The organism is Dyadobacter sp. CY343 (genome assembly GCF_021390335.1).
In the GTDB taxonomy this organism is placed as follows: domain Bacteria; phylum Bacteroidota; class Bacteroidia; order Cytophagales; family Spirosomataceae; genus Dyadobacter.
In genome coordinates, this window is sequence record NZ_JAJUXK010000002.1 from 173,015 (window position 1) to 230,685 (window position 57,671).

A 57,671-nucleotide genomic window follows, 5' to 3' on the forward strand; every position below is an offset into this window, starting at 1 on the left:
GATTTTGCACTTGAAACTACACTTTCCACCAGAAGTTATGTATCAACGATCAAAGAGGCGAGATCGAAAGGATATTCTATTACACTCATTTATTTTTGGCTTGCATCGCCGGAAATGGCGATAGAAAGGGTTGCGATGCGTGTGAGAAAAGGAGGTCATTCGATTCCGAACGAGACAATTATAAGAAGATATCAGAGAGGGCTGGATAATCTCTTTCGGCTATATATGCCAATATGTGACAATTGGCTGATAGTGAGTAATGTGAGTGCTTCGCCTTCGACAATCGCAATCGGTGGACGTGACAATGAGAAAACCGTAACAAATGAAGATATTTGGCAACAGATCAGTCAATCTCAAAGATGAAAAACGAAGAAGAATCTTTTCAAAAACTTAGCGAGAGAATTGTTGCAGGTGTGAAAAAGGCCGTCGACAAAATGCTGGTCGAAAGCGCAGCGAGAAATGAAACTGTCGTAATTGAGGATCAGGAGGGAAAAATAAGGCATGTACCTGCAAAAGATCTGCTTAAACATGCCTAGAACTAAATAATACCCCGACCCAGCCCGCTCACCAGCGGGCTGGGTCGGGGTACATTACTCCTTAATCGCAGTTTCTGCCCGGTTATCCATCGCCTGAGCGATTTTTACGAGCTTTACAAACTCGGACCGGTAGCCTTCTTCATCTTTTCCAAATGCACCTTTGGCCTGATTTATTACATTGGCGTAAGAGGCGTTTCCCTTGAATTCCGAATTACGGAGCAGCAGACCGAATTGCGCAACCGCGCTTGCAAAACGTACATTTTCGGAACTCGCTTCCAGCGACTTTGACGCATTTTTTACTGGTAGATCAAATAAGACACTCTCGTTCTTGTCCGGCTTTTTGTACCGCACTTTGATAGTGAGCATTTCCTCGGTTTTTCCGAGATCAGAAATATTCGTTTTCTGGTATTTCAAATCATCTGTTTTAGGCAGATATGCATGCTGGATCCCGGCTGGGACTATCTCGTAAATGGCAGTAACCGTGTGGCCCGAGCCCATTTCACCGGCATCTTTTTTGTCGTCATGGAACTCTTCATTCTTCAATGCACGGTTTTCGTAACCGATCAGCCGGTAAGCCTGCACGTGCGCCGGATTAAATTCGATTTGGATCTTCACATCTTTGGCAACCGTGAAAAGCGTCCCGCCGAACTCATGCACAAATTCCTTCTGCGCTTCCTGGATATTATCAATATATGCGTAGTTACCATTGCCTTTATCTGCCAGTGTTTCGGCCAGGTTGTCCTTGTAATTTCCCATACCGAAACCCATAACGCTCAGGTAAATACCGTCTTTTCGTTTCTCTTCAATAAGCCGCTGCAAATCGCCTTCGCTCGAAACGCCTACATTAAAATCGCCGTCGGTAGCGAGGATTACGCGGTTATTTCCTTTTGGTAAAAAATGGTCTTTGGCTAGTTTGTAAGCTAGCTGGATACCCTCGCCACCAGCTGTGGAACCGCCCGCTTCGAGTTCGTCAAGCGCCGTTTTGATCTTTACTTTTTCTTTGCCGGAAGTAGGCGGAAGAATAGTGCCCGCCGCTCCTGCATAAGCTACAATGGCGATCTGATCTTTGTCGCGCAGTTGGTCTACCAATAGTTTAAATGCCTGTTTCAGCAACGGAAGCTTGTTTTCGTCCGTCATCGAGCCGGATACGTCGATCAGGAAGACGAGGTTGGAAGCTGGCAGATTCTCTGTCGGGATCGTTTTAGCCTGCATTCCAATGTGGAGCAACTTCAATCCCTTATTCCACGGGGAATCAGTGAGTTCGGTGTGTATTGCTACGGGATGTTCGCCTTTTGGTTGCGGGTAGGAATAGTCGAAATAATTGATCATTTCCTCAATGCGGATCGCGTCGACAGGCGGCAGCTTTCCTGCATTCAGAAAGCGGCGCACATTGCTGTAAGAAGCCCGGTCCACATCGACTGAGAATGTAGTTACCGCTTGTTGTCTCGCATTCTGAAAACCCGTTTCATTCACCACTTTGTATTCTTCTGTATTCGCCTGTTGGCGAATCAATGCCCTGGCATTTCCAGCCGGCACTGACATGGTAGCAAAATCACTGGTAACCTGTTTTGGCGCAGATTCGTAGGCAATACTGACATCGCCGGGAGGCAGCGGCTGCGGTTGTAGTTCAATTTCAATATCGTTTGCGGCGGTTAACGGAACTTGTTTGGATACAAAACCGGCTGCCACAACTTGCAGTGATTTGGAATATGCAGGGACTGTGATCTTAAACTTTCCCGCGTTATCCGTCATCGCACGCACTTTTCCATCTTTCGTACTCACGATCGCCCGGGCGACAGGATTTTGACGGGTATCGCGCACAATGCCCGTTAAAGTTCGGTCGGGCAACAGTGCAAATGCACTTAGAAATAATGCAAGGAGTATTACGATCTTTCCTTTCATGGTTCGCAAAGTTTTAGTTTATTGACTGGATGCAGCCGCAAATGCGTTTCCATAAATTCTTGAAAAATATTTATGGAAAATTTTCAACTACTGCATCTACCAGCTAGCCGATAAGGTTTTTCACTAAGCATACACGTGTGAAGTTTTTAAGGGTTTTCAGAAATAATGGAAATGATCCGCTGACCGAGTCGGAGAAGCTGGCAGCTTACCGGCGGTCTGGTGATGTCGGCCTGCTGGGGAATTTGTATGCACCCTACATGGAAATGGTTTTTGCTATTTGTTACAAATATTTGAAAGCAGAAGATGAGGCGAAAGATGCGGTGATGCAGCTCTTTGAAAAACTGGTGACCGAACTTAAAGTACACGAGGTAACCAATCTGAAAAGCTGGCTGCACACGGTCAGCCGCAACTATTGCTTAATGCAGCTCCGGTCGCAGCGCATATTTGTGACAGCAGATGATCAGGCTGGCCAGGAAGATTTAAGTTTGGCTTATCATATTGAAAATGAGGAATTTGATATCTCAGAGAAACATTTCCTCTCGCTGGAAAAATGTATGGAAACTCTGATCCGTGAACAGAAAGTGACCGTCGAGCTATTCTACCTGCGCGACAAATGCTACCGGGAGATTGCAGCAGAAACGGGTTTTGAGTTGAGTAAAGTGAAGAGCTATATCCAGAATGGAAAGCGGAATCTGAAAATATGTATGGATAGAAATGGCAACTTTTGATACGGATAATGCAGCAAGTTTTCAGGAATTTCACCGGTACCACAGTGGTGAAATGTCAGACCGGGAGCAAAATGTTTTTGAGAAAAAGCTGCTTGCTGACCCCGCTTTTGCCGAAGCCTATGAAGGTTTTGTATTGATGCAGGAAAATGGGCTTAACGCTACGAATATCAGCCAGGAGCTTTCCGGTCAGCTTCAAAAAAGGATAGACAAAACACCCGCTAAACGCATTGCATTCCAGGTTTACGCAGCGGCTGCTACTATTATGATTGTTTTGGGAGTAACGTGGCTCGCCTTTTTTGGTAGTGGAAATGAACCTGTAAATCACGAAGTAAGCATACAGGTGCCGGAAGCGAAAGTAGGTCCGGAAAACGGAATCGTAGCCGAACCGAAAAGCCAGCCTGAAAGCGCGCCTGTTTCGCCCGAGCCTAATATCAAATCGTTGCCGAGAACCGCTTATTCATCAATTGATCAAAATTCAGTACCTGCAATTGTACCCGCGGACCCGGATCCTGCCGGAGAAATATTGGCCGAAGATGCCGCAGAGGAACGCATTGCGACGGGGGAGCCGGTACCCTCGGCATTTCCAGCAGCGCCGCAACCTTTGCAGGATGCGCGTGAGCAGTTAATGAAGACCAGAATAGCTTCTAATAGTTCCGTGCGGTACTCGTCAAGCCGGTCGGAAGACGGGTCCAGCCTGTTACCCCGCAAAAAGGTTTCTGCATTCAGCCCACAGCCGGCCCTGCCCGATTCGGTAGTCAACTTCGGAATTGCCAAACCGGCAGGAGGGTGGCTGGCTTACCAGGCTTATCTTCACCAAAATATGCTCACAAGTAAAGACAGTACGACGGTGCGTGTCGAATTCATAGTCAAAACGGACGGGGCGCTGTCTGACTTCAAAGTGTCGGGCCCGGCTGAGCTACGGGACCAGGCTATCCAAATAATCCGCCAGGGGCCTTCCTGGATCCCGGCTGCCGGAGACGGAGCGCTGGCAGATTCACCGGTAAGGGTATCCATTGGGGTACGCTTAAAGGAGTAAACTCAATCAAATCAAGTGGTTACAATAATTTCGTAGAACTAATTTGAAAAAATTCGTAATTTAGATTGTTTATCTTTTGTGGTGTAGCTGCCAGTATATAATTTTACTGTCTACTCTTCGCATCCATTCTTTAACAACTTGAAAATAAATGCCACTACGTAATTTTCGTTATCGGGTTTTCCTGTAAAACAAGGCATATTTAAGCGTTACAAGGTCTTGGAATGCTACTGCACCAAAGTTTTAAAACAGCCATTTTGTTATCATAAGTATTATTACTATATCTACAAAATAATTTGGGGTAGTGTTGACGCACGGAACAGAAAAACCTATCGAGAAAAAATTTATTTAACCCAAGCATGGATAGTAAAAGGAGTCTGTTGATTATCGACGACGAGCCCAGTATTACTAAAATATTGGAGCATTTTTTAAAAAAGGATTTCAGTGTCATTGTCAAGAGTGACGGTTCAGAAGGGATGTTGTGGCTTGAAGAAGGTAACAAAGCCGATCTGATCATCGCGGATCTTCACATGCCTAATCTCAGCGGTAAAGAATTTTTGAAGGTTGCCAAAGCCAGCAATTTATACGCAGATATCCCCGTGATCATATTGTCGGGCTCGGACGAAAGCAGCGAGCGGATACAGTGTCTCAACCTGGGCGCCGACGATTTTATGGTAAAGCCTTTCAATCCAATGGAAGTGCACGCGAAGATCAATGCAATACTGCGGCGTAGTAAACGATACTCCTAACCAGTCAGCAATATGGAAATGGCCAGTGAGATACCGGTAATGGGTGCAGAGACGAAGTCTTATACAGCTCATTTCAGGGTTATGTACCTTCATTCCGATTTTGAGCATTACCTTAAATTTTCAGAGCATTTCGCAGCTGCGTTGCAAGTCGAGTATTTCAGCAGCAAAGAAAGTGTACTGGCCGCATTGCAGGAAAATTTTCCCGCTGATGTGATCATCGCGCACGTAAACAGCGGCGGCACAGAATTGCTCGATTTCATTCGCAGCTCCGCAGGTTTCGGCAATATTCCTTACGTACTGATGGTCGACAAGCTTTCGGAAGAAGCTATTGCCACCGCGCGCGCGAAACATGCTGATGACATTTTTTCGGTCAATTTCGATGATGGTGATCTGATTACCCGCATCAAATACTTCAAGAAGAGGCAATGGTACGTTGCCAACAAAGCCCATCAAAAAATAGGGACCCAGGGCGGGCACACGCCGGCATGGAAGCGTGCAATCGATATTGCTACCACTGGTACGGCTGTCCTTTTGCTGCTGCCGGTATTCCTTCTGATTGCAATTCTGATCAAACTGGACTCAAAAGGGCCTGTTTTTTACAAATCCAAAAGGGTAGGGAGTGGCTACAAGATTTTTGACCTGTACAAATTCCGTACAATGCGCACAGACGCAGATCAGCTGATTCGTAAGATGGCTGCGTTAAGTATGTATAACAAAACCACTGAGCCCGTAGAGAAAATCGAAAACGGCGGACTGTGCGACGAATGCAGGGCAGGCGGGCAATGCAAAAGCCTTCTTTTCCACGACGGGAAAGAGATTTGCGAAAAGCTGTACCATTTTCAGAAGGAGCAGAAAGCGGCTTTTATGAAGTTTCAGAACGATCCGCGCATTACCCGGCTTGGGCAGTTTTTGAGAAATTCGAGTATTGACGAACTGCCGCAGCTGATCAATATCCTGAAAGGCGATATGTCGCTGGTAGGCAACCGCCCGCTGCCGCTTTACGAAGCCGAGAAAATGACCACCGACGACAAAATATTCCGTTTCGCGGCTCCGGCCGGACTTACCGGCTTGTGGCAGGTGACCAAGCGCGGCAAAGGGAAAGCGGATATGTCCGAAGAGGAGCGTACGCAGCTGGATATTACTTATGCCAAAGAATTCTCATTCAAAATGGATATGCATATCATATTGAAAACCTTCCCCGCATTACTGCAATCCGAAAACGTTTAATGCATTTACTACCCTCTCTATAAAAACTATCATTCATCATAACCCCTGTAAATGAGATACTTCTGCTCCCTAACTTTTTTCTTCTTCACATTTTTAGCTTCCGCAAAGGCGCAAAATTCATTAGCAGATGAAATTTCGTACCCTTACCTGGAAAAGCTGGTTGAACTCGCTAAGAAGAACTATCCCAAACTGAAACTGTACCAGGCGCGGGTAGATGCAGGCGATTACAACGCCAAAAAAATGAAGTTGTCCTACTTCGAAATTCTTTCTTTTTCGTACCTGTACAGCCCCGACCGGCTGGCAAGCACCATTAACCCAAACTTCCTGAACGGATACCAGTTTGGTTTTTTCGTAAATATCGGCTCGCTGCTTCAAAAGCCGGCACTGATCAAACAGGCGAAAAGTGAGCTGCGGGCTGTTGAGCACGATCGTGATACTTATATGCTGAATCTGGAAGCCGACGTAAAGCAAAGATATTTTGCCTTTTCACAGTACAAAGTGCTGCTCAGGTTGAAAGCTGACGCGCTGCATGATGTGGAATCACTCGCACAAGAGCTTAAATATAAATATGAAAAAGGGGAAACTTCCCTGGAAGAATATAGCAAAGCATTGGTCGTGATTTCGGACAGGCAGCAGGCCAGGGTTTCCGCAGAGGCGGACGTGCTCATTTCTAAGAGCGCCCTGGAAGAGTTATTGGGACAAAAACTGGAAGATATCAAATGACAGAGCTATCACAATTCCTGAGCATATTATACAGAAATAAGTTTGTATTGATATTTGTACCGCTAATTACAGTGGTAGCGGCGTATTTTCTGGTCAAATCGCTTCCCGACCAATACAAGGCGCAAGGCAGCATCGCGACCGGGCTCGTGGACAAAACAGAGCAGGGTTTAATGAGTACCGGAACCGAACAGGATTTCGAGATCTCGCGCAAATTCGACAACATTATTCAGATGATGTCGCAGAAAAAAGTGCTGGACCAGGTTTCCTATCAACTGTTGCTGCACGATCTGAAAGCAGCAGAAAAGGATGATTTTGCTGAACCTTCCAAAACATTGCAGGCACTGGATCAGAATGCGAAAAACCAGGCGGCAGCTGTTTTGACACAAAAATATAAAACCCAGCAGGAGCTTTCGCCGGCTGTTCCTTTTGAGAAAAAATTGCTGGATATTCTGGATGATATGCAGTACGATGCGGAAAGTATTCAGAAAAAGCTGACCATTTTCCGGCTTTCAAATAGTGATTTCATCAATATTGAATTTGAGGCCAGAGATCCGGAGATGGCCGCATTTGTGATCAATACGCTCAGCGATGATTTTATCAAAATGTACGCTTTCCGCCTAGCGAACAATTATAATAAGACGATCAATTTCCTGGCCGAATTTCTGGAACAAAAGCGCCTCGCACTACGCGTTCAGATGAACGGGCTGCGCGACTACAAGATCCGCAACCGGGTGCTGAACCTGGATGAACAGGCGAAAAGTCTGTACGGTCAAATGGCTGAGTTTGAGCTCCGTCGCGAGGTTGCAAAGAAAGATGTGATTGCTTACGGCGTGGCGATCAAAAATATCGAGAACAAATTCAATGCAAATGACCGCAAGTATTTTGAAAGCGCTGTTTCGACCATTAATCAGAATATCGTGGCGACCAAGCAGCGGCTGCGGGCTGTTAATGAGGCTTATGTAAAAAGCAATTTTGACCCGAAATACAAAGCGAGCCTCGATTCCATCCAGACTAAACTTTCAGCGCAGATCGACGAATCTACCGACCGGTATCTGTACAATCCGTTATCAGTGAAAGAAAACCTGGTCTCTCAGAAGCTGACCATGGAAGTGGAAAAAGATCTGGCAGCCAATAGCTTAGCGACTATTGAAGCTGAAATGAAAGCATTGAATAACCGGTTCGACGGGCTGGTACCCAACGAAGCGAAAGTGCAGGAATTTGAAACTGCGATTGATATTGCGAGCAAAGAATACATGGAAGCTTTGCAGAAATACAACGATGCACGCCTGCAATCGAGCTTTCCGGCGACTTTGAAAGTGGCTGAAAAGGCGCTTCCGGGTACGATCCAACCTTCCAAGAAAATCGTATTGATCATCCTGTCCGGCGTAATCAGCTTTGCATTCTGCCTGTTCATATTATTTATCCTCTATTTCCTGGATTCTTCGATCCGCTTCCCGCAGCAGCTTGCCAATGCAACGGACAGGCCGGTATTAGGTTTTGTAAATCATGTGGGTGGAGGTTTCAGGATCAGTGAGTTGCAGAATGAAAATACGCAGGAAAGCAAGATTGAGATTTTCCGGAACCTGATCCGCTCGATCCGATTTGAGCTCGATAGCGAATTTCCCGATCCGAAGATCATAGCAGTAACCAGCCTGCACGAGGGTAGCGGAAAAACGTTGCTGACGTTGAGCCTGGCCTGGGCGTTTTCCAAAATCAATAAACGGGTACTCATCATCGACGGCAACTTTAATGCAGGCGATATTACCAAGTTGAACAGCGGCTCGAAATTCCTGGAAGATTATCTGAATAGGGGCGAGGCGACCCCTTTGAGTACAGCAAATGGTTCTATTTCGATCCTGGCTAATAAAGGCGGAGACGTTTCACTCTACGAACTGGCCGATGAAACGAAGATCAAATCTGCGTTAACTTCCTTGAAAGGCCAATATGATACCATTTTGATCGATGCGGATTCGCTCGTTTCGATGAATAAGGCGAAAGAATGGATCACATTTTCCGACGCCGTTATTTCCGTTTTTGAAAGCGGAAGGAGCATTTCCTATGAGGACCGTTCCAAGATCGAATACCTCAAAAGCCTGAACGGAAAAATGGCCGGCTGGGTACTGACGGGCGCGCAGGATTTATTGAAGCAGACTGGCAAAGTGTCAAAATACGTGACTGAATGAAGGTAATCTGGTTATTTTGGTGGCTTTTCCAGATCGCGATCGGATTTTACCTGGTATTCCCGGTCGGGTTATTGTTGCTGAATTTTTTCACTGGAAGAAGAAAGCGAAGCCGGCCGGTTGTCAAAAAAGCGGAAGCAGATTATGCGCTCATCGTCGCCACTTATGAACAAACGCAGCAGCTACCCGACGTGGTCGCCTCGATTTCCAGACTGAATTATTCCAATTACCTCGTGTACATCGTCGCTGACAAGTGCGACGCGTCCGGCTTGCACCTAGAAAGTGACAGAGTGATCGTATTGCATCCCGAAAACGTGCTGGCCAGTAATACCCGCTCACACTTTTTTGCGATCAATCATTTTAGAAGACAGCATGAGCGCCTGGCTATTATTGACAGCGATAACCTGGTTGATCCTGAGTTTCTTAACGAGCTGGACGTGTGTTTCGACGAAGGGTTTGTAGCGGTTCAGGGAGTTCGGAAAGCCAAGAATCTCGATTCTGTTTATGCCTGTCTGGACGCAGCCCGCGACATTTACTACCATTATTACGACGGTGAAAAGTTGTTTGGTGCAGGTTCTTCGGCTACGCTTTCTGGCTCGGGAATGGCATTTACTGTGAAATTATACAAAGAAGCATTGGGGCACCTCGATATTGTCGGGGCTGGTTTTGATAAAATACTGCAAAAGCAGATCGTGGGCGGCGGTCACAGGATCGCATTCAGGGAAGACGCTGTGGTGTGGGACGAAAAAACTTCTGAATCCGAGCAGCTTGTGAACCAGCGTTCACGGTGGATCAATACCTGGTTTAAATATTTCAGTTTTGGTTTTGATATGGTTTTCAGTGGCGTCAAGAATCTGAGCTGGAACCGATTTTTGTTTGGCTTCGTGCTGCTGCGCCCGCCGCTTTTCATTTTTCTGATCCTGGCGGTACTCTTCATGTTCGTCGATTTGTGGATTAATCCCGTGGCAAGTGCACTTTGGTTTGCCGGTTTACTGGTTTTCGTGGCCGGATTCCTGGTGCCATTATTCGATTCATCGGTTGATAAACGCATTATCCGCTCACTTACTTCGATCCCCGTTTTTATGTTCTACCAGGTGAAGTCGCTTCTGAAAGCGAAGAAGGCAAACAAGATTTCGGTGGCAACCAAACATACTTACCGCAAAGCGCCCTGACGATGAAAGTATTCCCAAGCAGAAAAGTCAGACATAAAGTCCGCGATCCGGAACTTACACATTTGCAAACCGTTACGCGAACTATCGCCTTAATCCTGGCACTTATCAGCGTATTTGTATTCTTTTTTAAAATACTATTCTTTTAAATCCGGTAACCTTTGAAGTACGAATTGTCCGCACATTCCGATCGCAATTTCACGCATATTCCGCTCATTGATAAGTTGAATGGAACGGTGGGAATGATCGTGCTCGCAGTGATTGCGGTGTGTGTCGGCATTGCTACTATTTACGGTGGACTGGTTGCTGGGCTGTTGCTATTGGTTTCAATGATAGCGATTCCGGTGGTTTACGCGATCGTAGTCTACCCGCTTTTCGGGATCGTAACGCTGCTTACGATGGGCTTTTTCCTGTTTTTTATTCTCCGGCTTGGTATCAATTTTCCGTTGGGAACACTGATGGACGGACTGGAAGTACTGCTTTTGCTGGGAGTTTTGATCAAGGTAAAGCAGCGGGGTGAGTGGGAAATAAGCATTTTTAAAAACCCGGTTTCGGTGATGATCCTGATCTGGATCGGTTACAATTTGATCCAGGTCGCCAATCCCTGGGCGGAGTCGCGGCTCGCGTGGGTGTACACGGTGCGGTCAGTCGCAGCGGTCACGATCATGTATTTCGTGTTCGTATATCACCTCCGGACTCTCAAATCGATCCGCATTGTGATCCGCGCGTGGCTGGTACTTGCGGTTTGCGGCGCTATTTATGGTTTCAAACAGGAGTTTTTTGGAATCGCCCCAGCGGAATTAGCCGACCTGTGGAGTGATCCAATGTCAGTTAGCTTGTTGTATATCAATGGGATATGGAGGAAGTACTCTATTTTTTCGGATCCGGTTTCGTTCTCTTACACGATGGTCTGCGCGAGTGTGATCTGTATTGCTTTGTTATCGTCAAAGAGAAGCTGGCTGAAAAAGGGGATACTCGCAGCAATGATCGTTGCATTTCTGATGGCGATGCTTTATTCGGGAACAAGGGGCGCGTATGTGCTTGTGCCGGCGGCACTTATTCCTTTTGCGCTGCTCAATTTCAGCAAAAAGATCATGCTTGCTTCCTGTGTGGCTGCGGTTTTTATCACAATACTGATCCTGATGCCCACTTCGAGTCCGACGATTGCGCGATTTCAAACTGCATTTCGCCCGTCAGACGACGCGTCTTTTAATGTTAGAAAACACAATCAGAAACGGATTCAGCCTTATATTTTAAGTCACCCGATCGGTGGCGGGCTTGGGTCCACGGGCGCCTGGGGTGCACGTTTTGCTCCGCATTCTTTCCTGGCGACATTTCCCCCCGACAGCGGATATATTCGGGTGGCAGTAGAACTCGGCTGGATTGGATTATTACTTTTCTGTTTTATGATGTTTACGATCCTTAAGATGGGGATCAATAATTTTTATAAAATCAGGAATAGCGAATTGAAGACCTACTGTTTAGCGATGACGCTCGTGATATTTGCACTGAATATTGGCAATTTTCCACAGGAAGCATTGGTTCAGTTTCCCAATAATATCCTGTTTTTTATGGCCGCAGCAATCGTGCACACTACTTTATTGATTGACCGAAAAGAGTCAGCGCATTTTGAAAAAAATACCTGATCAGATTTCTTTCAGGAACTGCAATGCAACCAGAGATTCCTGTTCCAGATCACCGAGCTTTGTGTTCAGGTTTTCAACAGGTTCATTTCTTTTCAGGGTTGTTTCAATTTCCTTGTATTTGGAAGCAGTTTTTAATAATCCTACCGAGAATAGGGAAGAGCGGTATTTATGAATTGCCTGTTTTAATTGTTCCAGATTTGAAGAAGTGGAATATACTTTTATATTCCCCAGTTGGTCAACGGTTTCCGTCTCGAACATTTCTATTAATTCTGCTCTGAGCTCCTCATCTCCGCCCGTTATTTCATTAAGATAAGCTATATCAATCAAAGAATCTCCTTCTGCTGAATTATTCATTCCTGGTGTATTATCTGGCGGGTTAACTGACATTTCTAAATCGACTTAATAATAAAATGAGAGGAGTTTCCTGCAAATTTAATATTAATAAATCATTCTTTTATCCGTGTAGTAGTTTTTCGTTACCTATAAGGTTGCTTTATCCGCCTGAGAACGGGGAGTTCAGTTTTTAATCTCTAAAAATTCTCAGAATTGATGAAGAAAAAGTTGCCTGCCGGTAGTCCCTCCCTGATTGCAACTGGTTGAAGTGACTCGCTTTCCAGATCGAAGGTAAACGATTTGTAGCCGATGTTTTTTAGCAGCTCAAATACTTTTACACGATTCTCATTTTCCCATAACTCACAGTAAATCATAGGTTTGTTTCTGGTCAGAACTTCCACGCCGCCTCTTAGAACTTCCAGTTCGAAGTTCTCTACATCAATTTTGATCGCAGTGATATTGGTTTCAAAAGGAAAAATGTGGTCTAGCTTTTTCAATGGAACATCATAGATCTCTCCCTTTTCGCCGGCGCCTTCTTCGTACGCTTTGCTCAGTCCCTGCATGCGCGAGTTTCCTCTCACCGGCATAATCATTTTCAACGTTCCGTCCTCACTTCCCAATGCAATATTATAGAGCTTTACATTGTTCAGTTTAAGGTAATTAACCACTCTTTGCAGTGCTGAAAAATTTTCTGAAATCGGTTCAAAAGCGTGTACCTGGGCTCCTGGATGGTGTTTTGCAAGCGGTGCTGCCGTAATGCCGATGTTTGCCCCGATGTCCAGGATCAGTCCGTCGCCTTTCAGCATTTTGATGAAATAGAGAAATTCCCTTTCATACTTTCCAGCCTCGATGGTTCTGATAGAATACAGCGAAAAAAGGAAAAGATAGTTCTTGAAAGAGAGCGTTTTCTGCAATAGGTAACGGATAAAATTTTTCATAGCAATCGTTGCACCAGGTAAGGAGTTTCACCGCATTTTTCCGTAGAAATAGTTGGCATCTCTAAATTTAATACTTTTAACACATGATTACTACGCGAGTGACATTTCTTCCTTATTTTTACTAGGAAGAAGCAACCGGAGTTACGCTTTTGTGAACAATTTGTGAATGTATGTTTAATAAATTACTGAGCTTTTTAATACTGATCCGATATGGTAAGCTGCCGGCGGATCTCAGGTACTTTTACAGACATACTTATTCCTGTCGGCTCAATCAAATCAAGTATTTTTTCCAGGATTATTTATTCAAACCAAAATATAAAAAACTTTCATTTCAGGGTGAATTCGCGTCTGAATTGCAGTTTGTGTTACCGTTTGCATATTGGCATTATAAAAACGGTACGCTTGCAACGACCAGCAGCTCAAAATTCACAAATGAGCTTTATTTTTTTTCTCCAAAACACAGCGAGGAATACGATATCCGCACCGAAGAAGGCAATAAGAATTTCGAAATGCCGCGTATTTTGTACAGCCAGGATTACAATATGAAAAAGTGGCTGGCTGTTCCTTTAAAAGAACATTATCAAAATAACATATATGTGTACGATAAGCCCATATTGATCATCGCCAATCGGTATAATATGGAATGGGACGGGCCGCCGATTAGTTTTTACAGTATTGAATTGCTCGAATATCTATTTAAAGAATTATCGGATAAATACACGATTATTTATAACCGTCCACGCCCGCAGCATATTACCATGGACAATAGCGAAATCTACGATCTGGGTGAATATGATTGGCTGGAAGAAACGTATCCGAATGTGATCCTGATGGAAAATCTCTATAAGGAAAACAAGGGTAAGGCTAACAATTTCAATCACTTGCAGCTCATGGTGTACGCTAATGCGAGCAAATTTATTTCCATTCACGGGGGTACAGCCACGCTGGCAAGTTATTTTGGCGGAACAAATCTGATCCTTTCCAAGAAGGGGCCGGAGCATCATTTTAAATGCTATGAAAAGTTGTACCCGCAATTTTCCGGCGCGAAGATCCTTCATGCGAAAACTGACGATGAAGTAAAGCAATATGTAAATGAATACTTCGTCTGACGTACCATGAAACTGAAAGGAAAAGATATCATTGTTTTTGGTTTACCGAGGTTTGATTCCAAAATCGAATCGACCAATTACACCGTTGCAAAAATGCTCGCGCGGGACAACCGGGTTTTTTATGTAGAGCATCCTTTCACGATCAAGGACTATATGCGGCTGCGAAAAGGACCCGAGATTGCGAAAAGGAAAGGCTACTTTGATGTAACAAATGATGCAGTGATCGATACGGATATTGCTGAGTTCAAGGTAATTGTCCCACCAGTGTTACTATCAATCAACTTTCTGCCGGAAGGTAAACTGTTTCGGACGCTGCTGAAAATCAATGAAGCATTGATCCGGGCGAAGCTGAAAAGGGTGATTAAGAAATATCGGATCAAGGATTTTATCTATATCAATTCCTTCAATTTCCATTATCCAAACCTGATTGAAGGATTAGCTCCGAAACTAACTGCCTACTATTGCGTAGATCCGATTGTGGTTCCGTTTGATGCGCGGCATGGAGGCATATCAGAAAACGAACTTCTCAAAAAAAGTGATTTGGTATTCTGTACCAGCCGACAGCTGTATAACAACAGTAAGTTGCTGAATACCAACACATACTTTGTTCCAAATGCGGCGGATATCCGGCACAGCCAGAAAGCGCTGGACCCGGATTTGCCAGTTGCTTCGGTTTTAAAAGATATTCCTAAACCGGTAATCGGCTACTTTGGAAATATCGAGCGACGAATGGATTATGAGATGCTGGAAAAGATTATTCGCCAAAACCCGGACAAAAGTTTCGTTTTCGTCGGACCGCAGGATAAGTCTTATATTCCCGATTGGTTTTTCAATACCCCCCATGTTTACTCAACAGGCAGCGTTCCTTACTCCGAAATGCCTGCCGTTATCAAGGGATTTGATGTAGCGTTGCTGCCTTTCAAACGCGATGAAGTGAGCGCAACTATTTTCCCGTTGAAGCTTTTTGAATACCTGGGAGCAGGTAAGCCGCTGGTTTCCATTAATTTCAATGACGATCTAAGAGAATTTACAGGCGATTCCGTCGCTTTTTGCACCGATGCAGATTCGTTTACCGAAGCGATCGAAGATGCATTGCATAATGATAGTGAAGAAAAAAGGCAGCGCAGGATTCAGATTGCGGCGGATAATACCTGGGAAAAAAGGGTAGACCAGATAGCGGAATTGCTCGCTAATGCATTCAGCAATAAGTAATTCAGAGCTTTTCGATTTCCTTCGGCGCTTTTGAATGCAGATTGAAGAACAGCCCTTTAATTTCTTTTACCACCCGCTTCGTAAAAAGACTAAAAAAGCTTCCGTCTCTTTTCAATGTACGCGCGCCAGTCCAGGCCCGCGCGCTGTTTGACTTTACTTGTTTGATTTTTCCGTAACTCATTAGTGCATAGGCCAATCGGCCATCTTCGCCCCGCACGTTTTTCATGACGAAGCCAATTTTCAATGCATATTCACGCACAAATCCCATACTGATCCCGTAAGTATTGAGGTAGGGGCGGTTGAGGTGGCGGTATTCGGCGATCACATCTTTGGCTGTTTCCAAAACCGACAGTTGCCAGCGCGAATAGCCTTCTTCGCTGATAAATGAATACCTCCCGTAAACACAAACTACGCTGGGCTGGGTAAGTACTTTCAGCATTTCGTCCATCCAGCAATTCGGGTAAAAACAATCGGCATCGGCGAGGAGAATGTATTTGCCTTTTGCATTTTCAAGTCCCAACTGTCGCGCCGGGCCCGGTCCCTGAATGGGTTGAAAAACGGTTCTTACATGCAGGGAATCAATGGTTTGCTGCGTTTTGTCGGTCGAGTTATTGTTGACAACCAGAATTTCGAATGGGGTAACAGTTGCCATCGCCGCTAACGTCGCTACGCATCTCAGCAGGTTGACTTCCTCATTCCAGGCCGCGATCATGACGGTCACGAGTGGGTTGGAAGACTGTTTTTGGTCCAGCCTCTGGTTTATTTCATCGAAAACAGTCGCCGGGATCTGCTCGAATGCAGTGTAGGGATAATTGTATTTTTCGAGCCAGTCCGGGTTTTTAAAAAATGACATTTGAATCGACTTATGATGTTGATCAGTATTGGAAATCAGGTTAGCCTCGGCTTGATGTATTTGACAAAAAACTCGGGATAAAACCGGTAAGCGTAAACGAAAGTGTTGAGAATGTTGACGTTAAGTATCCGGTTCAATATCGTTTGTGAGATTGCGAAATTGAAAATGTTGGAAATCAAAGTCGCATAAGCCGCCCCCATTACGCCCATTCTGGTGATCAGAATATAGTTAAGTCCAAGGTTGGTGATTGCGCTCAGGAGTACCAGTGAAAAGGTGATTTTCGGTCTGCCGATCGAATCGAGAATGGTACCGAATTGTCTTCCAAACGGGATCAGTACGCAATATAAAACGGTCACTTTCAGGATCGGGATTGTTTCGGTGTACTTGTCGCCGGCGATAAAACTCACTACAAAATCCGGAAAAAGAAACAGGAAAAGCAGTGCCGGGATGAGTATGGCGAGAATGGTACCGACCGATTTTTCGTACAAATATTTAATAGCAGCTTCCCCCTCCGTAGCCAGCCGGCGCGCACTTTGCGGAAACACGATCACGGCGATCGCATTGGTAGGAATATCGACCAGGTTCATAATGCGAACTGCGATATTGAATGCACCAGAAGCCGCCGGCGAAAGCAGCGAACCGAGCATCATCTGGTCAATCGTGCTCGAAAGAATGGAGCCTATTGACGTACCGAATGCATATTTGCCGTAATTCAATAGTTTCCTGACCCACTCTCCGGTTACCTGCAAAGTGAAAGTCAGCAGGTCTTTTACAAAATAATATTCCAGTAAAATAGCCAGAAACAAGGCAACCGCCTGCACGTACACGAGCTGTACCAGCTTTATCTGAAAGTCAAAAATGAAGCAAAAAAGCAGAAAGCAAAAGAATACGCCGGATTTTAAGAAGTTCGTGAAGAAAATTCCATTGAACCGGAAATTGGCCTGTTCCATCCAGTGAAATTGTGATAGAATACCTGAAAACAGGTAAACAATGCTGTAAACCCAGAACAGCGGAATGATCTCCTCTGAATTCCAGATCCTGCCTAAATAAGTCGCCAGCAACAAGTTAACCAGAATGCAAAGCACAGTAAGCCCGCCGCTGAGCGCGAAAGAAGCGGAAAGAATCTTGTTATGTTCTTTGGCGTCACTGAACGAAAGATATTTGATCAATGCATTCTGTATCAGTCCGCTGCGTACCATTTCGAAAATGGTGGTAGTAGCCGCGAAAAGTGTCCACACACCGAATGAATGCTTGTCGAGCATTCTTACCAGCAAATAAAATCCCCCAAAACCGAACAAGACACCCGTCAGGTTTTGCAGGACATTGATAAATCCCGATTTCAGCCAATACTGGTCATTTCCATTTTTTTCACTTGCCATGGTACCGGGCTGACGCTAGGAGGTCAGATAGTCGTAATTAAATTTTACATGCCGGTACAAATGCCGGGACATGGTAACGAAAGGATTTTCAGTTTCCCGCCAGAAATTTCGCCTTACCGTGCTCGGTTCAGCAGAAGAGTTCACCTGGTCGAACAGGGTGGTATATTCCTCAAAAAACAGGCCCTTACCTTTGTTTTTCAAAACCGACATCATCATTTTGTACTCGGTCACTTCCACTTTCAAGCCTTCTGGATAGCGGCCGAACCTTTGGAAAAAGGTGGTTCTGCGCAAATGCGGGTGGTCGCTGTAATAGTAAAATTTCTTGTAGCCGGGATTGCCGATTTTGAAGATCATATCCGAAAATCCGTCTTTGTAGGGTTTCAGATAAGGATATTTGAAATAGGCATAAAACCGGACAAAATCCAGCTCCTTCCGCTCCTGCATGAAACCAAAAGCTTTGGCCAGGTTTGTTGGAAAAATGGTTTGCGGCACAAAATCCTCCTGCACATACAAAGTATAAGGCGTGCCCACCGCGTCCTGGCCTTTATTGATATTATTCCCCAAACCCTTGTTCTTCGGCGTGGTTACCAGCTGAAAAGTGTATTTGCTTTTGAGGGAATTGATATAGTCGATATGCTCCTGCTTGCTGCCGTCGTCGGACACAACTATATTTCCGAAACTGCAACCCAAATCGGCGAAGTTTTTCAATAGCCTTTCGAGCGAAGTGCTTCGGTTATAATGCGTTACGAGTAAAGTTATTTCATCAAAACTATGCATCTGAAAGTGTTCTATTTGAGATATCCCGAAACAATTTTTCTCAGTTTGTTATAGGCTTTTCTGCTCAGCCTCACCCAGTCTGGAACAGGCTTGTGGTCTTTCCACGGCGTCATTCTCAGGTATTTGTAAAACTGGTCTTTGTAAGCCGGGTTACAATTGTAAGACTGGAATATCGGTTTGATATCGAGATAGTGGATCAGCCAGGGATCTTCAATTTCGAGCACCGCGAATGTATTCCAGCGCTGGTCCAAAATGACCCATTGATTTGCCAGAGCCACATTCAGACCATATTGATCAGGGAAACTGGCCGACGCGATGTTGTCAAAAATAGTCTGGATAATTTTGTTCGAAAGGTCGCCCGCTCTCCATTTGATAGGATCCAAAAGCAACATACCTGCATTGAAATAGGGGGTGTCGGGCGCAAAACCTAGCTCTTTATAGTTGGGAACACCACCCCATTCGCTGGCAAAAATCTTCGCAAGATCGGGCACTGCCGCAAAGAGTTTGTCACCGAGGTCAATGTGCCAGAGTTTTGAGATATCCTCGATCAAAAGCATGTCCACATCCAGATAAAGCATTTTTGTAGTCTCTTTCGGGATGATATAAGGTGCAAAAAGCCGCAGGTAAGTAGTGATCGGGAAGGCAGATTTATCTACCGGAATCTTCACATTAGGCGGAATTACATCATTGGTCTTATGCCAGTACATCGTCGTCACCGCCGGATTACTGGACGCGAGTATCTTCTTTTTACTGGATGCCGAAATGCCGTCATCGATAATGTACAATGCGATTTTTTCGTGCGTCTTGTGATTCATCTCGATGGATTTGATCAGCGCGCCCAGCAGTATTGCGTAGTGGTTATCGGTAGCAACTACAATGGTAATCGTGTCTTTCATGCTCATACTTTCGATGTTATAATTCTGGCTGATTATTAGGGTGTTTTCAATTCGGGCGACGCTACATTTCTAGCTGCTTTCGGTTTCGACTTATACGCAAACCGCATTTCTATGTGCTTGTAAGTCCAGGCTGAGAAGATGTAGATGATCAGGAAATTCAGTATAAATAGGTAAGAGTAAGCGGTTTCGGGAAATTTAAGTACCCTGATAAACACCACGTTGAACAGGCTGATCATCAGCGCGTGACACATATAAATAGAGTAGGAGTATCTGCCCAGATTATGGAGCAGCGGGATACTTTTCATCAAACCTGAAATGCGCCCTTTTTCGAATGCAAAAATGTAGATCGAGACAAAAAATAATGCTTCGTAAACAAAACCGATCTCTTTCAAAACCTCTCCCCAGTTGATCATAACCACTATTACGGCCACAGTTATTATTTCAAGGAATGTAAACAGCGTGGAAGGTAATGTCGAAACGTTGTTGTAAGTAAGCCGGAAGAAGTTCACGCAAAGCGCGCCAAGGAAAAAGCCGATCGCGCCTCTTAAAAAACCATAATCAAAAGTAAAGTCGATCTTGAAACCGGTCTGAACAGAAATCAGCCAGATGCTTGCCAGAATCACTACCAGTGCGTAAAACCAATTTTTTATTTTACCCGCACCTACTATAAATACGCACAATGTGAGGAGTGCAAATACAATATAGGATACCATTTCCGCGCTGATGGACCAGCTTGGGATATTCCAGCTTACGTCTTTCGGATCGAAAACGGGAGTGGAGTTGAGCAGAAAAAGGGAGGTAATGAAGGTGTAAATGTTGTTGTCGGGATCGTTCGGGTTGTTGACTTTTACATAAGCTGTGATCATTTTCTTGCCGAATTCAATTATCACAAAAGCCAGCAGCATGAAAAGATGCAGCGGGTAGATCCGCAGAAAGCGTTTTTTGAGAAATAATTTTACTTCGCTGACAGAGGATATTGCTTGGTAACTGTATGCAATTACAAATCCGCTGAGCACGAAGAAAAAATCCACAAACATATCCGAGTTCGCGATGAAGCTGTTGTTGATGATCGGCGTCGCTGCGAATGGGGCCAGATGGAAAAGGAAAACCAATGACGCAAACAAGCCCCGGAAAATGTCAAGTACCTCAAACCTGTGCTTCATCGTCAATTATTTTTCAAATTAAATACACACCTGAACCGGTTTATCCCACGCTGGGCGTCGTATTCATATTCAAATTCGTCTGCTGCTTTGGCCAGGATCAGCAGGCCAAAATGTTCGTTCAGAGTAGCGGAGACCGGCGGTAATGCGCCGTCACCTATTTCTTTTACTGAAAAAACTGCATTCGTTTTACTGGTCGAAGTCAGCAAAAGCGACTCGACCCCATTCTGATAGATCTGAAAATTGACCGGCAGGACAGCTCCTTCCAGCGGCCAGCTAATGTGCTTCTGACCATCGGGTTCTGCGAGCCTCAGCGGAAGTCCAACATCTTCTTTTTCCAGTATGAGACTTTTTGCGTCATTTTTAATGGAAAGTGTACATTCGTCAACCCCCGAATGCTTGATCGCATTGGTCAGCATTTCCGTTACCACCCATTTAAACCGCGACCTGATCTCAGGAGTAACTCCTCCGGAGATCATTTCATCGTTGCCCACATAATCCATACACCGGTTCAACATGTCTGAAATTTCCTGGCGATTGCATTTAAAAACTTTCTCAAACTTGTTATTCGGCTCCCTCATGCTCTGTTTTTAAACGTTTCACCACCGATTAACTTAGCGTTTCCATCGCCTGCTCGTGGTCCTTGAAAATCCGGAATACCTTGTCCATTCTGATCAGCGTCAACAAGTTATGTACATCTGGTTTCAGCGCGACCAGGTAAATATCGATGCTTCTTGGCAGTCCGTATTTGAGCGCGACCACCAGGCTTCCCAAAAATGAGCTGTCTATATAATTCACATTTTCAAAGCTCACCACGATCAGTTTTGCACCGTTCACCATCATGGTGATCATTTCCTCTTTGAACTGGTCTGCATTGGTCAGGTTGGCTTCTACTGCTAAAATGGTGGCCTGAACAACGCCGTTAACTTCTTTTGTACTTAGGATCATAGTAACCTATTGTTTTTCAATAAAAATAATACTCGCGTCATCCAGCTGGTTGGAGTCGTCGATACCCGACAGTACATACTTTTGGATCAGGTCAAAACTGTGCGACTGGCCTAAATAGGGCCGGATCTTTTCAACAAAAAATGGATAATCGCTTTTTTTAGAGTTTTTATCGGGAATGTCAATCATACCGTCGGTGAATATCGCGAGCTGATCTCCGGGCTGCATTTTCAGGACCTGTTTGTCATATAATCCTTCTTCCAGCAGGCCGAGCAAGAGACCGGAAGACTGGACTGTTGCTATGCGTTGGTTTGCAGTTTTGAAGCCGATCAACGGAAGGTCACCCGCGCCGGTGTAATGCACTTCGCCGGTTTCGCTGTCGAGCAGGATCAGCGAAAGGCTGGACAGGATATTTTGGAGGCTTTCATCGAGACAGATCAGTTTATTGATCTTTTGAACAATTTCATCCAGATCAAAATCCTTGTCCAATACACAAAACCGGATCGCTGCACGGATATAGCTCAGGAAGCCGAAAGTGAAAAACCAGGCCTTCCACTTTTTTCCCATAATATCGCCCAGAAATGCGAAGCAATAGCGATTATCGACACGGACAAAATCGATAAAATCCCCGCCTGGATAGCCCCGGTAGCCTTTATGCCAGAAATGGATCTTGAAGCCCGGCAGCTCAGGTGCGCTGGTCGGGATAGATTTCACATTCAATGCGTCGGCTGCGATTTTTAGCTCACGAACAGACCGTAAATGCTCGTTTTCAAGCGATTTGATAATATTATTCAGCTTGGAAACGATGACGGGAATCGGTGTTTCTTTATTGATGAAATCCAGTGCATACATATTCAAACCTTCCAGAACCAGCGAATTGTCGGTGAAGGAGGTGAGGAATACGAAGGGTATCTCATTGATTTTGGGATTCATCAGCACCGCCTGGCGAAAGTGGAAACCATTCATGCCCGGCATATCGTAATCTGAAATGATCAGGTCAGGAATTTCCACTGACAACAGGTCGAGTGCGCCGGGGCCGGAGTCGCAAAGCACGCATTCATAACCGGCTTTGCGCAGGGCCGACTCGATCACTCTGCCGAACAGCACGCTATCTTCCACCAAAAGGATCCTTTTTACACTGGTGGGCGGGTCGGGAAATGCGATCATTTCTTGTTAAAGTTTAAAACGATCAGGAGCACTCCACCGAAAATGATCAGCAACGAAACCAGGTCCATTACCGTGACGCCGTCCTGAGGCGTGAAATAAAATATGGTCGCAATTTCAAAACTCGCAGGAGCGGGCATAATGATCATTGCAAATCCGGTCGTGATCAGAATCACAGCCAGTATCAATATCACTCCTTTCTGAAGTCCTTTATTGGCCGGATGTCCGCTGCTGATCTTACTATCTATCTGATTTTCGGCCAGCAATTTTTCCAATCCTTCCAGGAGCTCTTCCCTTGAAAGTGAATTATCCTCGTCAAGTGCCCGGAAAGGCGCGATTTTCCTGCGCGTTTCCTCGGCGTTTTCAAATGCTTCCGAGATCTGCTCCTGATAGATCCTGGCCCGATGCGAATCTACAGGCGCTTGCCCGATCGCCTGAACCAGCTCCTGCACCTTACTCTCAAGCAATGTATTCTCCGATTGTTTTCTCGGGAAGATTTTAACGGGCCTGATTTCCAGCAGACGGGTAATTTTCACTAGTTCAGCGTTGATTAGGGATGCTTGGTTCTATGTGCGAATGCAGGTGTTTAGTTCAAAATACGCACATCAGCATTACAATTTGTTAAAGCTATATTTTTTATGCTAATTTTGAAATAGTTCTACAAAACAACGAAAATATTCCCTCATTCCGAACACTTTAAGAAGTCATTTTTTGAATGAAAACAGTTTCCATTGTGACGGTTAATTTTAACCAGCCTCAGGTTACCGAGGACCTGCTCAAATCGCTTCAAGAGGTTAATACTTACCGTGATCTGGAAATTATAGTGGTCGACAATGGCAGTCGGATTGACCCTGTTCCTGCCTGGAACGCGAAATATTCCGATATTAAGTTTATTAGGTCAGAAAAAAACACCGGTTTTGCAGGAGGAAATAATATCGGGATCGCACAGGCTACGGGTGATTTTTTGTTCCTGATCAATAACGATACGGAAGTTACACCCGATCTGATCGGCAAGCTGGCAGCTAAGTTAGAGGCGAATCCAAGAATTGGAATGATTTCTCCAAAGATCAACTATTTCGATACCCCCGAAATACTTCAATATACGGGCTACACGCCAATGAACTATTTAACGGCCCGTAATGCGGTGATCGGGCAGTTTGAAGAGGATAGGGGGCAATATGATTCGCTCAGCGGGGAGACGGGCTACGCGCACGGCGCAGCGATGATGATCCGGAGGGAGGCTTTGCAAAAGGCGGGATTAATGGCAGAAAATTATTTTCTCTATTATGAAGAACTGGACTGGTGCGAGCGCATCCGAAAGGCGGGTTACGAGATCCACGTCGACTTATCCGCGCTGATCTATCACAAGGAATCGGTTTCGGTGGGGAAGCGCACTGCGTTAAAGGAATATTTCATGAACAGGAATCGCATTTTGTTCATCCGAAAGAATGCACCTGGCGGTACCTTCTTCTTTTTCTGCTGCTACTTTCTGGCCACAGTCGCGCCCCGGAATATTTTTAAATATATCAAAAACAAGGAATACAGCTTCATCCCGGTGTTCCTGAAAGCTATTACCTGGCATTTAACTCACAAGGCGGACAGCGACGAACTCGGCTTTCCGCTTACCCGCTAATTTATGAAAATCCTCTTCTGGCTCAGTCTGTTCGTCGTTTTTTACACCTTTCTCGGCTACGGTATCGTGTTGTATATCCTTGTCCGTTTGCGGCGCATGATCAAGGGTAACCGGGTTATTCCCGGCCTGGACCACGAGCTGCCGACGTTAACATTGATCATCGCCGCCTATAATGAGGAAAGTATCATCGAAGAGAAAATTGCGAATACGCTGCAGCTTTCGTACCCTGCCGGCAAGCTGAGCGTCGTGTTTGTGACGGACGGATCCACGGACAGCACGCCGGAGCTGGTGCGGCATTATCCGGAGATCAAACTCATGCACACGCCGCAGCGTAGCGGGAAAATACTGGCAATGCACCGGGCAATGAAAGAAGTGGAGTCTGAAATCGTGGTTTTTACGGATGCCAATACTTTCCTGAATCAGGAAGCACTTTTACTGATAGCCCGGCATTACGCAGATCCGAAAGTGGGGGCGGTATCGGGTGAAAAAAGGGTTATGCAGGAGGCGATTGCAGATGCGACAGCTGGCGAAGGATTTTACTGGAAATACGAGTCTACATTGAAAAAGTGGGATTCTGAGCTGTATTCGGTTGTTGGGGCGGCGGGAGAGCTTTTCAGTGTCAGGAATTCACTTTATACGGACGTGGAGCCGGATACCATACTCGACGATTTCATGATCTCCATGCGCATTGCGCAGCAGGGGTACCGCATTATTTACGAGCCGGCCGCCTTTGCATCGGAGCTTTCGTCGGAGGACATTAAGGAAGAATTGAAGAGGAAAGTGCGTATTGCCGCAGGCGGGATACAGTCGATTTTGAGACTTAAAAAACTATTGAATCCTTTTCACGACCCGCTGCTCTCATTTCAATATATCAGTCACCGGGTACTGCGCTGGACAATTACGCCGTTCCTGATGATGCTTGCTTTTGTGCTCAATATCTTAATTGTTGCACAAACGGGCGGCTGGTTTTACGGACTGATACTGGCTGCGCAGGTTGCATTTTACGGTGCTGCCTTGCTGGGCTGGTTGCTCGAAAAGCGCAGGATCAAGGTCAAGGCGCTGTTCGTTCCCTACTATTTTTGCGTGATGAATTACGCCGTGCTAGCCGGGATCAGGAGATATATCAAGGGATCACAAAGTGCCGCCTGGGACCGTTCCAAACGGAAAAGTGCCAGCAATGCAATTTGAAACCGCAGTATTACATCAGCTTCAAACGCGCAGATTCGGTTTCAAGAATGGGAATGAAGATGTCAAGGTCTTTGGAAATAGCGGTATACATTTCCATCAGCTCGCCTGCATCCGCTTCATCTTTGATCGCTTTTTCGAGCACTTCAACCCGCGGGCGGATACCGGTAAGGCCGGTCATGGTGAAGGAAGGTTTTAACCCGTGAACAATACTGGCCGACTCCTTTCTGTCGTCTCTGCTCAGTGCGTTTTCCAAAGCTCTCCATCGGGGGAGCGAGTCGCTTAAAAACGCATCAAAAATCATGTGCAGAATTACGGGATCTTCTCCATATGCCTGGTCAATATAAGCAATATCCAGGGCTGGATTTATTTGTAGGGCCATCGGTTTACGGTTAAAAGTCTTCCAGAAGTGAGTTATTTTATAAACAAAAAGGGAGCATTACACTCCCCCAAAGTAATTCCGCAAAACTATAACATTTATTCGGTTCCCTCTGCTTTTGGCTCTTCTTTTGCAGGCTCTTTCGCTTCTTCCTTCGCTTTCTTCTTGAAGTATCTGCGGAACAGGAAATTTGAGCGCAGCGCTTGCATATTCTCGTCAAGCTTTCCAGTGCTGCTTTCCAGATTTTGAATAGTTCCTTTCAGATTAGCCGCTGTTGCTTCGTCGTGCAGCAATATACCCAGCGGGCTTGTTTTATTGGAGTTCAACTCGGCACTCGCCGTTTTCAGGTTATTGACCATTACATTGGCCGAACCTACTGTTTCATTCAACTGCGATATGGTACCGCGCAGATCCCGCATGATCATTGTGTCAGTTGCGAAATCATTCGCGAGGCCGCCTTTCTGGGTCAATTTTTGAGAGTAGCTCGAAAGGGACGCGGTCATGGTTTGCGCATTCACGGAAGCTTTTTTGAGCGCAGCCAGCGTCTGGTCAACGTCGTTATAAAGTCTTTCATCATTCAAAAGCATCCCCACTGTTCCTTTTCCGGCCAGGATATTCCCGCTGATGGTTTTAAAGGCACTGGTGATACCGAGCAGGTTTTTGTTGTTTTCTGATAAAACGGCCAGCATTTCTTCTGTACTTTCCATTTTTTCAACCACCAGCTCGTCACCGTCCTCGATAGAAGGTACTTTTTGGGTACCACCGTAGATTACAATGATCTTATTTCCGATCAATCCGTCGGTGCTGACTTTCGCTTTCGCGTTTTTTCGGATAAATTCCTGAGATTTTTCTTCAATATTTAGCATTACTTCTACCCTGGAATTTTCCAGAAAGCGGATCGTTTTCACAGTCCCGATCTTGACACCTGAGTACCAGATATTATTTCCAGGTTTCAATCCATTTACATCGTCAAATTTAGTTTTGACGGTTATTGTGGAAGAAAAAACCTTCTTCATGCTCCCGATCGTAAGGATGCCTACAACGAAAATCACGATGCCGATGATGACAAAGAGACCTACTGTAACGGAGCGTTTTCTTGTTGATGTTTCCATTATTACTGAATAAAATTATAATCGTAAAAACTTTTGATTCTTTCTTCCTCTGTATTAAAAACTTCCTCGAACGTACCCTGTTTCAGGAACTGACCGTCCAGCAGCATTGCGATTTTGTCGCCGGTAGCGCGGGCGCAGGTCAGGTCATGAGTGATGATGATCGAGCTTGTGTGATATTTTTCCTTTACCTCGTTGATCAGTTCGTTGATTTCCAGGCAGGTAATGGGATCCAAGCCGGCTGTGGGTTCATCATACAGCATAATCTCAGGCTGCAAAATGAGCGTTCGCGCAATACCGATCCGCTTGCGCTGGCCGCCTGAAAGTTCGGAAGGTACCTGGTTGATCGTTTGCAGCAGCCCAACCGCGTCAAGCACGGTTTCAACCTGTTCGTTGATTTCTGCGCGGGTCAGGTTTGCAACGTTCCGCACCAGCGGGAATTCCAGGTTTTCTCGCACCGTCATACTATCGTACAAGGCGCTGTTCTGAAATGAGAAACCTATTTTCATCCTCAGGTCACGCAACTCTTTCTGGTTCAGGGTAGATACTTCCTGACCTAGAACGAGGCAATCTCCGCGGTCCTGTTTCAACAGTCCGGCTATGATTTTGATCAATACGGATTTACCTGTACCTGAGCGACCCAATACCACCACGTTCTCCCCTTTTTCGACTCTAAGGTCAACACCGCGAAGTACGTGCAGGCTTCCGAAGGATTTGTGCAGATCCTGTATATTGATTACCGGCGCTTCGGGCTGATTTACTTCTTGCATTTTATACCCTGAAATAATTAGATACCTGAACTATGATCACTTCCTCGATAAAAATGAGGAACATGGAGATAACAACGGCCGAGTTAGCAGCTTTTCCAACCCCCTCGGTGCCTTTGCTGGCATTATATCCCTGGTAACATCCTACAATACCAATTGTAAATCCGTAAGCGATTGACTTGGCAAGTGAAGTGAAAATGTCGAGAAATGTGATTTGCTCAAACGCGCTCTCGAAGAAGGCGATAAAGCTGGTCCCTTCGTTGAGAGTTACATTTAAAAAAGCGCCTAGCAAACTCACCGCCGTACAATAGAACATCAAAATCGGGATAGCAATCGTGGAGGCAAGTACCCTGGTTACGACCAGAAACTTGAACGGATTTACAGCGGAAACTTCCATCGCATCGATCTGCTCCGTTACTCGCATGGAGCCCAGTTCTGCACCGATACTTGATCCGATCTTCCCCGCGCTGATCAGGGCTGTTACCAATGCAGCAAGTGCACGGACGATCGCAATTGCGACCAGTGAAGGCAGCCAGGAAACTGCGCCAAATTCGGCGAGTGAGGGCCGGGATTGTTTTGTAAATACCATTCCGGTAATAAAACCCGTCATCCCGATCAGCAACAGTGACTTGTTCCCGATCGCGTAACACTGTTTTACGATTTCCTGGAATTCCATTCTTCCCTTGAATACTTCCCGGAAAAATCTCAGAAAGAATACGTAGCCATTGTAAACTGCCAGGAAGGCCGAGTCCAATCTTCTGGTGTAAACGTGTTCTCTTTTCTTAGCGCTCATTCAAATTTTGGCAAAGTGATTTTTTAAATATTGCTTCCCTTTCAGACGCTCTGCGGGAGTAATGCTTTGTTTCCCGGCAGCGTCTGTTCCTCAAACCACCTCATTCTATACGCATTCATTGCTGTTTTTCCGAGCTTGTCCAGCAAACGGTAGTTGACGATCAGCCCAACCGCGGCTCCGATGCCGGGGATCAGCTGCGCCATTTTAGCAAGATCAATATAGTCGCGGTATTCCTGTTGAAACGTTTTCCAATCAAATTGGTGAATATCTTCGGGCAGGTCCTGACTTTTCAACTGCCAATCCTTCATTTTCAAAAAAACCTCCTGCCGCTGTTTCTGGCTGGAAAAGGTGAGTTGAAAAATGTGTAGTATGAAAAGTCGCTCGCGGTAATCGTTCACCGGGCGACCGTAAATAGCTGCTATCTCAAAAAGTAATTTCAGCTTGATACCGATCAGGATCGGAAACTCGGCCAGTGCCAGAAGAAAACCGCCGGCACCTGTGATCCCGCCCTCGGCTGCACCTGCTCTTTTGTAAAATAGTATTCTTTTCCGGGCTGCTTCCTCGATTTCTTCCAGGGAATGCCGGGCCGGAGTTATGGATGTTGTGAATTCTGCACCGGTAAGCACTGCACGCGTCATTTGCTTGATCGTCGTCGTGATCGCCTGGTGTACTTTGTCGGGAATAATGCTGTTGACCTTATCCTGCACCGCCTTCGAAGTCCTATCGACAAAGTTGGGCCGCTTTTGCATCTTATGCTGCCATTTCAACAGTTCTTGCCGCGTATTTTCCTCGTAAGTGGTCAAGTGCATATCGGTCAGAATAAAGGATCGGGAAGGATATTGTAAATTTTATAGATCAGGTTTACCACTTGATCACAAAAATCATTCCAACTGAACCTTAATCGGTCTTTTTTCTGATCTTCTCTTCCGCCAATTCCAGGTCTTCCTTGTCCGCTTCCGGCTCTTCCTGCTGCTTTTCAGCGATTGCTTCGTATTGCAGTGAGATCAGAATCGGGAAATGATCGGAATTGAAATTTTCCAGCCTTTTCAAATGATTCAATTTAAAATCCGTCGAGCAGAAAACGTGGTCGAGGGGAAACCTCAGGAAGGGGTACTTGGCATGAAATGTATTGAAAAAGCCGCGTCCCAGCCTCGGATCAAGCAACCCGCTGATTCTGGTAAAGAGTTGCGTGGTGTAAGACCAGGCCACATCGTTCAGGTCGCCGACGACGATCGTGGGTATCTGGCATTCCTTCACTTCCTTGGCTACCAGCAGCAATTCCTTATCCCGCTCGGTCGAATAAATATTTTCTCCGGGAACGGGCGGAGTAGGGTGTACGCAATGCAGCTGGAACGTTTTGCCGGAAGCAAGTTCCACACACGTTTTGATAGACGGGATCTCTTCGTCGACCAGGTAACGTACCTCCGTATCTTTCAGTTTTAGCTTGGAATAAAGGAGCATTCCGTACGTGTTTTCCAGTGGAACCAGCGCCTGATGCGGATAAGTCTCCTTCAATTCTTCCACACCCTTATGCCAGTACTGGTCTGTTTCAAGAAGCAATACGATCTCAGGATCATACTTTTTGATCAGCGCCAGGCAGCCGGCCGTGTTTTTATTATCCTGAAATACATTGGATGAAATAATGCTTACCGTATTGTCGGGATCACTTTTCGTTGCCCGTAGCATGGCGCGCTTCGCAAGAAACGTGAAGGGGAAGATCTGATAGCATAAATAGGCTGTACTAAGGGACAGAACTATAACAAAGCCGATCTCGAAATCCGAGGATATCCCGAATAGAAAGCAGTATAATATCAATACCAGAACGTTCAGAAAAAGCTTCTGAAGCCTCGGATATTCGAACACGCGGAAAGCCCAGAAATCGTTTCTAATGAGCGGAATAACTGAAAAAAGAACGATCAGCCCGCCGGCGATTTCCAAACCCGTTTTAAGAGAATGCATATTTAAGTTAATTCACGATGGTAAGTATATGTCGACTAACGCACCAGTATCTTACCGGACCATTCCTGTTCTCCCGATCTGAATCTGATCACATGAATCCCTTCCCGAAATGCTGGCAGGTCCATACTCACTTCCCCCTCATCTTTTACCTGTATTTCCGAAATGGTCTGTCCGTCCAAAGATAAGACCGAAAGTTGTCCCGATACAGGCTTTCTAAATCTCACCTGTACCTTCTGGTTATTGATTGCTGGATTAGGAAATACTGAAAATAACGCGCCAGGTACTTTTTCCACACCCAGCACAACAGGCATATTAATGCTTGCGTAACCGAAGTCGGCTGATTCAGAGAGCTTTCCGATTCCTTTCAATCTGTACGTAACGGTATCGGCCGGCTGGGGTTCGTCTACAAATTGGGTATCTGCTGAATCCAGGCTGGCAATTTTAATAAATGTTGACTCATCTGAATATCTTCTTTCAAGTACATATTGATTAGCACCCGCCAGTATCTGCCAGCTGAGTTTTACCTTCGTATCGTTCTCTTTTGCGGCAGTTAAGGTCGGTGCAGCCAATGCGGTACCGATCGGCACATTGTAAAAAGTCATCGCGCGCATTCCCTTACTATTCTTAATATACGGACCTGTAAAAGGATAGTATGGGCCGCCCTCAGGTATGTACATCGGGAGATAATTGATGATACCTGAATTTTGAGGGCTCGTCAGTTCGAGCAATATCTTGTTTCCGTCCGCTTTGCCCGAGGCTACCTTGCCCGATTCCCAGTCGAGGAAGAAAAAATCCTTCATATCCAACGTTACGCCCGAAGGCGTGCGGTAGAGTTCAGGGTACACCAGCGACTGGCCTTCGTCAAATACCAGTACCAGCTGCTTTTTTTCGGCATTTTTAAAAAATACCTTTTTGAGTAAAGGCGAAAGGATATTAGAGGTATCTGTTGAATTGTAAAAGTCTTTGAGCATGATCCTGGAAAGCTCGAAGCCATTTTGCTTGTTTCCTTCGCGCCCGTAATGCAAGCCGTCAAATTCGGCGGTGCCCACGGTTGCCAGCGAAGTTACGTCGGGATATATTTCCGAAAGCCGCCGCTGATAGTCACGTACTTCTGCGCCGATGGGTGAGGGATAAAAGATAATGTCGATCTGATACACGTAAATTCTGGCCAGGTTAGCAAAGTCCTGTTTTACGAGTTTGCGAAGCTGGGCAAAGTTTGACGGCCAGTCTGAGCCTTCATGGTAAGCCTCCGTTTCGCCCTGGCGGAAAATATATGCTTTCACGGCATCGGCTGCACCGGCTTTCTGAACGCGGTAAAGCATTCGGCCATATCCCGTACTCAGGTCAGTAGGGTTTGCTTCGTTTCTTTTAGTGTGATCAAATGCGGAAGACCAGTGAAATCCGGCATTGATGAGGCAATTTGGAATCCCGGATTTCTGAGTAAGCTGCTTTTGAATCTCAAAACCCATCGAACCCACATTCGTCCTGAAACTGTCATCATTAGAAAATGCCCATAATGTATCAGCTGGGTTGTAAGGATTGGTATTGAGGTTTTCAGTAATTTTTCCAAATGTCCTGCAAAACCTGGAAGTATCCTGTTCAGTAAAAAATCCGGTGGAATTCGATTGTCCCGACAAGACAAAAAAGTCCCCGCTGACCACATCTTTCCTCGTCACTACCAGTACCGAGTCGCTTCCTTTCACTACGTAAACTTTGAAATCATAACCCGCAAGCTCCGCTTTGATCTTCGCCTCGGTTGCAAATCTTCCTAATCCGGACTGGTAAGTAAGATTCGCCTTCAGATATTTAAATGGAGCATTATTTCTCGTGATCTGAACAGATATATAGTTCCAGTCCGGCGCCTCAACAATCCCGGAGATCGGGACAATTCCCTCACTTTTTTCGTCACGCGGATAAAGCTGAAAATCCTGGGGAAGCTTTTCAAAAACGACAGAATTGAACCGCTGCGCCTGAACAGGTACCGAAATGCAGATTACAAAAAGTAGGGTTACCGAATTTTTTAACAGCCGGTGCATGCAGCTGGTGACAGGTATTAATGCCTTCATTTTACGCAGATACTTTTTCGCAACAACAATTACTTTATCTGAACAGGTTTTATACCTTCAAACGTGATTTTGACTGGATTGATCAAACCCTTGCTGTCAAAAGTCATTACTTCAATACACGTTTCGCGGTGATTTCCGTCGGTTTCAGTTAACGGTCTTCTGTGGTAAACTATGTACCATTCGTCTTTGCCAGGTACCTGGATCACCGAATGGTGGCCGGCGCCGGTAGCTACTTTGGGATCCTGCTGTAAAATTTTGTCCACACGCTCGAAAGGTCCGAAAGGAGAGTCGGCAATAGCGTAGGCAACTGAATAATTAGGACCTGTCCAGCCGCCTTCTGACCACATAAAATAATATTTGCCATTTCTGATAAACATAAATGGGCCTTCCACGTAGCCTTTTGGGGTGATCTCGCGGAAAATGGTACCGTCTTCAAAGGGGATAAAACCTGTAAAGTCCGGTTTGAGCTTGGCTACATTGCAATGTTTCCAGCCGCCGTAAAAAAGATAGTATTGTCCGTCTTTATCTTTGAACACAAACTGGTCGATCGGCTGGGCTCCGTTGTGAAATTTATCGATCAGCGGTTTGCCGAGGTGATCGCGGTAGGGGCCTTCGGGCTTGTCGGCGACAGCCACTCCGATTCCGCCCTTTTCGCTGTCGCTCTGAATATCGTTTGCGCCGAAGAAGAAATAGTATTTTTTGTCTTTTTCAATAATGGAAGGCGCCCACATCGCGCGCTTTGCCCATTTTATGGAACTGGTATCGAGGATATTCTCATGCTTTTTCCAATTGACAAGGTCTTTGGAAGAGAATGCGTCGAAATGCACCTGCTTTTCATAAGGCGCGGAAAAGGTAGGGTATATCCAGTAAGTTTTGTCGAAAATGATTCCTTCGGGGTCTGCGTACCAGCCTTTAAATACAGGGTTACCGGATGTTTTTTTAGCAGACTGAGCAAATAGGGGATTGGTAAAAACGCAGATCAGAAGCAGGAAAAGGTATTTCTTCATAGTGGGATAAATCGAGCTAATATTTGAACCTGGGTAAAGTTCTAACTTTTTGCTCAGATTAATATGCTTCTCCCGCTCCTCCGCCACCAAAATTTCCTTCTCCAAACTGAATTCCGTTCTCCTGGGGAGCCTGGCCAAGTACCTCTGCGGCCACGATCGCTTCGAGGTAAGCAAACTTCCGTTTCGCCTCCGGCTCGTCAGAAATGCCCTTTTTCGGGTTTTTTAAATACCTGATCGCAAGTACCGCGACTATGATCAGAAAAGTGCCTGCCAGTGTGAGTTCTTGTGAGATTGTAAGTTGAAGAAAATAGGTACGGTAGGTTACAATGGATCCGCCAAGTGTCAGCAAGCCGGTTACAAATAAAATCCTGTTGTGCTTTTTCAGTCCGAGGCAGATATATGCTATTGGAATTGCAGCTGTGAAGAAGTAGAACAGGTATGCAAATGCGACCTGTGTTGATGCGGGCAGATCGTTGAGCAGTGCATTTCCTTCTCTCACGACAAAATAATTACCAGCCAGGTAAAGGGTAGCTAGTGAAAGCATTTCCAGTATCTGCTGGCATTTGTGGTAATAAATACTGGTACTGCGACTGACCAGCATGTAGCTGAGAAATGAAAATATCATTAATGCGAAAGGTAGCAGTGCCTTACCCAATGCGGATTCAGTGAGGATCAATGCGATGAGTGCCGCGGCTGTGAAGTAGGTGACGACGGCGACCAGCAAATCGGCGTAGCGCAATAATGCCGGAACCAGAATAAATAGCGACAAAAAGCAATATAGCCACGGCCTTTCACCCTCAATAATCAGGAAAAAAGAGCTTATAACCGCCCCGACTGCCGCGTAAAGTAACGCATTATCAATGCCGGAATGGTACAATTTCCGGTCCCGGATCACAAATTCGAGCGCAGCCAGAAAAGCGATAGCGCAGATGATGGAGAATATGCCGAATGCCCCATCGGAGAAACCATCCAGAAAGAAAAGGGAAAGGAAACCTGCAAAAAAGGAACAGGCGATTGATGCAAACAAAAATAATCCGATCGCCACAAATATGCCGGGACGATAAAAATGCTCAGGGAAAGCTTTCTGAATTTGAGCGTCCTGTTCGCTTGTTAGCAGATTTTTAGAAACCCAGCCGGCGGCAATTTCCCGAATATAAAGATTGGTAACCCAGGTATTATTGTAAGCCTTTATCATCTATTGATACCCAGGAATTTTTTGTATTTGAGCAAAAACAAAATAACACCGATGCTTGAAAACGTAAAATACAGCGTCGCGAGCGTGACGGCAAGCGCCTCACCCAAAAGCTTAGCCAACATATAGGAAATGATGATGTATGCTGTCACAACGCCCATTAACAGAAAAACGAGTGACTGGGAGCGGCGGGCGGTTAATATATAGAAAGCTGAGAACAGTAGTCCTGCAAACTGAAATACGATCTGCGGCTCGCCTCTGAATGAGCCGATCAGGGAAGCGATCAGGGCGAGGTTTCCCCCCAGAAAGAGATAGGTAAATGAAAAATGCTTTTTGATTTCTTTTGAATCGCTGAGCCAGCCCGTCAAAGCCAGCAAAGTGCCGAGGATAATCGCCGACCAGACCAGTCTTTGGTCGGTAAAATCATTTTTTGTAAGAACCGAAAGCGGCGCAATCGTGAGGCCCACCCAAGAAGCGAGCCCTGTAATCGCCATGGAAAGTACGCCCGTGTGGTCAAAACGATAGGCGCTGAAAAAGAATAGGATAGTGGGGATCAGGACCGCCAGGCCATATTTAGTTCCGAAAATTTCATATTGAAATTGCAAATAGCCTTCGAGCGCGAGAAATGTAGTGCAGCCGAGGAGAAGGACGTAGCTGGCAAATTTGTTAGTGTTTTTTAATTCGGAATGCTGATAGGGTAGGCTGTTTCTGAATACGGACCAGAAACAAACGATCGTCAGAATTGCAATGGCGGCGATAATAGCCTGGTGACCAATTGTGTCAATATTCTCGTAGATCAACACTCCAATGCCCGAACTAAACAGGAGAATGCCCAGAAAAAGAATTGACCTGAGTTCCCAGTGCACCGAAAACCCCTTATTCGTTTCAAATGAACTGATCGCCTCCGCCTGGTGACCGGAAATGATCTTTTTGTTAATCAGCTCTTTGAGGATACTTTGCGTTGTCATTCAGATAGGGACAGAAAGGTAAATTAGCAACTTTGAGAATCCTATTCTGCTAATACTCCTGCTAATTATTTATCGGCCGAAAAGTTATGCTCACTTGCCGCTTTTCAGAAACGTAAGGTAAAGTCTTCTTTGGCTTGTCCGGTACGAAAAAATACAAGTCCGATCCAGAAAAGGTCTACCGTAAGCGTGACTTTCGGGTGCGATTTGATCTGCTCCCAAGCCTGCGTCATTTCCTTCGACCAGTATATGTCGTCAAAAATGAATACCGAATTCTCCTGAATATGCGGCAGGCAATCCTCAAAATAGCGCATAGTTGGCTCGTAACGATGATTTGCGTCGAAATAGGCGAAATCCAGCGTTTGATCGAGCTGCGCAAGTCTGGCGGGAAGTGTCTGATCTATATTGCCAACTACTACTTCTATATTTTGTGCTCCCAGCCGCGTAAAATGCGTTTCTGCTTTCGCGGCAGTTTGCGGGCAGCCTTCAAAACTGATGATGTCGGCGGCAGGATTTGCTTTCGAGAAATAGAGTGTAGTAAGTCCGAGTGAAGTGCCCAGCTCGATCACCGTTTCCGGTTGAAAACGCTGCACAAGCCGGTAAAAAAGTTTTCCAAACTTCTCGGGCTTCTCTGCGTTTTTTGCGATCGTGCCTATTTTTCGCTGGTTGGATTTGTTGACCCGCGACCCAGCACCCAGATCAAGAATTTCGATGATCTCTCTGGAAGAAAGTAATTCTTTTCTCAGCTTTTTAATTTCCGCGTAATCTGCGCGCTGGTCTTTTACATTGATAACCTGATTATACAGGTCAAACAGAAACGGAGAATGGATCGAATGTTGGTTTCCGGACCTGAGCAGATACTTTAAATACGCGGCAATCAAATGAATGGGAGTTTTTCGGAGGTATCGGCAGATATTCCCGACGATATTAATTTAAACGATATGGGGCGACCAATGAAAATGCCGGAATCACAACCCGGAACTGACGTCCGTCCAGTACCCGCTCCATTAAATAGGTGCCCGACATTTTGCCGAGATCCGTTTTAAGGTTGCAGCCCGAGACGTAATCATGCACATCGCCAGGTTCCAGGATCGGTTGAAGTCCGACAATACCGGCTCCTTCCACCTCACGCACAGTAGCATTTGCATCGTGGATCAGCCAGTGCCTGCGCAAAAGCTTCACGGTATGTTCACTGTGGTTTTCAATTAATATCTTGTAAGTGAACACGTAATGGTCCTGCCCCGGATTGGAATAGTCCGGTTGATATTCTGTCAAAACGGTGACTTTCACACCATCTGTCACTTTGGAAACCATATGGATTGAGGGTGTTGGTAAATAAATCGTACCCGGCATTACTTCCACTTAAACGAAAATAGCAATCAATTACTGATAAAACCAAATCAAAAACATATAATTTGGCCCAAAAAACAAAGACCTGATATGGATGTAAAGATAGAGCAATCGTGGAAAGAGAAACTGGCACCGGAATTTGAAAAGCCCTATTTCGAAGCATTAACGACATTTGTCAAAGAGGAATATAAAACCAAACAAATTTATCCTCCGGCAAAGCAAATATTTAACGCATTCAATTACTGCACTTTTGACGATTGCCGCGTAGTGATACTTGGTCAGGATCCTTACCACGGGCCCGGACAGGCAAATGGGCTTTCATTTTCGGTCAATGACGGGGTGCGTATGCCGCCTTCACTGAACAATATTTTTAAGGAGATTCAGCAGGATTTGGGAAAGCCATTCCCGCAGTCCGGGAATCTGGAAAGGTGGGCAAAACAGGGAGTACTATTGCTGAATGCGACGTTGACTGTACAGGGCGGGTTGGCAGGTTCTCACCAGAATAAGGGCTGGGAGCGTTTCACTGATGCTGTTATAAAATGCGTGTCGGATCATAAGGAAGATGTTGTTTATATGCTCTGGGGCAGGTATGCGCAGGAAAAGGGAGTGATTATCAATGCAAATAAAAACCTGATACTCAAAGCAAAACATCCTTCACCTATGTCGGCTAATAACGGCGGCTGGTTTGGGACGGGGCATTTCAGCAAGGCAAATGAATTTTTGACAAGTAAAGGATTGGAGCCAATTAACTGGTAAAAAAAAAGAGAGCCGGGAAACCCGACTCTCTTTCAAATTTTCACTCCTATTACTATTTTTTTATTTCTGAATATCGGAATTCATTTCCAGCACCTTATCCCAATTTGCTTCATTGGTTTTGATAAATTCCTTGCGGTCTGAGTTTAGTGCATATTGCTGTGCACCTTCATCCGTGCGGAAAGTCAGGTAATGGATCACATCAAATTCGTTTGCACTTCCTTCTGACTTCTGAACACGACCTGCCGAATAGGCAACCAGGTCTTTGATCGACGTTTTCATGGAAGCAAAGTCACGCAAGTGTTTCTCCATATCTTCGGCAGTAGCTCCTTCTTTAAATTTAATGCATACCACTTTCTGCGTCTCAGCTGGTTTGTGCGGCACATAAGCGCCATAGATTACCAGCATGAATACGCAAAGCGCAAAAACTGGTACCAGATATCCTAATGTTTTATTTCTCGTTTTCATTTGTAGCAATTCAAAAATTCTTAAATCTTGTTTGTGCTACAAAGGTAAAACATTCTGCAAGTATTGTATTATTTGGATATTAAATATAACTTATATTGACTTATTGCAAATTTGAGAAAGATCAGCAAGCAAAAGCGCACTACCACAAAATATAATTTGGTAATCACTATTTGAATAAATGTGTGACGAATCGGTTACCACGCGATGGAATGGGCTTTTAGAGTTCTGAAATATGATTTTTTTTAAAAACTGGGTTGGAGAAAAGATAAAAGATGTGACCAGAAATGCCAGGAAGCGTCTAAATGGGTTTAAGAAGGTTTATAATCTACTCCCAAATTATGTATGGTCGCACATTTTGCATCTAAAAAAATATTTTCTGGAAAAGCGAAGTTTTTTTTCATAATCACACTCATTCTCAGTTTGGTGAAAGGCCAAAATGAGGCTTTGGGCTCCGATATCCAGTGGGGATTCTGGGCCCATAAGCGGATCAACAGAATGGCGACTTTCCGCTTGCCGCCTGAAATGCAGGTATTTTATAAAAAGCACATTGAATACCTTACTGAAAATGCGACTAATCCAGACAAACGAAGGTACGCTGTCGTGGGTGAAGCGGAGCGGCATTTCATCGACCTGGATGTTTACGGTGACAGTGCGCTGCTGATCCTGCCCAAGTTCTGGCCCGCCGCTGTTTTGCGTTTTGGAGAAGATAGCCTCCGGAAACATGGGATCGTGCCCTGGCAAATACAGCAATCAGCTTATCAATTGACGGAAGCTTTCAAAACCAAAAATCCGGGGAGGATATTGAAAGTCTCGGCGGACCTGGGCCACTACGTCGCCGATGCACACGTGCCTTTACATACCACCAGAAATTACAATGGGCAACTGAGCGGGCAGGAAGGAATTCACGGATTTTGGGAATCGCGCCTGCCGGAATTATTCGCCGGAGATTACGATTTATGGATCGGTCCGGCGGAGTATTGTGATAATATAGCAATCGAAGCCTGGAAAATTGTCCGTGACTCACATCTTGCGTGCGACTCTGTATTTCTGTTTGAGAAAGAACTCACATTGCGGTTCAAGAAGGACGAGAAGTACAGCTATGAGTTGCGAAATAATGTACTGACCAGAAGTTATTCAAGAGAATTTTCGGAAAAGTACCATCAAATGCTGGCAAAGCAGGTGGAGCGACGGATGAAAGCTGCGGTTAAACTGGTGGGTGATATCTGGTATACCTGCTGGGTCAATGCCGGGCAGCCTGATCTGCGGGAAATATCAGGATTTGTTCCTGGAATAAAAGAAGCGCAGGAGCAGGCGGAAGAACAAAAAAGCTGGCTTCAAAAGCTATTCAATGTGCGCACTGAATCTGACTAGGTGAATTACCGATCTTGCCGGGCGAGTAATATTCTGGCTGTCACGAGCAATTGCCCTACATGCCGCTGCGTGTGTTCGGCTGCGTGAAATAGCAAGCCCAGTTGCGTGGAAGGTACCATTGCCCGGCCAACATATCTTACTTCGGTCAAGGTAGCTTCGGGGGTAGATTCCAATTGTTTGAGCGAGGCGGCCACTTGTTTCTCGAACGTCAGAAGCAGGCTTTCGTAGGTTTCGTCGCCGAGCGTAGCACTTCCTTCGTTTTTTAAATAGGCTAGCTGATTTTCATTCAAAGATTCTGATCGTGCGTAGGTAAACAGCCTGTCGAGCACGCCGGAAAGGTGTTGCAGGTGAAAACCGACCGAAGCCAGACCCGAAGGTTTTTCCCAGAGCAGGTCGGCAGGAAAAAAAGCAGAGAATACAGCCAGCTCTTCGACTGCCTGCATTAATGCGTGTGCTACCGGTTGCAGCAGAGGTGGAATGTGCGGAATCGGCCCTCGCAGCCAGACTTCTGGTTTCTGATTCTCTTTCATGGTGGCAAAATAACAAAAAAAGGGACCCGATTGAGTCCCTCCTTTTAATGATTTGACAGGCGATTATTTCGCGATATCAATTTGAACAGGTTTTCCTTTGATGGTATTACCGTCCATGGCACGAAGCACTGCGCGAGCGTCACGTTCAGGAACGTCCACAAAAGTGAACTTGTCGTATATGTCTATTGCACCGATCGTTTTGCCCGGAATATTGGCTTCGCCAGCGATGGCACCAACAATATCCTTCGGCATGATATGGTCTTTGCGACCAAGGCTCAAAAACAAGCGGGTCATACCAGCTTCAACTGATGCAGGTTTGCGGTTCTCATCGCGAACACCTTCGGGACGGCGAAAATCACCTTTTGGTGCGTAGCGATCAGCTCCGCGACGTTCTCCTTCTCTGCGATCGTTACCTCTTTCGAAGCGACCTCCGCTGGAAGGACGTCTTTCAAATCTGTCACCGCCAGAACGTCCGGCGTCACCGCGTCTTTCTTCCCAGGCTAAGTTTGAATCTCCGTATTCATTTTTCTGAACACCCATGATCTGTTTCGCCATGGCGCCTACAACCTGCTCAGTCGAGTAACCTGCGTGCTGCAACATTTCGAGAACATCTCCGAAAAGCTCCTGATCGTCACCTTCCTGGATAGATACAGAAATACTTTCAACAAAACGTGCCTTGCGAACACCAACGATATCTTCGTAAGAAGGAATAACTCCTTTTTCGATTTTAACTTTGGTATAACCCTCGATTGTTTTCAGACGATATTTTTCGTCACGGGCAACCAGTGAAAATGCTTTTCCTGACATTCCCGCACGGCCGGTACGACCGATCCGGTGAACGTAATATTCTTCGTCCAAGGGAATATCGTAGTTGATCACACCGTCAAGTCCGCTCACGTCAATACCGCGGGCAGCTACGTCTGTGGCAACCAGGATAGTAGTAACACCAGCCTTGAATTTGCTCATTACGTTACTCCTTTGTTGCTGACGCAAATCGCCGTGAATACCTTCGGAAGCGTAGCCTCTCAATTGAAGATCTTCAACGATTTCGTCGACCTTTCTTTTGGTATTACAAAAAACAAGCAGTGATTTCAAGTGGTGCATATCGATCAGGCGGGTCATTACTTCCACTTTCGCCTGAGGTTTAACTTCGAAGTAAACCTGCTCGATATTTACGTTAGTAAGCTCGTTACGAACTACTTTAATCAATATCGGATCGTTCAAAAAACGCTTTGTGATCGACATGATCGGCTTCGACATAGTTGCCGAGAAAAGGATAGTCTGGCGATCTTCCGGCATATCGGCAAGAATGCTTTCAATATCTTCACGGAATCCCATATCAAGCATTTCATCTGCTTCATCCAAAACCATCATCCGAACTTCGTCGAATTTCAAGGTTTTGCGTTCCATGTGGTCCATTACACGACCTGGCGTTCCTACAACAATATGTACGCCTTTTTTCAGGGAACGAATTTGTCTGTCGATCGAATCTCCACCATAAATAGCTTCGATTTTGATGCCTCTCTGGAATTTAGCCAGGCGGCCGATTTCTTCTGATACCTGCACCGCCAATTCACGGGTTGGGCAAAGTACCAATGCCTGTACTGCATTACTGGTAATATCGATTCTTTCAAGTACCGGGATACCAAATGCGGCAGTTTTTCCGGTTCCTGTTTGCGCCTGACCAATTACGTCAGATCCCTGCATTACTGCCGGAATGCCTTGTGCTTGTATCGGCGAGGGTTTTGTAAAACCCATTTCTGTAAGGGCTTTAAGGATATTCTCAGAGAGACCAAGCTCCGAAAATGATTCAATTGTTTCAGTTGTCATTATCTGTCTATTAGTATTATTCTATTTGGAAAAATCAGCTCAGCAGCATTTGCCAACTCTGGTTTTGTCGAAACAAAAATATACCGGTCTAGCTCAGTAATATGAAATGTTTTGACAACAAACCTCTGTCGAAATGACGAGAGCTTAAAAACGAAAATTTTAAAAAAGGGATTGCGCAAAGCCCACCACAATCATCCGTGGGGCTCTGCATGTGAACGGCTGTCTTACCGGACGAATTGATGCAGGCTGCTATCTTTTAATGAATGCCTGACCGTATGAAGCAGAGAAGCGAACGGATGTTCGTAAATTTTATGCAAAAGTAAGAAGATAATCGGAAACTGCAAGGTATGCAGTAAATTAATTGTAATATTTTTAGAAAGCAAAAGCCTGACAAGAGTAACTCCTGCCAGGCTTATATAGTTAGGTTTGTTGTATTCAGAATAATTCTTTCACCTCGGTATAAGGCAGGTTCCATGCATCGGAAACACCTTTGAATACCACTTTACCATTCACGACATTCAATCCTTTGCGCAACTCTTCATTGGCCGCGCAGGCAGTTTTCCAGCCCAGATTCGCCAGCTGCAATGCATAAGGTAAAGTTGCATTTGTCAAAGCCAGGGTGGAAGTGTAGGGAACAGCTCCGGGCATATTCGCAACGCAATAATGTACGACACCATCCACTTCGTAGATCGGATGTTCGTGCGTAGTCGCTTTGGAAGTTTCAAAGCAGCCGCCCTGGTCAATCGCCACGTCGACCATTACAGTACCCGGCTTCATGAGTTTCAGCATATCCCTGGTAATCAGGTAAGGAGCTTTCGCGCCGGGGATCAGTACGCCGCCGATGATCAGGTTTGCGCTTTTGATGAGTTCACGGATATTGTATTCGTTAGACATAACCGTATCCACATTGGCCGGCATAATATCTTCCAGGTAACGCAGCCGCGGCAGACTGATATCAGCGATCGTTACATTTGCGCCAAGTCCCGCGGCCATTTTTGCAGATTGTGTACCTACAATACCACCGCCGAGCACCAGTACATTCGCAGGTTTTACGCCTGCAACGCCACCGAGCAGAATACCAAATCCGCCCATCGGTTTTTCCAGATATTTGGCGCCTTCCTGTACCGCCATTCTACCTGCTACCTCACTCATCGGAACAAGCAGCGGCAGACTTCTGTCTGTTTTTTCAACCGTTTCATAAGCAAGACAAACTGCCTTTCTTTCAATCATCGCGTGTGTGAGCGGCTCCGACGACGCAAAATGGAAGTAGGTGAATAGCAGTTGATCCTCTTTAATCAGCGCATATTCACTTTCAATCGGCTCCTTTACTTTAATGATCATTTCCGCGATCGCATACACTTCTTCAATGGCAGGCAGGATACTCGCGCCCGCTTCCTGATATTGCTCGTCGCTGAAACCGCTTCCTTTTCCCGCATCTGTCTGTACATATACAAGGTGACCTTGCTTGCGGAACTCAGTCACACCTGCAGGCGTAAGCGCCACGCGGTTTTCATTATTTTTGATCTCTTTCGGGACACCGATTATCATATAGGATAGTGTTAATGCTTGTGGTATTTGGAAGCGAAGAATTCAAAAGTAGGTTGTTGCGGAAAATCATACCAGATATAGTTTATAAGACAGAAAAGAAAACTATTTTTGGTAGGTTTTGTAAGAAAAAATACTGGAAAACCACTTTTTAACCTGGCGCTAATCAGAAAAAAATACTGAATGCAACTAGACCCGACCGACCGCAAAATCCTGACACTATTGCAGGACGACGCGCAACTGACCATAAAAGAGATCGCAAGTAAGATCAATCTCTCTGTAACCCCGGTTCACGAGCGGATCAAAAAGCTTGAAAAAGAGGGTTTTATCGACAAATATGTCAGCCTTTTAAACCGCAGGAAACTGGGGAAAAGTCTGGTGGTATATTGCAATGTAACCCTCGATAAGCAGCGGAAAGAGAGCTTTGAAGACTTCAACCAGGCGATCGTGAATATGAGCGAGGTGCTTGAATGCTCAGTAGTTTCGGGCAACTTCGATTATATGCTGAAAGTGATCGTGGAAGATGGGGAAGCTTACAATCAATTCTACCAACAAAAACTTTCTGCACTCAAAAGCGTGTTACACATCAGTAGTTATTTCGTAATTTCCGAAATAAAGTACACTACGGGAATTGAGGTAGTCTGATCGGGCGGGCCCTTTTTCAATCATCACATCGCGCAAATAGCTGAATGCTAATCGCCAAAAGCGGTATCTAATGAACAAAAATTTTAAGGATGGTCTGAACCTAATGTCCAAAGTAACGCCGAAACGCGCCTGGAATTCTATTCAGATTTTGAGCAGCTATTTTTATTCCAAAATGACGGGAAACCCGGTGCACTGGGGAATGCCGATCGCCATTTCTTTCGAACCTACCACCTCCTGTAATTTACGCTGTCCCGAATGCCCGAGCGGACTTCGTTCATTTACGAGACCTACCGGGATGATGGAGGAGAAGCTATATAAAAAGACCATTGATGAGCTCGCAGATACGCTATTATATCTGATTTTCTACTTCCAGGGAGAGCCTTACCTGCATCCCAAGTTTTTTGAACTGGTCCAATATGCGCATGATAAAGGCATTTACACGGCCACTTCCACGAATGCGCATTATTTAAATGATGAGAAAGCGAAGAAAACAGTAGAGTCGGGGCTGGATAGGCTGATTATTTCTATCGACGGAACTACGCAGGATGTATACCAGCAATATCGGGTAGGCGGGAATCTGGAAAAGGTGCTGGAGGGAACGCGCAATATCATTAAGTGGAAAAAGGAGCTCAAATCGAGCACGCCGCATGTGATCTTTCAGTTTTTGGTAGTAAAGCCAAATGAACATCAGATCGAGGATGTGAAGAAGCTGGCCGAGGAAATGGGCGTGGATGAGATCGGTTTCAAAACTGCGCAAATATATGATTATGAAGAAGGTTCAGATTTGATCCCGACGATTGACAAGTATTCGAGATATAAGCAGGAAGCCGGCGGCGGCTATTCTATTAAAAACAAATTTGTAGATCACTGCTGGAAAATGTGGCATTCCTGCGTGATAACCTGGGACGGCGCGGTGGTACCCTGCTGTTTTGACAAAGACGCTGAATACAAGCTCGGTGACATGAAACGGCAGACATTTACAGAACTTTGGAGAGGCAAGAAATATGTTGACTTCCGTGCGTCGCTGATCCGGTCGCGATCGGAAATAGAAATGTGCAAGAATTGCACGGAAGGAACGCAGGTTTGGGCGTGAAACATCCGTCTAATTCCGGGTGTTTGTAATTTTAATTAAATAATAATGTAAGCTAAATCGCTGATTAGCAATATAATATTTGTTTTACTCAAATCTCCGTGGAACATTTTTTGGTGAATTGCCCTGAATAGCTGAAATTTGAAATTGGTAACACAAATGAATACATGGGCAAAGTTATTGCAATTGCGAATCAAAAGGGAGGAGTAGGGAAGACGACCACCGCTATTAATTTGGCTGCCAGCCTGGCTGCGCTTGAATTCCGGACTTTAATCATTGACGCCGATCCTCAGGCAAACTCCACTTCCGGGCTGGGTTTTAACCCGCAGGAAATGGAAAACAGCATTTACGAGTGCATGGTAGAACAGGCGAAAGCTTCGGAAATTATCTTCGAAACAGACTTCCCAAACCTGCATTTACTTCCTTCACACATTGATCTCGTCGGTGCCGAGATCGAGATGATTAACCTGAAAAACAGGGAAAACAGAATGAAGGACGCCATTTCGGAAGTGCGCGACAACTACGATTTTATTATCATCGATTGTTCACCCTCATTGGGCCTGATCACGATTAATAGCCTTACAGCAGCAGACTCGGTTATCATTCCGGTTCAATGCGAATATTTTGCATTGGAAGGTCTGGGCAAACTTCTCAATACCATTACAATCATTCAATCCAGGCTCAATACCGACCTGATTATCGAAGGGATCCTGCTGACCATGTACGATCTTCGGCTACGGCTTTCCAATCAGGTTGTGAATGAGGTTACTAACCATTTTGAGTCACTTGTCTTCAATACGATCATTCCCCGCAACGTCCGCATCAGTGAGGCGCCAAGTTATGGTATCCCGGTTATGGCGCAGGATTCAGACAGTAAGGGGGCGGTTAGCTATTTGAATCTTGCAAGAGAAATTCTAAGCAAAAACGGGTTGCTCTCTTCGGATAAGCAAATGGGCGTAAACTGATTATGATCAAATAGTTAAGACATGGAGAATAGCAGTAAGACAAAAAAAATGACCGGGCTTGGCAGAGGATTGGGAGCACTTCTGCAGGACTCAGAGAAGGTAAATAATTCAAGATCAGCTTCACGAATGCCCGCGACGGATGTGGTAGGCTCGATGAACGATATCAGTCTCGACCAGATCGAGGCTAATCCATACCAGCCGAGGACGAAATTCGACCAGGAGGCATTGCAGGAATTGGCCGATTCAATCCGGGTACAAGGCATTATTCAACCGATTACTGTTCGTCAGATGTCGGAAGACTCTTACCAGCTTATTTCAGGCGAACGCAGGTTGCAGGCTTCCAAATCAATCGGTTTAACAACCATTCCCGCCTACGTAAGAACAGCAAATGACCAGCAAATGCTGGAAATGGCGCTGATCGAAAATATCCAGCGTGAAAACCTAAACTCAATAGAGATCGCGCTCAGTTACCAGCGACTCATACTGGAATGCAGCCTCAAACAGGAAGAGTTGGGGATCCGAGTAGGTAAGAACCGTACAACTGTCAATAACTATATCCGTCTGTTGAAATTACCACCGGTAATCCAGGCTGCGTTGCGGGACAATAAGATCAGTATGGGACACGCGAGAGCCATTATTACGATCAATAGCGACCAGAGTCAGCTGAAAATTTTTAATAAAATCATTGAAGAAGGCTGGTCTGTGCGGAAGGTAGAGGATGAGGTAAGAAAGCTTGGAATGATGAGCACGAGCTCGCTTACCGACAAGAAACCAGTGACAATTAATCAGGAAATAAAGTCGTTACAGTTTCAATTATCTTCCTTTTTCGGAGCAAAGGTTTCCGTAAAAAGTAGTGAGGCGCATAAAGGTGAAATTAAGATCCCTTTTGCCTCTCAGGAGGAATTAAAGAAGATTTTGGAAACATTGAAATTTAAATAGGACTTGAAAAACTGGCTCTGGCTGGGGGTAATTCTGCTTTTTTCGCAGCATATTTCGGCTCAAACTACGAATAACAAAGACAGCATTCAGGTGATGGAAGTACCTGTTGTGGTGAACGACAGTACCGTTCTGCTGCCGGGTGATTCGTTAAAAAATGTTAATGGTAAGTTTATGCCCGTCCCCAGAACTGCCACCAGAATGGCATTGATACCGGGAATGGGGCAGATTTACAACAGAGATTACTGGAAAGCACCGATCGTCTACATTGCATTTGGAGGAGGGCTTTATGCCTATTATCTGAACTCCCTTAAATACCGCGATTACCTATCGGCTTACAAACAGTTTTATATTCTGGAAGAGGATAGCCCAAAGTATGGACAGCCGAGACCTGAGTTAGTTGATTCCTCGGTGACTGTGAGGGTCAGAAATTTATTGAATACCAAAAGCGAATACTTGCCCGCGAGCAGGGACCAGGCAGTCAGAGGAAAGAATTACTGGCGCCGAAACCGCGGATTTGCACTGATCGTGACCGGGTTAATCTACACGCTTTCTATTATTGAGGCCAATGTAGCGGCGCATTTGAAAACTTTTGACCTGTCCGATGATCTCACATTGCGGGTCGAACCGAAATTACACCAACCGGCTATGCTTACTCCCACACCAGGAGTGCGGCTGGTTTTCAATTTGAAATGAACATTTAGAATCAAATATTTATTTAATGAGAATATTATTACTCGGTTATGGTAAGATGGGCAAAACGATCGAGCGGATCGCCATTGAAAGAGGCCACTCGATCGTAGGAAAAATAGATGTACAGAACCGGCATGAAATGGACTCACTGGCTGTCTCCGATGTAGATGTCGCGATTGAGTTCAGTGCGCCGGAAGCTGCTTATGAAAATATAACCTATTGTCTTAGAAAGGGTTGGCCTATCGTAAGTGGTACTACTGGCTGGCTAGAACATAAATCAGAAATTGAGAATTTGTGCCTTGAACAAAAGGGCGCATTTTTCTACGCTTCCAATTATAGCATCGGTGTCAACCTCTTTTTCAGATTGAACCGCCAGCTCGCGCGGCTGATGAAAGGCCAGGCTTACCGCACCTCCATGACAGAGATCCATCACATTCACAAGCTGGACGCGCCAAGTGGTACTGCGATCACATTGGCAGAAGGTATTGCTGCGGAAAACAGCTCGCAAAAAGGCTGGAAGCTGGCGCCCGAAGATGAAGAAGGATTTGTGCAAATAGAAGCAAAAAGGCTGGGCGAAGTACCTGGTACCCACATCGTCCGCTATGAATCTGAGGTGGACACGATTGAAATTACCCATACTGCGCATACCCGCGCCGGATTTGCGTTGGGCGCAGTAATATCTGCCGAGTGGCTGCCTGGAAAAACCGGGGTATTCGGGATGGACGATTTACTTGAAAACCTGGATTAGTACGCTATCAATAATAGAAAAATAAGCATGTCTGTAAATAGAGAATTGATTTCAAATACAGTGAATACAAAAAAGAAAAAGTCCGCGATACGGGAATGGTTTGATTCCATATTGTTCGCTGTCGTTGCGGCAACCCTGATCCGGTGGTTGTTTTTCGAAGCATTTACGATACCGACTCCTTCTATGGAGAACAGTTTGCTGGTTGGGGACTTCCTTTTTGTGAGTAAGCTGCATTACGGGACCCGTACGCCAAAAACACCTTTGCAGGTTCCATTGACGCACCAGACGATATGGGGTACCAATATCCCTTCGTATACCGACGCGATCCAACTGCCTCAATACCGGTTGCCAGGTTTCAGCGATGTGAAGCGTGGGGATGTGGTCGTATTCAATTATCCGCCTGAGTTACAGCATCCTGTCGATTTGAAAACCAATTATATTAAACGTTGCGTTGGAATACCGGGTGATAATCTGGAAGTACGGGACTTGCAGGTTTATGCGAATGGAACTGCGATGGAGAATCCGCCACGCATGGAAAATGAATATTTTGTGGCTACTACGACTGCGGTAAATGAAGCTAAGGTGTTCAAAGAGAACGGAATATCAGAATACAATACCTATTCCGAGACTTACGGCGACACCATTCCTGGTAATGACCAAATGGGTTATCTGGTGTTCACGACCGAGGAAATTGCAGCCAAATTGAAGACTTATGATTTCGTAAAAAGCATTACCGTCGTGAAATCTTCGAAAGAGATTAGCGAGCCGATGCTTTACCCTAATTCTCAGCTTTTCAAATGGAACCGCGATAACTACGGCCCGGTAAAAGTGCCGAAGGAAGGAATGACAGTTGCGTTGACGCCGGAAAATGTCGCTTTGTATGGCCCGGTTATTAAAAATTATGAAGAGAACGAAGGTGTGGAACTGGGCGAAAAAACGGTGAGTATTGCCGGTAAAGCGATCACAAGCTATACATTCAAGCAAGATTACTTCTTCATGATGGGCGACAATCGCCACAACTCAGCCGATTCAAGATATTGGGGATTTGTACCGAAAGATCATATTGTAGGAAAAGCTGTTTTCGTATGGATGTCGATCGATCCAAATCCGACCAACTTTTTCAATAAGATCAGATGGAACCGGCTTTTCAGGGTTATCAATTAAAAAAAGCATTATATAAAAGGAGGGGAGGCAAACAGCCTTCCTTTTTTTTATTTATATATAAAAAAATATAATATATAGATTTGTTGTTTATTAAGGGAAGTGTAACTTGCGATTCAAGTAATCAGTATCCCGAAATGTCAGTTCTCGAAGTAGCCTACAAATCAAAACAACAACCCAGGAAAAAGTCTGCTTTTCGTGAATGGTTTGATTCCATATTATTTGCGGTTGTAGCGGCTACCATCATCCGGTGGCTATTTTTCAGCGCATTTGTGATTCCCACTCCTTCGATGGAAAACAGCCTTTTGGTGGGTGATTATCTGTTCGTGAGCCGAATGCATTACGGGACTACCACGCCGATCACGCCGCTGCAAGTTCCGCTCACGCACCAAACCATTTGGGGAACGCAGATTCCTTCATATCTCGACTGGATTCAGCTGCCGCAGCTCCGGCTACCCGGATTTACGAATGTAAAAAATGGTGATGTAGTTGTTTTCAATCTACCGGTCGAGCACCCGGATTCTTACCAGAAATACAGTAACGTGCTGCCAGACCTGCATCCTCACCCGGCCGACTTGCGATCTAACTACATCAAAAGGTGCGTTGCAATCGCCGGCGATAAGTTGGAAATCAGAGGAGGACAGGTTTTCGTGAATGGAAAGCCAATGCAGAATCCACCCAGACTTCAAAATGAATACTTCGTGTCTACCACAACCCAGGTAAACGAAGAAAATATATTTCACAAAAACGGAATAGCAGATTACGCGCAGTTCACGGAGACTTTCGGCGACAGCATTGCCGCCAATGATCAGTTCGGATATATTGTTAAAACCACTTCTGACATTGTAGCGAAGCTGAAAACATACGATTTTGTAAAGCGCATTGATCCGATCCTGCTTGATAAAGGTTTGAAAGAACCGTTCTTATTCCCGGGCGCTGAACAGCTGGATTGGAACAAGGATAATTTCGGGCCTATTATAATTCCAAAAGAGGGGACGACGGTACAACTCAATGAGATTAACTCGGCGTTGTACGGAGAAGTCATCAAAAATTACGATGGTAATACTGATATAGCATTTGAAAATGGCCGCCTGACGCAACGGGGCAAGATACTTGAATCTTACACTTTCAAACAGGATTACTACTTTATGATGGGCGATAACCGTCACGATTCGGCAGATTCACGCTATTGGGGATTCGTACCTAAGGATCACATTGTAGGAAAAGCGGTATTTGTATGGATGTCTATTGACCCTAATCCCACTAGTTTTCTTCGGAAGATCCGGTGGGACAGGATTTTCAGGATCATCGGATAACAAAGCCAGGCTATCAACCTGGCTTTGTCCGATGATTACTTAATCCTCCTGCGAGAAAATCAATGCAGAATAGGGGGGAATCGTTAAAGAAGCGTATACAGACATTTCGTCGAATTCGCCGTCTTCGGTATCCACGTCTGTGATGCCGATATGCGAGAAGTCCGGATCATAATCTCCATTGTCGCTATTGAACCTGAGATTCCACTTTCCGCCTCTTGGAAAGCCGAGTTTATAATCTGAGAAAGTTTCGGTTGAAAAGTTTAGGATTACCATCACACTATCTTTCGGCCCGCCTTCGCTCCAACGGTGCATTGCGACCACCTTTTTCTCATTATCGGCACGAATGATCTGAACGTTCTGGCCTTGCAAACCTTTTGTTACTCCAAACCAGTTTCTTCTCAGGTGTATCAGATCGCGGTGCAAATTCGCAAAACCTCTGAATTTGTCAAGCCGAGACCAGTCTATCGGATCGCTATCAGAAAACCATTTGTCTTCCAATAAAGGCTGTCCCTGAAAAATCATCGGAATGCCCGGTGTGGTCATAACAAGCGCCACACCCAGCGCAGCCCGTTTTTTGGAATACCAGTTATTCACATCTCCGTCTGCAATTTCCTCGGCCACACGCGCCTGACCATTGGAAACTTCATCGTGGGATTCGGTATAAATGATCCGCTGAAAAGAATCCGTATTGTATTTGTACGTGATCGCCTGAACCACCTGCTCCATATCCCTTTCCTGATCATTGGCAGTAATGATTGCATCGCGAATCGTGTGAACAAACTCTGCATCCCACTGAGAACCATAGCCTAATCCGCCGTTTTCTACTGAATTAGTGATAAAGTCGAGCGAATGCATATCCTCTGCGATTGTGATACAATTCGGGTACCTTTCCCGGATATCCTTATTGATCCACTGCATCAGCGATATTCCATCTGCAATATCATTACCCGGATTTCCGTCAGCTTTTACATTTCGGATATAAGGCACCATATCCATTCGCAAACCGTCGACGCGATATTCTTTGAGCCACATCATCGCATTATCGTGGACATATTGTCTTACTTCGCCGCGACCATAATCCGGCCGGGTGCTACCCCAAGGCGTTTCTGCTTTCCAATCATTATAAAAGTAAATACCGCCGCCATCGTTTTCAGACCAGCCGTCGAATTGCCATAAATCCAGGTCTGACGGGCCAAAGTGATTGTATACAACATCCAGAATAATGGCCATTCCAGCTTCGTGCGCAGCCTGAACAAAAGCTTTCAAGCCATCGGGACCGCCGTAATCTGCTTCTATTGAAAACGGGTTCGCCGGGTTATAGCCCCACGAACGGGAGCCTGGAAATTCAGCGCAGGGCATCAGCTCGACTGCATTGAAACCCATTTCTTTCAGATAAGGGATTTTCTCAATTGCAGTATAGAACGTACCAACCTGCCCTTCCTCCTTTACGTGAAAGGTACCCACGTGCAGCTCGTAAATAACGAGCTCGTGCCAGCTTGGAATCTGGAAGTTGAAATCGTGCCACTCAAATGACGCATGATTATAAACGATGCAATTGCCTGCTGAGTTGGTCATTTTAAGTGCATACGGGTCATTTCTGTGAAATTCACCAAAAGGCGTTTTCAGGAAAAACTTATATTCATCACCTTCTTTGGAGTTCTCAACCAATGCGGCCCAAAAGCCATTTCCCTCGGATTGAAGCGGATTTGCCTCCACATCCCAATCATTAAAAGTCCCAATTACAGAAACGCTGTCTGCGTGCGGAGCCCATACTCTGTAATGCACGCCCTCGGGGTAACAAACCGCCCCCATTCCTTCAAAAGAAGCCAATGTTTCCGTAGCATCGGTGTCAAGATTTTCCATATATGTACTTGGGAAATTGAAATTGTTTTAAGTAAACCATTGACGTATATTGGCAAAATGCATGCCAAGCTTTTTAGACTGGTCAGCAACGATTTTTACTCAAAAAACACACTACAATTCATGAAAGCATCCCCAGAAACGGAGGAAATCTGTATCCTCACGCTTATTCGCACCCCAGGTGTGGGCTCAGTCACAGTTCGCCAATTGATCAGCTATTGCGGCGGCGCCAGGGAAGTATTCCAGGCAGATTACAGGAAACTAATTAGGATTCCCGGAGTGGGAGAGAAGGTGGTTAAAGCGATCCTCGCCCGCGAAGGAATGGCTGATGCTGAGGCCGAGTTTGCGAATTGCAAAAAGTGGGGTATCGGGCTGCACTTCTTCACTGACATTTCCTATCCGCTACGGCTGAAACCACTTTACGACGCTCCTATCGCGCTTTATTCCAAAGGAAATATGGATTTTAATGCAGGCAGGTCTGTCGGGATCGTAGGCACGAGGCAGGTAAGTGAATATGGTAAATCGGTGACCGAGCAGATTATACGCGAGCTGGAACCCTTTCAGGTTACGATCGTGAGCGGGCTGGCTTACGGAGTTGATATTACCGCCCACCGCGCATGTGTAAAAAGCAATATCCCCACGATTGGCGTGATGGCAAGCGGGATTGATGTCATTTATCCGGCAGCACATAAAAAAACAGCGCAGGAAATGGAGGGAAACGGTGGAATTGTAACTGAAAATCCACTCGAAACTAAGCCGGATTTTATGAGGTTCCCAGCCAGGAACAGGATCATTGCAGGATTAAGTGATGTGATCATTGTGGTAGAATCCGGGAAAAAAGGCGGGAGTCTGATTACGGTTGAATTTGCGCAGAACTACCACCGCGATGTATACGCAGTTCCGGGTATGATCGGAAATACGCAGTCGGAAGGCTGCAATGCATTGATCCGCGATCATAAAGCTTCCATATTTACCTCCGTCGAAGATCTGGTGAATGCGATGGGTTGGGGTAGGGAAGAGGCGCCCGAAAAACTGATTCCTTCTAAAAATTTGTCCCTGAGTTTCGATGGTTTTACGCAGGATGAAGGACAGATCCTGGCGATGCTGAAACAGAAAGGAACAACGCAGATTGACGAGTTAGCATGGCATTCGGGCATGCATTTGAACAAATTGGCCACATTATTGTTAAACCTTGAGTTCCAGGGAATGATCAGGTCGTTGCCGGGCAAAAAATATAGTCTTATTTAATGAATGAGTAAAAGCATTGCAGAAATCATAAGTGCCGGAGAAGGGCTTCGCACAGAGTTTAAAAGCAGGATTGATAGTCCCGCCAAAATCGCGAAGACAATTGTATCCTTTGCCAATACATCGGGTGGTTTATTAATTATTGGGGTAAATGATTCAGGGGTGATCAGCGGCGTGACGTCGGAACTGACAGAGCTTCAAAAACTGGAAAAAGCGAATACAGATTTTATAGATCCCAAAATTCTGATTCAAATTAAATCTGAGCAGCTTAATGGCAAAAAGGTTTTGCTAGTGACAGTTGCAGAAAGTAAAGAAAAGCCGCATTATGTGGTAAGCGACAAAGGTGCGCGTACGATTTATGTGCGGGTAAAAGATAAGAGTGTGCCTATTCCCAAGCTATTACTTTATAATTCCGACAATCTTGAAACGGAAAAGCTGCTGGCAAGCAAGCACGTGAAATCGCTGGTAGCTTACCTGAGAATTGAGGATTCGGTTAATGCGAGATTTTATTCAAGAATGATCAATATATCGGAGAAGCGAGCCGACCGCATGTTGCATGATCTTGCAGCCAAGCAGATTTTGTTAAAAATACCCGGTACCAAACCGGAAGCTTTCAGCCTGAAATGGACTGAGTGAAAACAAAGACGGACCAGCTTTCGCCGGTCCGTTCCCGTTAGTAATATACTGATTAGCTGATCCCAACCAGTTCAAGTTCGAATATAAGATCCTGGCCCGCCAGCGGGTGATTTGCATCCAGGATCACCGAATCTTCTGTCACTTCGCGAACGATAACCTGGATCACCTGGCCACCATCCTGATGCATATTCAGCGTTCCGCCGATTTCCAGTGGAATATCCGCCGGAATTTGCTTGCGATCGAAATTGATGATCATATCCTCATTTACGGGACCATAAGCTTCCGCATTGGGGATATGGATCGTCTTTTTGTCGCCAACTTCCATTCCGGTCACCCCGTCATCAAATCCTTTGATAACTTGTCCGCTTCCCAATTGGAAGTTAAGCGGATCACGACCTTCCGACGAATCAAAAAGTTGCCCGTCTGGTAGGGTGCCTTTATAATGGACCTGTACGTTGTCTCCTGCCTGCGCCTGCTTCATTATTTTGTGATCTTATGGTTGGAAAATAAACCAGTTTCCTGGTTGTCTTGAATTTCTATAAAATTAATATGCCCGCGCAAAAACTACCCTGCCCGTCGAAGGCTTGCCTGAATAAATGCAGGTACCTGCTTCTTCCTTCTGATCAAGTGGGATACAACGTATGGTCGCCTTGGTTTCTTCCTTGATCTTCTCTTCCGTTTCAGAAGTCCCGTCCCAGTGCGCGAGGATAAATCCACCCTTGGAATCGAGTACCTGGTTGAACTCTTCGAATGTATCTACCCGAAATGTATTTTCATCCCGGAAAGCCAGCGCCTTGTTGTAAATCGACTCCTGGATGTTGTCAAGAAGTGCTTGTATATGCGTTTCGATACCTTCAAGGCTGACAGTTTCCTTCGTTTTGGTGTCGCGGCGGGCTACCTCGATCGTACCGTTTTCCAGGTCGCGGCTGCCAATGGCGAGCCTCACGGGAACGCCTTTCAGTTCGTACTCGGCAAACTTGTATCCCGGCTTGTAAGCATCGTTCGAGTCGTATTTGACCGAGATACCCAGCTTTTTCAGCGCTTTGGTAATTTCATCTACCTTTTGGGAAATCTGTTGCAACTGTTCATCATTTTTATAAATCGGAACGATCACAACCTGTATCGGGGCGAGCTTTGGAGGGAGTACCAACCCGGCATCGTCGGAATGCGCCATAATCAATGCGCCCATGAGCCTGGTGCTCACTCCCCACGAAGTACCCCATACATATTCCAGCTTCCCATCTTTGTCCTGGAATTTCACGTCAAATGCAGTCGCAAAGTTCTGGCCTAAAAAGTGAGAAGTACCTGCCTGCAAAGCTTTTCCGTCCTGCATCAAAGCTTCAATGCAATAGGTGTTTTCGGCACCTGCAAATCTTTCATTCGCAGTCTTAATACCTTTTACAACGGGCATCGCCATCCATTCTTCGGCAAAAGTGGCGTACACTTCCAGCATTTGCTCGCTTTCCGCAATGGCCTCCTGCGCGGTTGAATGGGCGGTATGTCCTTCCTGCCACAAAAATTCTGCGGTACGAAGGAATAGCCTTGTCCGCATTTCCCAGCGCACCACATTCGCCCACTGGTTGATTAGCAAAGGCAGGTCGCGGTAGGATTGGATCCAGTTTTTATAGGTACTCCAGATCACAGTTTCAGAAGTGGGCCGTACGATCAGTTCCTCTTCCAGCTTTGCATCCGGATCCACGATCACGCCTTTCCCGTTCGGGTCATTTTTGAGCCGGTAATGGGTAACCACTGCACATTCCTTTGCAAAACCCTCCACGTGGGAAGCTTCTTTGCTTAGGTAGGATTTGGGTATAAAAAGCGGGAAATACGCGTTTGAGTGGCCGGTCTCCTTGAACATATCGTCCAATGCACGCTGCATTTTTTCCCAGATAGAATAGCCGTAAGGTTTGATCACCATGCAGCCTCGCACTGCGGAATTTTCAGCTAAATCTGCTCTTTTTACCAGCTCATTATACCATTCGGAGTAGTTCTCACTTCGTGTTGGCAGGGATTTACTCATTATTAGGATTTTTTTGTAATTGAAATGGAGTATATTGTTATAAACAGCTCGTTTTTCGGCAGTTGCAAAGATAGTTTTTTATGTTAACTTTGGAATTAATGTAATGTAACGGGCGTTTACTTATAGTGTGGAACGGAATTTATAGTTATATTAGCATCAAACATTTAATCCTTTAAAGCCATGATTACAATCAATAAAGCGAAGCACTTGTCTTTGCTAATTTTGTTGGGAGCTTGGGGATGTACTTCAAATCAATATGTATCACGTTCGGGCGGCGGTTATGATGACCTTTATGGAGGCGGGCCAGGTTCGGGGGTAGTAACGAGAGACGGAGGTGCAGATCAGGAACTATCCCGGGGAGATAATCCCGATTACAGTTACACCGGCGACGGGGAAAGCGGAAGCGCAGATTATTACGATGAGTCTTACATGACCTCCCGTGGTGTTAAGCGCGCTGTTTCCAGTGACGTAGGTTACAATGCAGGTTTTGTTGACGGTTTCAACAGCGCAACTTCTAATATCAGTCCGTTTTACGGCGGAATCGGGTCTTACTGGCCAGGAAGCATGATGAATGCAGGTTTCCGCATCGGTTACGGAAATGGATTCAGGATGAGTCCTTATATTGGTTTTGGAATGGGTTCCATGATGGGCGGCTATTCACCATGGGGATATTCTCCATTCGGTTATGGCAGCATGATGGGTTACGGCGGGATGATGGGATATGGTAACATGATGGGATACAGTCCTTTCGGTTACGATCCATTTGGTTATAACATGTACGGTTACGGTTACGAT

The 57,671-nt window shown here is 45.4% G+C and carries 58 protein-coding genes (2 of these 58 running past the window's edge); 27 read left to right on the forward strand and 31 right to left on the reverse strand.

Features of this window, described 5'->3' with window-relative positions; translation table 11 throughout:
• A protein-coding gene (locus LZG94_RS07230; protein ID WP_233791256.1) for a zeta toxin family protein crosses the window boundary here: on the forward strand, positions 1-363 show its 3' portion. 210 nt of this gene lie to the left of the window's left edge; only the last 363 of its 573 coding nucleotides appear in the window; the start codon falls outside the window, past its left edge; the stop codon is at positions 361-363.
• Positions 360-536, forward strand: coding sequence for a hypothetical protein (locus tag LZG94_RS07235; RefSeq protein WP_215232766.1), 177 nt, complete (start codon positions 360-362; stop codon positions 534-536). The genes LZG94_RS07230 and LZG94_RS07235 overlap by 4 nt, the downstream gene beginning before the upstream one ends.
• Before the next feature lie 54 nt (positions 537-590).
• Here the strand turns inward: LZG94_RS07235 and LZG94_RS07240 are convergent, their stop codons facing one another.
• Positions 591-2,438 (reverse strand): von Willebrand factor type A domain-containing protein, encoded by a 1,848-nt coding sequence (locus tag LZG94_RS07240; RefSeq protein WP_233791257.1) that lies wholly within the window; start codon positions 2,436-2,438, stop codon positions 591-593.
• A gap of 137 nt (positions 2,439-2,575) precedes the next feature.
• On the opposite strand from LZG94_RS07240, the gene LZG94_RS07245 reads away from it, so the two are divergent.
• The 8 genes from LZG94_RS07245 (at position 2,576) to LZG94_RS07280 (ending at position 11,893) form a co-directional block, all read left to right on the forward strand.
• Entirely contained in the window at positions 2,576-3,166 is a 591-nt protein-coding gene (locus tag LZG94_RS07245; RefSeq protein ID WP_233791258.1) for an RNA polymerase sigma factor, read from the forward strand.
• The gene (locus LZG94_RS07250) at positions 3,153-4,202 is read left to right on the forward strand and encodes an energy transducer TonB (RefSeq protein ID WP_233791259.1); all 1,050 of its coding nucleotides are present in this window, start codon (positions 3,153-3,155) and stop codon (positions 4,200-4,202) included. Before LZG94_RS07245 ends, LZG94_RS07250 begins: the two co-directional genes overlap by 14 nt.
• 356 nt (positions 4,203-4,558) lie before the next feature.
• Positions 4,559-4,948 carry a response regulator transcription factor gene (locus tag LZG94_RS07255; protein WP_215232770.1) on the forward strand — a complete coding sequence of 130 codons (390 nt, stop codon included), beginning with the start codon at positions 4,559-4,561 and terminating at the stop codon, positions 4,946-4,948.
• 12 nt (positions 4,949-4,960) lie between these two features.
• Positions 4,961-6,175 carry a sugar transferase gene (locus LZG94_RS07260; RefSeq protein ID WP_233791260.1) on the forward strand — a complete coding sequence of 405 codons (1,215 nt, stop codon included), beginning with the start codon at positions 4,961-4,963 and terminating at the stop codon, positions 6,173-6,175.
• Between the two features lie 51 nt (positions 6,176-6,226).
• Positions 6,227-6,898 (forward strand): TolC family protein, encoded by a 672-nt coding sequence (locus LZG94_RS07265; protein ID WP_233791261.1) that lies wholly within the window; start codon positions 6,227-6,229, stop codon positions 6,896-6,898.
• On the forward strand, positions 6,895-9,081 hold the full coding sequence (locus LZG94_RS07270) for an AAA family ATPase (protein WP_233791262.1): 2,187 nt from the start codon (positions 6,895-6,897) through the stop codon (positions 9,079-9,081). Before LZG94_RS07265 ends, LZG94_RS07270 begins: the two co-directional genes overlap by 4 nt.
• On the forward strand, positions 9,078-10,250 hold the full coding sequence (locus LZG94_RS07275) for a glycosyltransferase (RefSeq protein WP_233791263.1): 1,173 nt from the start codon (positions 9,078-9,080) through the stop codon (positions 10,248-10,250). Before LZG94_RS07270 ends, LZG94_RS07275 begins: the two co-directional genes overlap by 4 nt.
• Positions 10,251-10,408: 158 nt before the next feature.
• Positions 10,409-11,893 (forward strand): O-antigen ligase, encoded by a 1,485-nt coding sequence (locus tag LZG94_RS07280; protein ID WP_233791264.1) that lies wholly within the window; start codon positions 10,409-10,411, stop codon positions 11,891-11,893.
• Here LZG94_RS07280 and LZG94_RS07285 read toward each other — a convergent pair whose 3' ends face one another.
• Both LZG94_RS07285 and LZG94_RS07290 read right to left on the reverse strand, forming a co-directional pair.
• Complete coding sequence (locus LZG94_RS07285; RefSeq protein WP_233791265.1) at positions 11,894-12,247, reverse strand: Hpt domain-containing protein; 354 nt, start codon at positions 12,245-12,247, stop codon at positions 11,894-11,896.
• A gap of 176 nt (positions 12,248-12,423) precedes the next feature.
• The gene (locus LZG94_RS07290; protein ID WP_233791266.1) at positions 12,424-13,164 is read right to left on the reverse strand and encodes an FkbM family methyltransferase; all 741 of its coding nucleotides are present in this window, start codon (positions 13,162-13,164) and stop codon (positions 12,424-12,426) included.
• A 170-nt stretch (positions 13,165-13,334) separates the two neighbouring features.
• Here LZG94_RS07290 and LZG94_RS07295 point away from each other — a divergent pair, with 170 nt between their 5' ends.
• Positions 13,335-14,273, forward strand: a complete 939-nt coding sequence (locus LZG94_RS07295) for a hypothetical protein (protein ID WP_233791267.1) — start codon at positions 13,335-13,337, stop codon at positions 14,271-14,273.
• A 6-nt stretch (positions 14,274-14,279) separates the two neighbouring features.
• Positions 14,280-15,485 (forward strand): glycosyltransferase, encoded by a 1,206-nt coding sequence (locus LZG94_RS07300; protein WP_233791268.1) that lies wholly within the window; start codon positions 14,280-14,282, stop codon positions 15,483-15,485.
• Between the two features lies 1 nt (position 15,486).
• Here the strand turns inward: LZG94_RS07300 and LZG94_RS07305 are convergent, their stop codons facing one another.
• From LZG94_RS07305 to LZG94_RS07345, 9 genes are read right to left on the reverse strand one after another with little or no spacing between them, the layout of a single operon-like run.
• Complete coding sequence (locus tag LZG94_RS07305) at positions 15,487-16,338, reverse strand: glycosyltransferase family 2 protein (protein ID WP_233791269.1); 852 nt, start codon at positions 16,336-16,338, stop codon at positions 15,487-15,489.
• A gap of 35 nt (positions 16,339-16,373) precedes the next feature.
• Positions 16,374-17,717 (reverse strand): flippase, encoded by a 1,344-nt coding sequence (locus LZG94_RS07310; protein ID WP_233791270.1) that lies wholly within the window; start codon positions 17,715-17,717, stop codon positions 16,374-16,376.
• A gap of 15 nt (positions 17,718-17,732) precedes the next feature.
• Complete coding sequence (locus tag LZG94_RS07315; protein WP_233791271.1) at positions 17,733-18,494, reverse strand: glycosyltransferase; 762 nt, start codon at positions 18,492-18,494, stop codon at positions 17,733-17,735.
• 11 nt (positions 18,495-18,505) lie between these two features.
• A complete protein-coding gene (locus tag LZG94_RS07320) occupies positions 18,506-19,396 on the reverse strand; it encodes a glycosyltransferase family 8 protein (protein ID WP_215232783.1) in 891 nt (296 codons plus the stop codon).
• Between the two features lie 29 nt (positions 19,397-19,425).
• Complete coding sequence (locus LZG94_RS07325) at positions 19,426-20,553, reverse strand: acyltransferase (RefSeq protein WP_233791272.1); 1,128 nt, start codon at positions 20,551-20,553, stop codon at positions 19,426-19,428.
• Between the two features lie 2 nt (positions 20,554-20,555).
• Positions 20,556-21,131 carry an anti-sigma regulatory factor gene (locus LZG94_RS07330; RefSeq protein ID WP_233791273.1) on the reverse strand — a complete coding sequence of 192 codons (576 nt, stop codon included), beginning with the start codon at positions 21,129-21,131 and terminating at the stop codon, positions 20,556-20,558.
• A gap of 28 nt (positions 21,132-21,159) precedes the next feature.
• The gene (locus LZG94_RS07335; protein ID WP_233791274.1) at positions 21,160-21,498 is read right to left on the reverse strand and encodes an STAS domain-containing protein; all 339 of its coding nucleotides are present in this window, start codon (positions 21,496-21,498) and stop codon (positions 21,160-21,162) included.
• Between the two features lie 6 nt (positions 21,499-21,504).
• Complete coding sequence (locus tag LZG94_RS07340; RefSeq protein ID WP_215232787.1) at positions 21,505-22,662, reverse strand: response regulator; 1,158 nt, start codon at positions 22,660-22,662, stop codon at positions 21,505-21,507.
• On the reverse strand, positions 22,659-23,195 hold the full coding sequence (locus LZG94_RS07345; RefSeq protein ID WP_215232788.1) for a hypothetical protein: 537 nt from the start codon (positions 23,193-23,195) through the stop codon (positions 22,659-22,661). Before LZG94_RS07345 ends, LZG94_RS07340 begins: the two co-directional genes overlap by 4 nt.
• 179 nt (positions 23,196-23,374) lie before the next feature.
• Here LZG94_RS07345 and LZG94_RS07350 point away from each other — a divergent pair, with 179 nt between their 5' ends.
• Positions 23,375-24,292: a glycosyltransferase family 2 protein gene (locus tag LZG94_RS07350; RefSeq protein WP_233791275.1), complete on the forward strand. Its 918-nt coding sequence runs from the start codon at positions 23,375-23,377 to the stop codon at positions 24,290-24,292.
• A gap of 3 nt (positions 24,293-24,295) precedes the next feature.
• Positions 24,296-25,480, forward strand: coding sequence for a glycosyltransferase family 2 protein (locus tag LZG94_RS07355; protein ID WP_233791276.1), 1,185 nt, complete (start codon positions 24,296-24,298; stop codon positions 25,478-25,480).
• Between the two features lie 10 nt (positions 25,481-25,490).
• On the opposite strand, the gene LZG94_RS07360 is transcribed toward LZG94_RS07355, so the two are convergent.
• The 12 genes from LZG94_RS07360 to apaG form a co-directional block, all read right to left on the reverse strand.
• Positions 25,491-25,859, reverse strand: coding sequence for an Hpt domain-containing protein (locus LZG94_RS07360; RefSeq protein WP_215232791.1), 369 nt, complete (start codon positions 25,857-25,859; stop codon positions 25,491-25,493).
• A 95-nt stretch (positions 25,860-25,954) separates the two neighbouring features.
• Positions 25,955-26,968, reverse strand: coding sequence for an MlaD family protein (locus LZG94_RS07365; RefSeq protein ID WP_215232792.1), 1,014 nt, complete (start codon positions 26,966-26,968; stop codon positions 25,955-25,957).
• Between the two features lie 2 nt (positions 26,969-26,970).
• Positions 26,971-27,735: an ABC transporter ATP-binding protein gene (locus tag LZG94_RS07370; protein WP_233791277.1), complete on the reverse strand. Its 765-nt coding sequence runs from the start codon at positions 27,733-27,735 to the stop codon at positions 26,971-26,973.
• Position 27,736: 1 nt separating this feature from the next.
• Positions 27,737-28,525: an ABC transporter permease gene (locus LZG94_RS07375; RefSeq protein ID WP_233791278.1), complete on the reverse strand. Its 789-nt coding sequence runs from the start codon at positions 28,523-28,525 to the stop codon at positions 27,737-27,739.
• A gap of 41 nt (positions 28,526-28,566) precedes the next feature.
• On the reverse strand, positions 28,567-29,328 hold the full coding sequence (locus tag LZG94_RS07380) for an EcsC family protein (RefSeq protein ID WP_409013244.1): 762 nt from the start codon (positions 29,326-29,328) through the stop codon (positions 28,567-28,569).
• Between the two features lie 94 nt (positions 29,329-29,422).
• On the reverse strand, positions 29,423-30,484 hold the full coding sequence (locus LZG94_RS07385) for an endonuclease/exonuclease/phosphatase family protein (RefSeq protein ID WP_233791280.1): 1,062 nt from the start codon (positions 30,482-30,484) through the stop codon (positions 29,423-29,425).
• A gap of 35 nt (positions 30,485-30,519) precedes the next feature.
• A complete protein-coding gene (locus LZG94_RS07390) occupies positions 30,520-32,550 on the reverse strand; it encodes a sialate O-acetylesterase (RefSeq protein ID WP_233791282.1) in 2,031 nt (676 codons plus the stop codon).
• Positions 32,551-32,579: 29 nt separating this feature from the next.
• Positions 32,580-33,557, reverse strand: a complete 978-nt coding sequence (locus LZG94_RS07395; protein WP_233791283.1) for a glycoside hydrolase family 43 protein — start codon at positions 33,555-33,557, stop codon at positions 32,580-32,582.
• A gap of 58 nt (positions 33,558-33,615) precedes the next feature.
• Positions 33,616-34,752, reverse strand: a complete 1,137-nt coding sequence (locus LZG94_RS07400) for a hypothetical protein (RefSeq protein WP_233791285.1) — start codon at positions 34,750-34,752, stop codon at positions 33,616-33,618.
• Positions 34,749-35,717, reverse strand: a complete 969-nt coding sequence (locus LZG94_RS07405) for a DUF2157 domain-containing protein (protein ID WP_233791286.1) — start codon at positions 35,715-35,717, stop codon at positions 34,749-34,751. The genes LZG94_RS07400 and LZG94_RS07405 overlap by 4 nt, the downstream gene beginning before the upstream one ends.
• Positions 35,718-35,821: 104 nt before the next feature.
• A complete protein-coding gene (locus LZG94_RS07410) occupies positions 35,822-36,595 on the reverse strand; it encodes an O-methyltransferase (RefSeq protein WP_233791290.1) in 774 nt (257 codons plus the stop codon).
• A 46-nt stretch (positions 36,596-36,641) separates the two neighbouring features.
• Positions 36,642-37,028 carry a Co2+/Mg2+ efflux protein ApaG gene (gene apaG, locus LZG94_RS07415; protein ID WP_215232802.1) on the reverse strand — a complete coding sequence of 129 codons (387 nt, stop codon included), beginning with the start codon at positions 37,026-37,028 and terminating at the stop codon, positions 36,642-36,644.
• A gap of 126 nt (positions 37,029-37,154) precedes the next feature.
• On the opposite strand from apaG, the gene ung reads away from it, so the two are divergent.
• Positions 37,155-37,820 (forward strand): uracil-DNA glycosylase, encoded by a 666-nt coding sequence (gene ung, locus LZG94_RS07420; protein ID WP_215232803.1) that lies wholly within the window; start codon positions 37,155-37,157, stop codon positions 37,818-37,820.
• A gap of 60 nt (positions 37,821-37,880) precedes the next feature.
• Here the strand turns inward: ung and LZG94_RS07425 are convergent, their stop codons facing one another.
• Entirely contained in the window at positions 37,881-38,285 is a 405-nt protein-coding gene (locus LZG94_RS07425) for a Dabb family protein (protein ID WP_215232804.1), read from the reverse strand.
• Between the two features lie 423 nt (positions 38,286-38,708).
• On the opposite strand from LZG94_RS07425, the gene LZG94_RS07430 reads away from it, so the two are divergent.
• A complete protein-coding gene (locus LZG94_RS07430) occupies positions 38,709-39,656 on the forward strand; it encodes a zinc dependent phospholipase C family protein (protein WP_233791292.1) in 948 nt (315 codons plus the stop codon).
• Between the two features lie 5 nt (positions 39,657-39,661).
• Here the strand turns inward: LZG94_RS07430 and LZG94_RS07435 are convergent, their stop codons facing one another.
• From LZG94_RS07435 to ald, 3 genes are all read right to left on the reverse strand, one after another.
• Positions 39,662-40,186, reverse strand: coding sequence for a DinB family protein (locus LZG94_RS07435; protein WP_233791298.1), 525 nt, complete (start codon positions 40,184-40,186; stop codon positions 39,662-39,664).
• 63 nt (positions 40,187-40,249) lie between these two features.
• The gene (locus LZG94_RS07440) at positions 40,250-42,016 is read right to left on the reverse strand and encodes a DEAD/DEAH box helicase (RefSeq protein WP_233791299.1); all 1,767 of its coding nucleotides are present in this window, start codon (positions 42,014-42,016) and stop codon (positions 40,250-40,252) included.
• A 435-nt stretch (positions 42,017-42,451) separates the two neighbouring features.
• Positions 42,452-43,564 carry an alanine dehydrogenase gene (ald, locus tag LZG94_RS07445; protein WP_233791300.1) on the reverse strand — a complete coding sequence of 371 codons (1,113 nt, stop codon included), beginning with the start codon at positions 43,562-43,564 and terminating at the stop codon, positions 42,452-42,454.
• A 180-nt stretch (positions 43,565-43,744) separates the two neighbouring features.
• Between ald and LZG94_RS07450 the strand changes: the two genes are divergently transcribed.
• The 8 genes from LZG94_RS07450 to lepB (LZG94_RS07485) all read left to right on the forward strand — a co-directional run bounded on the left by LZG94_RS07450 (position 43,745) and on the right by lepB (LZG94_RS07485) (position 51,115).
• Positions 43,745-44,206: an Lrp/AsnC family transcriptional regulator gene (locus LZG94_RS07450; protein ID WP_215232809.1), complete on the forward strand. Its 462-nt coding sequence runs from the start codon at positions 43,745-43,747 to the stop codon at positions 44,204-44,206.
• 70 nt (positions 44,207-44,276) lie between these two features.
• The gene (locus LZG94_RS07455) at positions 44,277-45,299 is read left to right on the forward strand and encodes an SPASM domain-containing protein (RefSeq protein WP_233791302.1); all 1,023 of its coding nucleotides are present in this window, start codon (positions 44,277-44,279) and stop codon (positions 45,297-45,299) included.
• A gap of 164 nt (positions 45,300-45,463) precedes the next feature.
• Entirely contained in the window at positions 45,464-46,261 is a 798-nt protein-coding gene (locus LZG94_RS07460) for a ParA family protein (RefSeq protein WP_233791304.1), read from the forward strand.
• A gap of 21 nt (positions 46,262-46,282) precedes the next feature.
• Positions 46,283-47,200, forward strand: coding sequence for a ParB/RepB/Spo0J family partition protein (locus LZG94_RS07465; RefSeq protein WP_215232812.1), 918 nt, complete (start codon positions 46,283-46,285; stop codon positions 47,198-47,200).
• A 3-nt stretch (positions 47,201-47,203) separates the two neighbouring features.
• On the forward strand, positions 47,204-47,893 hold the full coding sequence (locus LZG94_RS07470; protein ID WP_233791305.1) for a DUF5683 domain-containing protein: 690 nt from the start codon (positions 47,204-47,206) through the stop codon (positions 47,891-47,893).
• A 25-nt stretch (positions 47,894-47,918) separates the two neighbouring features.
• Positions 47,919-48,638 (forward strand): 4-hydroxy-tetrahydrodipicolinate reductase, encoded by a 720-nt coding sequence (dapB, locus tag LZG94_RS07475; RefSeq protein WP_233791308.1) that lies wholly within the window; start codon positions 47,919-47,921, stop codon positions 48,636-48,638.
• A 27-nt stretch (positions 48,639-48,665) separates the two neighbouring features.
• The gene (lepB, locus tag LZG94_RS07480; protein ID WP_233791309.1) at positions 48,666-49,802 is read left to right on the forward strand and encodes a signal peptidase I; all 1,137 of its coding nucleotides are present in this window, start codon (positions 48,666-48,668) and stop codon (positions 49,800-49,802) included.
• A gap of 134 nt (positions 49,803-49,936) precedes the next feature.
• On the forward strand, positions 49,937-51,115 hold the full coding sequence (lepB, locus tag LZG94_RS07485) for a signal peptidase I (RefSeq protein WP_233791310.1): 1,179 nt from the start codon (positions 49,937-49,939) through the stop codon (positions 51,113-51,115).
• Positions 51,116-51,154: 39 nt separating this feature from the next.
• Here the strand turns inward: lepB (LZG94_RS07485) and LZG94_RS07490 are convergent, their stop codons facing one another.
• Positions 51,155-52,978, reverse strand: coding sequence for an alpha-amylase family glycosyl hydrolase (locus tag LZG94_RS07490; protein ID WP_233791311.1), 1,824 nt, complete (start codon positions 52,976-52,978; stop codon positions 51,155-51,157).
• A gap of 120 nt (positions 52,979-53,098) precedes the next feature.
• Between LZG94_RS07490 and dprA the strand changes: the two genes are divergently transcribed.
• On the forward strand, positions 53,099-54,223 hold the full coding sequence (gene dprA / locus LZG94_RS07495) for a DNA-processing protein DprA (protein ID WP_233791312.1): 1,125 nt from the start codon (positions 53,099-53,101) through the stop codon (positions 54,221-54,223).
• Between the two features lie 3 nt (positions 54,224-54,226).
• Positions 54,227-54,856 (forward strand): helix-turn-helix domain-containing protein, encoded by a 630-nt coding sequence (locus LZG94_RS07500; RefSeq protein ID WP_233791313.1) that lies wholly within the window; start codon positions 54,227-54,229, stop codon positions 54,854-54,856.
• Positions 54,857-54,908: 52 nt separating this feature from the next.
• On the opposite strand, the gene LZG94_RS07505 is transcribed toward LZG94_RS07500, so the two are convergent.
• Both LZG94_RS07505 and proS read right to left on the reverse strand, forming a co-directional pair.
• Positions 54,909-55,337, reverse strand: coding sequence for a peptidylprolyl isomerase (locus LZG94_RS07505; protein ID WP_233791314.1), 429 nt, complete (start codon positions 55,335-55,337; stop codon positions 54,909-54,911).
• Between the two features lie 63 nt (positions 55,338-55,400).
• Positions 55,401-56,876, reverse strand: coding sequence for a proline--tRNA ligase (gene proS / locus LZG94_RS07510; RefSeq protein WP_233791315.1), 1,476 nt, complete (start codon positions 56,874-56,876; stop codon positions 55,401-55,403).
• 180 nt (positions 56,877-57,056) lie between these two features.
• On the opposite strand from proS, the gene LZG94_RS07515 reads away from it, so the two are divergent.
• Positions 57,057-57,671 carry the beginning of a hypothetical protein gene (locus LZG94_RS07515; protein WP_233791316.1) on the forward strand. The gene runs 669 nt beyond the window's last position, so only the first 615 of its 1,284 coding nucleotides appear in the window; the start codon lies at positions 57,057-57,059; its stop codon lies off the right edge, out of view.

Coding starts and splice junctions, on each gene's coding strand:
- LZG94_RS07235 (WP_215232766.1), top strand. CDS start 360: ATGAAAAACGAAGAAGAATCTTTTCAAAAACTTAGCGAGAGAATTGTT.
- LZG94_RS07240 (WP_233791257.1), bottom strand. CDS start 2,438: ATGAAAGGAAAGATCGTAATACTCCTTGCATTATTTCTAAGTGCATTT.
- LZG94_RS07250 (WP_233791259.1), top strand. CDS start 3,153: ATGGCAACTTTTGATACGGATAATGCAGCAAGTTTTCAGGAATTTCAC.
- LZG94_RS07255 (WP_215232770.1), top strand. CDS start 4,559: ATGGATAGTAAAAGGAGTCTGTTGATTATCGACGACGAGCCCAGTATT.
- LZG94_RS07260 (WP_233791260.1), top strand. CDS start 4,961: ATGGAAATGGCCAGTGAGATACCGGTAATGGGTGCAGAGACGAAGTCT.
- LZG94_RS07265 (WP_233791261.1), top strand. CDS start 6,227: ATGAGATACTTCTGCTCCCTAACTTTTTTCTTCTTCACATTTTTAGCT.
- LZG94_RS07270 (WP_233791262.1), top strand. CDS start 6,895: ATGACAGAGCTATCACAATTCCTGAGCATATTATACAGAAATAAGTTT.
- LZG94_RS07275 (WP_233791263.1), top strand. CDS start 9,078: ATGAAGGTAATCTGGTTATTTTGGTGGCTTTTCCAGATCGCGATCGGA.
- LZG94_RS07285 (WP_233791265.1), bottom strand. CDS start 12,247: ATGAATAATTCAGCAGAAGGAGATTCTTTGATTGATATAGCTTATCTT.
- LZG94_RS07290 (WP_233791266.1), bottom strand. CDS start 13,164: ATGAAAAATTTTATCCGTTACCTATTGCAGAAAACGCTCTCTTTCAAG.
- LZG94_RS07295 (WP_233791267.1), top strand. CDS start 13,335: ATGTTTAATAAATTACTGAGCTTTTTAATACTGATCCGATATGGTAAG.
- LZG94_RS07300 (WP_233791268.1), top strand. CDS start 14,280: ATGAAACTGAAAGGAAAAGATATCATTGTTTTTGGTTTACCGAGGTTT.
- LZG94_RS07305 (WP_233791269.1), bottom strand. CDS start 16,338: ATGTCATTTTTTAAAAACCCGGACTGGCTCGAAAAATACAATTATCCC.
- LZG94_RS07310 (WP_233791270.1), bottom strand. CDS start 17,717: ATGGCAAGTGAAAAAAATGGAAATGACCAGTATTGGCTGAAATCGGGA.
- LZG94_RS07315 (WP_233791271.1), bottom strand. CDS start 18,494: ATGCATAGTTTTGATGAAATAACTTTACTCGTAACGCATTATAACCGA.
- LZG94_RS07320 (WP_215232783.1), bottom strand. CDS start 19,396: ATGAGCATGAAAGACACGATTACCATTGTAGTTGCTACCGATAACCAC.
- LZG94_RS07325 (WP_233791272.1), bottom strand. CDS start 20,553: ATGAAGCACAGGTTTGAGGTACTTGACATTTTCCGGGGCTTGTTTGCG.
- LZG94_RS07330 (WP_233791273.1), bottom strand. CDS start 21,131: ATGAGGGAGCCGAATAACAAGTTTGAGAAAGTTTTTAAATGCAATCGC.
- LZG94_RS07335 (WP_233791274.1), bottom strand. CDS start 21,498: ATGATCCTAAGTACAAAAGAAGTTAACGGCGTTGTTCAGGCCACCATT.
- LZG94_RS07340 (WP_215232787.1), bottom strand. CDS start 22,662: ATGATCGCATTTCCCGACCCGCCCACCAGTGTAAAAAGGATCCTTTTG.
- LZG94_RS07350 (WP_233791275.1), top strand. CDS start 23,375: ATGAAAACAGTTTCCATTGTGACGGTTAATTTTAACCAGCCTCAGGTT.
- LZG94_RS07355 (WP_233791276.1), top strand. CDS start 24,296: ATGAAAATCCTCTTCTGGCTCAGTCTGTTCGTCGTTTTTTACACCTTT.
- LZG94_RS07360 (WP_215232791.1), bottom strand. CDS start 25,859: ATGGCCCTACAAATAAATCCAGCCCTGGATATTGCTTATATTGACCAG.
- LZG94_RS07365 (WP_215232792.1), bottom strand. CDS start 26,968: ATGGAAACATCAACAAGAAAACGCTCCGTTACAGTAGGTCTCTTTGTC.
- LZG94_RS07370 (WP_233791277.1), bottom strand. CDS start 27,735: ATGCAAGAAGTAAATCAGCCCGAAGCGCCGGTAATCAATATACAGGAT.
- LZG94_RS07375 (WP_233791278.1), bottom strand. CDS start 28,525: ATGAGCGCTAAGAAAAGAGAACACGTTTACACCAGAAGATTGGACTCG.
- LZG94_RS07385 (WP_233791280.1), bottom strand. CDS start 30,484: ATGCATTCTCTTAAAACGGGTTTGGAAATCGCCGGCGGGCTGATCGTT.
- LZG94_RS07390 (WP_233791282.1), bottom strand. CDS start 32,550: ATGAAGGCATTAATACCTGTCACCAGCTGCATGCACCGGCTGTTAAAA.
- LZG94_RS07395 (WP_233791283.1), bottom strand. CDS start 33,557: ATGAAGAAATACCTTTTCCTGCTTCTGATCTGCGTTTTTACCAATCCC.
- LZG94_RS07400 (WP_233791285.1), bottom strand. CDS start 34,752: ATGATAAAGGCTTACAATAATACCTGGGTTACCAATCTTTATATTCGG.
- LZG94_RS07405 (WP_233791286.1), bottom strand. CDS start 35,717: ATGACAACGCAAAGTATCCTCAAAGAGCTGATTAACAAAAAGATCATT.
- apaG (WP_215232802.1), bottom strand. CDS start 37,028: ATGGTTTCCAAAGTGACAGATGGTGTGAAAGTCACCGTTTTGACAGAA.
- ung (WP_215232803.1), top strand. CDS start 37,155: ATGGATGTAAAGATAGAGCAATCGTGGAAAGAGAAACTGGCACCGGAA.
- LZG94_RS07425 (WP_215232804.1), bottom strand. CDS start 38,285: ATGAAAACGAGAAATAAAACATTAGGATATCTGGTACCAGTTTTTGCG.
- LZG94_RS07435 (WP_233791298.1), bottom strand. CDS start 40,186: ATGAAAGAGAATCAGAAACCAGAAGTCTGGCTGCGAGGGCCGATTCCG.
- LZG94_RS07440 (WP_233791299.1), bottom strand. CDS start 42,016: ATGACAACTGAAACAATTGAATCATTTTCGGAGCTTGGTCTCTCTGAG.
- ald (WP_233791300.1), bottom strand. CDS start 43,564: ATGATAATCGGTGTCCCGAAAGAGATCAAAAATAATGAAAACCGCGTG.
- LZG94_RS07450 (WP_215232809.1), top strand. CDS start 43,745: ATGCAACTAGACCCGACCGACCGCAAAATCCTGACACTATTGCAGGAC.
- LZG94_RS07455 (WP_233791302.1), top strand. CDS start 44,277: ATGAACAAAAATTTTAAGGATGGTCTGAACCTAATGTCCAAAGTAACG.
- LZG94_RS07460 (WP_233791304.1), top strand. CDS start 45,464: ATGGGCAAAGTTATTGCAATTGCGAATCAAAAGGGAGGAGTAGGGAAG.
- LZG94_RS07465 (WP_215232812.1), top strand. CDS start 46,283: ATGGAGAATAGCAGTAAGACAAAAAAAATGACCGGGCTTGGCAGAGGA.
- dapB (WP_233791308.1), top strand. CDS start 47,919: ATGAGAATATTATTACTCGGTTATGGTAAGATGGGCAAAACGATCGAG.
- lepB (WP_233791309.1), top strand. CDS start 48,666: ATGTCTGTAAATAGAGAATTGATTTCAAATACAGTGAATACAAAAAAG.
- lepB (WP_233791310.1), top strand. CDS start 49,937: ATGTCAGTTCTCGAAGTAGCCTACAAATCAAAACAACAACCCAGGAAA.
- LZG94_RS07490 (WP_233791311.1), bottom strand. CDS start 52,978: ATGGAAAATCTTGACACCGATGCTACGGAAACATTGGCTTCTTTTGAA.
- dprA (WP_233791312.1), top strand. CDS start 53,099: ATGAAAGCATCCCCAGAAACGGAGGAAATCTGTATCCTCACGCTTATT.
- LZG94_RS07500 (WP_233791313.1), top strand. CDS start 54,227: ATGAGTAAAAGCATTGCAGAAATCATAAGTGCCGGAGAAGGGCTTCGC.
- LZG94_RS07505 (WP_233791314.1), bottom strand. CDS start 55,337: ATGAAGCAGGCGCAGGCAGGAGACAACGTACAGGTCCATTATAAAGGC.
- proS (WP_233791315.1), bottom strand. CDS start 56,876: ATGAGTAAATCCCTGCCAACACGAAGTGAGAACTACTCCGAATGGTAT.